Origin of the sequence: Streptococcus mitis, assembly GCF_946190275.1 — a bacterium.
GTDB lineage: Bacteria > Bacillota > Bacilli > Lactobacillales > Streptococcaceae > Streptococcus > Streptococcus mitis_DC.
On record NZ_CAMHZQ010000013.1, the window covers coordinates 1 to 57,671 of the forward strand.

52 protein-coding genes and 3 pseudogenes (1 of these 55 running past the window's edge) are annotated in these 57,671 nt (G+C 39.6%); 36 read left to right on the forward strand and 19 right to left on the reverse strand.

Going from position 1 to position 57,671, the window contains the following annotated elements; genetic code table 11:
* The 9 genes from zmpC to rpsD form a co-directional block, all read left to right on the forward strand.
* On the forward strand, positions 1-4,767 hold a 4,767-nt coding region (zmpC, locus tag N8M20_RS07350), incomplete at its 5' end, for a zinc metalloprotease C (RefSeq protein WP_261079596.1).
* Positions 4,768-5,053: 286 nt separating this feature from the next.
* Positions 5,054-5,818, forward strand: coding sequence for a nucleoside phosphorylase (locus N8M20_RS07355; RefSeq protein ID WP_261079597.1), 765 nt, complete (start codon positions 5,054-5,056; stop codon positions 5,816-5,818).
* 33 nt (positions 5,819-5,851) lie between these two features.
* Entirely contained in the window at positions 5,852-7,231 is a 1,380-nt protein-coding gene (locus N8M20_RS07360; protein WP_261079598.1) for a TrkH family potassium uptake protein, read from the forward strand.
* Positions 7,232-7,244: 13 nt separating this feature from the next.
* Positions 7,245-7,910, forward strand: coding sequence for a potassium channel family protein (locus N8M20_RS07365; RefSeq protein ID WP_261079599.1), 666 nt, complete (start codon positions 7,245-7,247; stop codon positions 7,908-7,910).
* Between the two features lie 155 nt (positions 7,911-8,065).
* Positions 8,066-9,082 carry a glycosyltransferase family 2 protein gene (locus tag N8M20_RS07370; RefSeq protein WP_261079600.1) on the forward strand — a complete coding sequence of 339 codons (1,017 nt, stop codon included), beginning with the start codon at positions 8,066-8,068 and terminating at the stop codon, positions 9,080-9,082.
* Between the two features lie 115 nt (positions 9,083-9,197).
* Positions 9,198-11,909, forward strand: coding sequence for an SSURE domain-containing protein (locus tag N8M20_RS07375; protein WP_261079601.1), 2,712 nt, complete (start codon positions 9,198-9,200; stop codon positions 11,907-11,909).
* 123 nt (positions 11,910-12,032) lie between these two features.
* The gene (locus N8M20_RS07380) at positions 12,033-12,731 is read left to right on the forward strand and encodes a response regulator transcription factor (RefSeq protein WP_033675718.1); all 699 of its coding nucleotides are present in this window, start codon (positions 12,033-12,035) and stop codon (positions 12,729-12,731) included.
* Positions 12,728-13,780: a HAMP domain-containing sensor histidine kinase gene (locus N8M20_RS07385; protein WP_261079602.1), complete on the forward strand. Its 1,053-nt coding sequence runs from the start codon at positions 12,728-12,730 to the stop codon at positions 13,778-13,780. Before N8M20_RS07380 ends, N8M20_RS07385 begins: the two co-directional genes overlap by 4 nt.
* Before the next feature lie 194 nt (positions 13,781-13,974).
* On the forward strand, positions 13,975-14,586 hold the full coding sequence (rpsD, locus tag N8M20_RS07390; RefSeq protein ID WP_000092756.1) for a 30S ribosomal protein S4: 612 nt from the start codon (positions 13,975-13,977) through the stop codon (positions 14,584-14,586).
* Between the two features lie 95 nt (positions 14,587-14,681).
* Here the strand turns inward: rpsD and N8M20_RS07395 are convergent.
* The 6 genes and pseudogenes from N8M20_RS07395 to N8M20_RS07420 form a co-directional block, all read right to left on the reverse strand.
* Positions 14,682-14,810, reverse strand: a pseudogene (locus N8M20_RS07395) (site-specific integrase); the annotation flags it as partial.
* A 33-nt stretch (positions 14,811-14,843) separates the two neighbouring features.
* Positions 14,844-16,100, reverse strand: coding sequence for an ISL3 family transposase (locus N8M20_RS07400; protein ID WP_261079603.1), 1,257 nt, complete (start codon positions 16,098-16,100; stop codon positions 14,844-14,846).
* Between the two features lie 122 nt (positions 16,101-16,222).
* Positions 16,223-16,360, reverse strand: a pseudogene (locus tag N8M20_RS10770) (site-specific integrase); the annotation flags it as partial.
* 485 nt (positions 16,361-16,845) lie between these two features.
* Positions 16,846-17,058 (reverse strand): hypothetical protein, encoded by a 213-nt coding sequence (locus tag N8M20_RS07410; protein ID WP_261079604.1) that lies wholly within the window; start codon positions 17,056-17,058, stop codon positions 16,846-16,848.
* 30 nt (positions 17,059-17,088) lie between these two features.
* Complete coding sequence (locus N8M20_RS07415) at positions 17,089-17,298, reverse strand: CPCC family cysteine-rich protein (RefSeq protein WP_261054403.1); 210 nt, start codon at positions 17,296-17,298, stop codon at positions 17,089-17,091.
* A 202-nt stretch (positions 17,299-17,500) separates the two neighbouring features.
* Positions 17,501-17,698: pseudogene (locus tag N8M20_RS07420) on the reverse strand (CPCC family cysteine-rich protein); the annotation flags it as partial.
* 203 nt (positions 17,699-17,901) lie between these two features.
* On the opposite strand from N8M20_RS07420, the gene N8M20_RS07425 reads away from it, so the two are divergent.
* Positions 17,902-18,189: a type II toxin-antitoxin system RelE/ParE family toxin gene (locus N8M20_RS07425; protein WP_314726187.1), complete on the forward strand. Its 288-nt coding sequence runs from the start codon at positions 17,902-17,904 to the stop codon at positions 18,187-18,189.
* Positions 18,190-18,335: 146 nt separating this feature from the next.
* Here the strand turns inward: N8M20_RS07425 and N8M20_RS07430 are convergent, their stop codons facing one another.
* The 5 genes from N8M20_RS07430 to N8M20_RS07450 form a co-directional block, all read right to left on the reverse strand.
* The gene (locus tag N8M20_RS07430; RefSeq protein WP_261079605.1) at positions 18,336-19,820 is read right to left on the reverse strand and encodes an RNA-binding domain-containing protein; all 1,485 of its coding nucleotides are present in this window, start codon (positions 19,818-19,820) and stop codon (positions 18,336-18,338) included.
* A gap of 439 nt (positions 19,821-20,259) precedes the next feature.
* Positions 20,260-20,409 (reverse strand): 50S ribosomal protein L33, encoded by a 150-nt coding sequence (gene rpmG / locus N8M20_RS07435; protein WP_001265622.1) that lies wholly within the window; start codon positions 20,407-20,409, stop codon positions 20,260-20,262.
* A gap of 15 nt (positions 20,410-20,424) precedes the next feature.
* Complete coding sequence (rpmF, locus tag N8M20_RS07440) at positions 20,425-20,607, reverse strand: 50S ribosomal protein L32 (RefSeq protein WP_000290417.1); 183 nt, start codon at positions 20,605-20,607, stop codon at positions 20,425-20,427.
* Positions 20,608-20,758: 151 nt separating this feature from the next.
* Positions 20,759-20,959 carry a type II toxin-antitoxin system antitoxin gene (locus N8M20_RS07445; protein WP_050289220.1) on the reverse strand — a complete coding sequence of 67 codons (201 nt, stop codon included), beginning with the start codon at positions 20,957-20,959 and terminating at the stop codon, positions 20,759-20,761.
* Between the two features lie 2 nt (positions 20,960-20,961).
* Entirely contained in the window at positions 20,962-21,969 is a 1,008-nt protein-coding gene (locus N8M20_RS07450) for an SPFH domain-containing protein (protein WP_261079606.1), read from the reverse strand.
* 191 nt (positions 21,970-22,160) lie between these two features.
* Here N8M20_RS07450 and N8M20_RS07455 point away from each other — a divergent pair, with 191 nt between their 5' ends.
* The 6 genes from N8M20_RS07455 (at position 22,161) to ilvD (ending at position 29,562) form a co-directional block, all read left to right on the forward strand.
* Entirely contained in the window at positions 22,161-24,191 is a 2,031-nt protein-coding gene (locus N8M20_RS07455; RefSeq protein WP_261079607.1) for a BglG family transcription antiterminator, read from the forward strand.
* A 3-nt stretch (positions 24,192-24,194) separates the two neighbouring features.
* Complete coding sequence (locus tag N8M20_RS07460; protein WP_000912476.1) at positions 24,195-24,479, forward strand: PTS sugar transporter subunit IIB; 285 nt, start codon at positions 24,195-24,197, stop codon at positions 24,477-24,479.
* A gap of 12 nt (positions 24,480-24,491) precedes the next feature.
* Positions 24,492-25,838, forward strand: coding sequence for a PTS ascorbate transporter subunit IIC (locus N8M20_RS07465; protein ID WP_000975299.1), 1,347 nt, complete (start codon positions 24,492-24,494; stop codon positions 25,836-25,838).
* A gap of 3 nt (positions 25,839-25,841) precedes the next feature.
* Positions 25,842-26,699 carry a transketolase gene (locus tag N8M20_RS07470; protein WP_033687490.1) on the forward strand — a complete coding sequence of 286 codons (858 nt, stop codon included), beginning with the start codon at positions 25,842-25,844 and terminating at the stop codon, positions 26,697-26,699.
* Entirely contained in the window at positions 26,696-27,628 is a 933-nt protein-coding gene (locus tag N8M20_RS07475; protein WP_023947581.1) for a transketolase family protein, read from the forward strand. Before N8M20_RS07470 ends, N8M20_RS07475 begins: the two co-directional genes overlap by 4 nt.
* A gap of 230 nt (positions 27,629-27,858) precedes the next feature.
* Positions 27,859-29,562, forward strand: coding sequence for a dihydroxy-acid dehydratase (gene ilvD / locus N8M20_RS07480; RefSeq protein WP_000137346.1), 1,704 nt, complete (start codon positions 27,859-27,861; stop codon positions 29,560-29,562).
* A gap of 213 nt (positions 29,563-29,775) precedes the next feature.
* Here ilvD and N8M20_RS07485 read toward each other — a convergent pair whose 3' ends face one another.
* Positions 29,776-30,117 carry a metal-sulfur cluster assembly factor gene (locus N8M20_RS07485; protein ID WP_261079608.1) on the reverse strand — a complete coding sequence of 114 codons (342 nt, stop codon included), beginning with the start codon at positions 30,115-30,117 and terminating at the stop codon, positions 29,776-29,778.
* 123 nt (positions 30,118-30,240) lie between these two features.
* Here N8M20_RS07485 and N8M20_RS07490 point away from each other — a divergent pair, with 123 nt between their 5' ends.
* From N8M20_RS07490 to N8M20_RS07555, 14 genes are all read left to right on the forward strand, one after another.
* Positions 30,241-31,092, forward strand: a complete 852-nt coding sequence (locus tag N8M20_RS07490) for a helix-turn-helix domain-containing protein (protein ID WP_261079609.1) — start codon at positions 30,241-30,243, stop codon at positions 31,090-31,092.
* Between the two features lie 303 nt (positions 31,093-31,395).
* Positions 31,396-32,643, forward strand: coding sequence for an MFS transporter (locus N8M20_RS07495; protein ID WP_261079610.1), 1,248 nt, complete (start codon positions 31,396-31,398; stop codon positions 32,641-32,643).
* A gap of 275 nt (positions 32,644-32,918) precedes the next feature.
* Complete coding sequence (gene hisS / locus N8M20_RS07500) at positions 32,919-34,199, forward strand: histidine--tRNA ligase (RefSeq protein ID WP_261079611.1); 1,281 nt, start codon at positions 32,919-32,921, stop codon at positions 34,197-34,199.
* Positions 34,199-34,666: a hypothetical protein gene (locus N8M20_RS07505; protein WP_314726188.1), complete on the forward strand. Its 468-nt coding sequence runs from the start codon at positions 34,199-34,201 to the stop codon at positions 34,664-34,666. Before hisS ends, N8M20_RS07505 begins: the two co-directional genes overlap by 1 nt.
* Before the next feature lie 9 nt (positions 34,667-34,675).
* Positions 34,676-34,882 carry a helix-turn-helix transcriptional regulator gene (locus N8M20_RS07510; protein WP_001176233.1) on the forward strand — a complete coding sequence of 69 codons (207 nt, stop codon included), beginning with the start codon at positions 34,676-34,678 and terminating at the stop codon, positions 34,880-34,882.
* Positions 34,882-35,070, forward strand: a complete 189-nt coding sequence (locus N8M20_RS07515) for a hypothetical protein (RefSeq protein WP_261079612.1) — start codon at positions 34,882-34,884, stop codon at positions 35,068-35,070. Before N8M20_RS07510 ends, N8M20_RS07515 begins: the two co-directional genes overlap by 1 nt.
* Positions 35,057-35,254: a hypothetical protein gene (locus N8M20_RS07520; protein WP_153193668.1), complete on the forward strand. Its 198-nt coding sequence runs from the start codon at positions 35,057-35,059 to the stop codon at positions 35,252-35,254. Before N8M20_RS07515 ends, N8M20_RS07520 begins: the two co-directional genes overlap by 14 nt.
* A gap of 2 nt (positions 35,255-35,256) precedes the next feature.
* The gene (locus N8M20_RS07525; RefSeq protein WP_261079613.1) at positions 35,257-35,997 is read left to right on the forward strand and encodes a DUF3169 family protein; all 741 of its coding nucleotides are present in this window, start codon (positions 35,257-35,259) and stop codon (positions 35,995-35,997) included.
* 10 nt (positions 35,998-36,007) lie between these two features.
* Positions 36,008-36,832, forward strand: a complete 825-nt coding sequence (locus N8M20_RS07530; protein WP_261079614.1) for an ABC transporter ATP-binding protein — start codon at positions 36,008-36,010, stop codon at positions 36,830-36,832.
* Positions 36,825-37,523, forward strand: a complete 699-nt coding sequence (locus N8M20_RS07535; RefSeq protein ID WP_261079615.1) for an ABC transporter permease — start codon at positions 36,825-36,827, stop codon at positions 37,521-37,523. Before N8M20_RS07530 ends, N8M20_RS07535 begins: the two co-directional genes overlap by 8 nt.
* Positions 37,524-37,532: 9 nt before the next feature.
* The gene (locus N8M20_RS07540) at positions 37,533-38,174 is read left to right on the forward strand and encodes a CPBP family intramembrane glutamic endopeptidase (RefSeq protein ID WP_000771203.1); all 642 of its coding nucleotides are present in this window, start codon (positions 37,533-37,535) and stop codon (positions 38,172-38,174) included.
* Positions 38,175-38,191: 17 nt separating this feature from the next.
* Entirely contained in the window at positions 38,192-38,422 is a 231-nt protein-coding gene (locus tag N8M20_RS07545) for a membrane protein (RefSeq protein ID WP_000832193.1), read from the forward strand.
* Positions 38,423-38,575: 153 nt separating this feature from the next.
* Positions 38,576-40,339 carry an aspartate--tRNA ligase gene (gene aspS / locus N8M20_RS07550; protein ID WP_261079616.1) on the forward strand — a complete coding sequence of 588 codons (1,764 nt, stop codon included), beginning with the start codon at positions 38,576-38,578 and terminating at the stop codon, positions 40,337-40,339.
* A complete protein-coding gene (locus tag N8M20_RS07555) occupies positions 40,317-41,258 on the forward strand; it encodes a YitT family protein (protein ID WP_061087501.1) in 942 nt (313 codons plus the stop codon). The genes aspS and N8M20_RS07555 overlap by 23 nt, the downstream gene beginning before the upstream one ends.
* A 29-nt stretch (positions 41,259-41,287) precedes the next feature.
* On the opposite strand, the gene N8M20_RS07560 is transcribed toward N8M20_RS07555, so the two are convergent.
* The 5 genes from N8M20_RS07560 to N8M20_RS07580 form a co-directional block, all read right to left on the reverse strand.
* Positions 41,288-42,274, reverse strand: coding sequence for a LacI family DNA-binding transcriptional regulator (locus N8M20_RS07560; protein WP_261079617.1), 987 nt, complete (start codon positions 42,272-42,274; stop codon positions 41,288-41,290).
* A gap of 9 nt (positions 42,275-42,283) precedes the next feature.
* Complete coding sequence (locus tag N8M20_RS07565; RefSeq protein WP_261079618.1) at positions 42,284-43,084, reverse strand: DUF1189 domain-containing protein; 801 nt, start codon at positions 43,082-43,084, stop codon at positions 42,284-42,286.
* Between the two features lie 306 nt (positions 43,085-43,390).
* Positions 43,391-44,233 carry a sugar ABC transporter permease gene (locus tag N8M20_RS07570; protein WP_084927101.1) on the reverse strand — a complete coding sequence of 281 codons (843 nt, stop codon included), beginning with the start codon at positions 44,231-44,233 and terminating at the stop codon, positions 43,391-43,393.
* 1 nt (position 44,234) lies between these two features.
* On the reverse strand, positions 44,235-45,527 hold the full coding sequence (locus tag N8M20_RS07575) for a carbohydrate ABC transporter permease (RefSeq protein ID WP_261079619.1): 1,293 nt from the start codon (positions 45,525-45,527) through the stop codon (positions 44,235-44,237).
* 109 nt (positions 45,528-45,636) lie between these two features.
* Entirely contained in the window at positions 45,637-46,908 is a 1,272-nt protein-coding gene (locus tag N8M20_RS07580; RefSeq protein ID WP_077804580.1) for a maltodextrin ABC transporter substrate-binding protein, read from the reverse strand.
* Between the two features lie 485 nt (positions 46,909-47,393).
* Here N8M20_RS07580 and malQ point away from each other — a divergent pair, with 485 nt between their 5' ends.
* The 3 genes from malQ (at position 47,394) to N8M20_RS07595 (ending at position 51,647) form a co-directional block, all read left to right on the forward strand.
* On the forward strand, positions 47,394-48,911 hold the full coding sequence (gene malQ / locus N8M20_RS07585) for a 4-alpha-glucanotransferase (protein WP_261079620.1): 1,518 nt from the start codon (positions 47,394-47,396) through the stop codon (positions 48,909-48,911).
* A 25-nt stretch (positions 48,912-48,936) separates the two neighbouring features.
* A complete protein-coding gene (gene glgP / locus N8M20_RS07590) occupies positions 48,937-51,195 on the forward strand; it encodes a glycogen/starch/alpha-glucan family phosphorylase (protein WP_261079622.1) in 2,259 nt (752 codons plus the stop codon).
* Between the two features lie 245 nt (positions 51,196-51,440).
* Positions 51,441-51,647, forward strand: a complete 207-nt coding sequence (locus tag N8M20_RS07595) for a hypothetical protein (protein WP_238096478.1) — start codon at positions 51,441-51,443, stop codon at positions 51,645-51,647.
* A 340-nt stretch (positions 51,648-51,987) separates the two neighbouring features.
* Here the strand turns inward: N8M20_RS07595 and N8M20_RS07600 are convergent, their stop codons facing one another.
* Positions 51,988-52,836 (reverse strand): putative RNA methyltransferase, encoded by an 849-nt coding sequence (locus N8M20_RS07600; RefSeq protein WP_261079623.1) that lies wholly within the window; start codon positions 52,834-52,836, stop codon positions 51,988-51,990.
* A gap of 150 nt (positions 52,837-52,986) precedes the next feature.
* On the opposite strand from N8M20_RS07600, the gene N8M20_RS07605 reads away from it, so the two are divergent.
* Together N8M20_RS07605 and N8M20_RS07610 are read left to right on the forward strand one after the other, a co-directional pair.
* The gene (locus tag N8M20_RS07605) at positions 52,987-53,265 is read left to right on the forward strand and encodes a DUF6110 family protein (protein WP_000910910.1); all 279 of its coding nucleotides are present in this window, start codon (positions 52,987-52,989) and stop codon (positions 53,263-53,265) included.
* A 1-nt stretch (position 53,266) separates the two neighbouring features.
* A complete protein-coding gene (locus N8M20_RS07610; RefSeq protein WP_261079625.1) occupies positions 53,267-55,330 on the forward strand; it encodes a heavy metal translocating P-type ATPase in 2,064 nt (687 codons plus the stop codon).
* A 77-nt stretch (positions 55,331-55,407) separates the two neighbouring features.
* On the opposite strand, the gene tyrS is transcribed toward N8M20_RS07610, so the two are convergent.
* Complete coding sequence (gene tyrS, locus N8M20_RS07615) at positions 55,408-56,664, reverse strand: tyrosine--tRNA ligase (RefSeq protein WP_261079626.1); 1,257 nt, start codon at positions 56,662-56,664, stop codon at positions 55,408-55,410.
* Positions 56,665-56,805: 141 nt separating this feature from the next.
* Here tyrS and pbp1b point away from each other — a divergent pair, with 141 nt between their 5' ends.
* Positions 56,806-57,671, forward strand: partial view of a penicillin-binding protein PBP1B gene (pbp1b, locus tag N8M20_RS07620; RefSeq protein WP_261079628.1) — the start only. It continues 1,600 nt past the right edge of the window; 866 of the gene's 2,466 nt are visible here — the first part of the coding sequence; it begins with the start codon at positions 56,806-56,808; its stop codon lies off the right edge, out of view.

Sequence of the window (57,671 nt, forward strand, 5' to 3'; positions counted from 1 at the left end):
CATGAGGGCGAAGCCGCAGTTCGCGAAGAAACTCCAGAATATACTAAACCACTCGAAACTAAAGGCACGCAAGAGCCCGGACATGAAGGTGAAGCTGTAGTCCGTGAAGAAACACCAGAGTATACAAATCCCTTAAAAACCAAAGGTACACAAGAACCAGGTCATGAGGGCGAAGCGGCAGTCCGCGAGGAAACTCCAGAATACACTGATCCAGTGTCAACAAAAGGCACACAAGAACCAGGTCATGAGGGCGAAGCCGCAGTTCGCGAAGAAACTCCAGAATATACTAAACCACTCGAAACTAAAGGCACGCAAGAGCCAGGTCACGAGGGCGAAGCCGCAGTCCGCGAGGAAACACCAGAGTATACTAAACCACTCGAAACTAAAGGTACGCAAGAACCAGGACACGAAGGAGAATCCGTAGTAACAGAGGAGCTTCCAGCTTTAGAAGTTACTACAAGAAATAGAACGGAAACAGAAAATATTCCTTATACAACAGAAGAAATTCAAGATTCAACACTTCTGAAAAATCGCCGTAGAACAGAACAACCAGGTCAAGTAGGAACACGTACAATTCAATATGAAGACTACATCGTAGATGGTAATGTCGTAGAAACTAAAGAACTATCACGAACTGAAGTAGCTCCGGTCAACGAAATCGTTAAAGTAGGAACACTTGTGAAAGTTAAACCTACAGTAGAGATTGCAAACTTAACAAAAGCTGAGAACAAAAAATCTATAACTGTAAGCTATAACTTAACAGACACAACATCGGCGTATGTCTCTGCAAAAGCGCAAGTTTTCCATGGGGACGATTTAGTTAAAGAGGTGGATATAGAAAATCCTGCCAAAGAGCAAGTGATATCAGGTTTAGACTACTACACGCCTTATACACTAAAAACACGTTTAACTTATAACCTAGGAGAAAACGATAAACAAAGTACAGAAGTTTCAACAAAAAATTTCGAACTAGATTATAAGAAAATAGAAATTAAAGATATCGACTCAGTAGAACTATACGGTAAAGAAAATGACCGTTATCGCAGATATTTAAGTCTAAGCGAAGTACCGACTGATACGGCTAAATATTTCGTAAAAGTAAAATCAGATAGCTTCAAAGAAATGTATATACCTGTAAAATCTATTACAGAAAATACAGATGGAACTTATAAAGTGACGGCAGCTGTTGATCAACTTGTAGAAGAAGGTACAGAAGGTTACAAAGATGACTATACATTTAATGTAGCAAAATCTAAAGCGGAGCAACCAGGAGTATATACATCGTTCAAACAACTTGTAACAGCGATGAGAAGTAACTTAGCTGGTGTGTACAAATTAGCGGCAGATATGACAGCTGATGAGGTAGGATTACCAGAAAATCAAACAAGTTACATAACAGGAGAATTCACAGGAACGTTAGTAGGAGCAGAAGGAAGTAAAGCATATGCTATATACGACCTGAAAAAACCACTATTCGACACATTAAAAAATGCAACTGTAAAAGACTTAGACCTTAAAAATACGCAAGTAGATAGTAAAGAAAATGCCGCAGCAGTAGCAAAAACAGCCAACAATGCTAATATCAGCAATGTAGCTGTAGAAGGAAAAATCTTAGGAAGCAAATCTGTAGCAGGATTAGTAGTAGATGCGACAAATACGAGAATAGAAAACAGCTCATTCAGCGGAAAACTAGTCGCCAATCACGCAGATAACAATGCAAATTACGCTGGAGGAATAGTTGGTAAATTAACTGGTGGAAATGCCAAAGTTGACCGAGCGAAAGTAGATGCCGTAATCTCTACAGCAGCTCGTAACAATAACCAAGCAGCCGGAGGAATCGTTGGTAAACTGGAAAGTGGAGCCTTAGTGACACGTTCTGTAACAACAGGTAAAATCCTAAACGGTCAAGGATATCCAAGGGTTGGAGGTATAGTTGGATCTACCTATCCAAGAGGTCGTGTGGACAATGTAGTCAGCAATATGATTGTTGGTGATGGATATGCCACTACAGGAGACCAATTTGGTGGAGCAGATGTGAAGAATGCTATTACCTCTGTTGAAAACAAAAAACAAGATAACTTCGTTCGAAAAGTAAATAAAGAAGAAGCGGATGCTAAGATTGCTTCTTATGGAATCACAGTAACTCTTGATGATACTGGACAAGACTTAAAAGCAAACTCAAAAGAAATTGACTATACAAGATTAAGTCAAGCACAAGCAGAAAGAAGAGTAGCCTATAACAATATTGAAAAACTAATGCCATTTTATAACAAGGAATTAGTTGTTCACTATGGTAATAAAGTAGCGACAACGGACAAACTTTATACGACAGAACTGCTAGACGTAGTACCGATGAACGGAAACGAAATAGTAACGGACATTAATAATAAGAAAAATTCGATCAATAGAGTTATGTTACACTACAAAGATAACACGGTAGAGTACTTAAACGTAACATTCAAAGAAAACTTCGCAAACAGTCAAGTGGTCGAATACAATGTCGCAGACAAAGGATACATATTTACACCAGAAGCATTTGTCTCAGATTATACAGCGATAACGAATAATGTACTAAGCGAATTGCAGAATGTAACATTCAGCTCAGAAGCGACTAAGAAAGTACTAGGAGCGGCAGACGATGCAGCATTAGATAACTTATACTTGGATAGAGAATTTGAGGAAGTTAAAGCTAATATTGGAGAGCACTTAAGAAAAGTATTAGCGATGGATAAATCCATCAACACTACGGGAGATGGTGTAGTTGAGTATGTAAGTGAGAAAATCAAACATAACAAAGAAGCCTTCATGCTGGGACTTACTTACATGAACCGTTGGTACAATATTAATTATGATAGTCTAAATACGAAAGATTTATCAGTGTACAAATTTGACTTTAACGGAAATAATGAAGCTTCAACGCTAGACACTATCATCGCTTTAGGAAATAGCGGACTAGAAAACCTACGAGGACCAAATACGACAGGGCTATATGCGAGCACACTTGCACCACTTAAGGGAGAAGATTCAGTCTTTGACTTCGTAGAAGCCTATAGAAAACTATTCTTACCAAACAAAACCAATAACCAGTGGTTGAAAGACAATACAAAAGCCTACATAGTAGAGGCGACATCAGATATAGAAGAAGTTCGTGAAAAACAAGTATCACCAACGGCTGATAAGAAATACTCAATAGGAGTATATGATAGAATATCAGCACCAAGTTGGGGATATAAGAGTATGTTGCTGCCACTATTAACGATGAAAGAAGAAAGTCTGTATGCAATATCTACGCTATCAACATTAGCCTTCGGTAGCTATGAACGTTATCGAGACAGAGGAGCTGATGGAGCGATTCTCTCAGGAGATGCCTTGAAACAATATGTTCGTGGAAAAGTAGATCAATCTGCAAAATGGCAAAGAGATCATTATGATATCTGGTATAAAGTTCTAGCACCAGAATTTAAAGAAAGATTATACCGTGCAGTGCCGGTAACAGATGCATTTGAGGTAAAAGATACAAATGGTAGAGGCTACTGGGCAACATTATCAGACAAAAACATAGACTCTATCTATAGTTTCTTCGGGCCAGCAGGTAAATACCATACGCCAAGAAAGAATGCAGGAGCTTATGCAACAGGAGTAGAGGCCTACTTTGTAAGTGATAGACTGTTAGACCAATATGGAACATCGGTTTATAGTCATGAGATGGTGCACAACTCAGACGGAAGAGTCTACTTCGAAGGAAACGAGCGACGTGAAGGACTGGGAGCAGAACTATATGCACTAGGACTACTTCAATCAGCGGACAGTGTAGATAAAGATGCAATAGTATTAAATACAATCTTCAAAGGAGATAAAGACTCAAGAACTCGCTTGCACACATACGATCCAACGGCAAGATTCACTTCTGAAGAAGAAATTCAACACTACTTACACGGAATGTATGATGTGCTATACACGCTTGATGCGATGGAAGCCAAGGCAGTATTAACTCAATCTGACACGGTTAAGAAACAATGGTTTAGAAAAATAGAGAACTACTATGTGCGTGATGATAGATATAACAAGGATACACACGCAGGAAATAAGGTTCGACCATTAACAGATGAAGAAGTAGCAAGATTAACAACGTTAGACTCATTAATCGAAAATGACATCATCAATAGACGTGCTTATCAAAATGAAGCTCAATACGGAAGAAACGGATATTACACAATAAGTATGTTCTCACCTATCTATGCAGGACTAAGCAATCCAAACGGTGCGCCAGGAGATGTCATGTTTAGAAAAACAGCATTTGAATTATATGCGGAAAAAGGATATCACAAAGGATTCCTGCCGTATGTTTCTAACCAATACGGAGCAGATGCACTTGCAGAAGGAAGTAAAACATACTCAAGTTGGTACAAACGAGATGTTGCTTTAGTTACAGATAGTTTAGTATTGAGAAAAGTATTTGATAATCACTATACAAACTGGGTAGAATTCAAAAAAGATATGTTTAACCAACGTATCAATAAACAGGCGAACTTGAAGCCAATTACTATTCAATATGAACTCGATAAGCCGAACAGCACAAAAGAAGTAACCATTTCATCAGCACAAGAAATGCAAGCTTTAATTGATGCGGCAGTAGCGCACGATGTGAAAAATCTTAAACGTGCAACAGAAAATGTTCCGTCAAGTTGGGTTCACTTACTGAAACAGAAAATCTATAATGCCTACCTACGTAGCACAGATGATTTCAGAGAATCTATTTATAAATAAGATTGTAGAGTTTTATTGTTGAATAGTGTTTCTTGCAAGAATGAGGAGTCAGATGACCAATCTACTCCTTTTTCTTTCTTTATAAGTCCTCAGTTACTTTGCACAAGGCTTCTACATTTTTTACTCAGCCCACATTTATTTGCCCTATATCATAGCAAGTTTGCTTTATTAAGCAATTGCAAAGCATCTTGTAACTGGGATGCTTTTTTCTCTTCAGTTTATCATTCTCCTCCTTGACACTCGGTCAGCTTTTGATACAATAGTACAAAATCAGAGGAGGTGGCTTATGATTCAGAAACATGCGATTCCCATTTTAGAGTTTGATGACAATCCTCAGGCGGTCATCATGCCCAATCACGAGGGGCTGGACTTGCACTTGCCCAAGAAGTGTGTCTATGCTTTTTTAGGTGAGGAGATTGACCGTTATGCGAGGGAAGTAGGGGCGGACTGTGTCGGCGAATTTGTTTCTGCCACCAAGTCCTATCCAGTCTATGTTATCAACTACAAGGGCGAGGGAATTTGTCTGGCTCAGGCTCCTGTAGGTTCAGCTCCAGCAGCCCAGTTTATGGATTGGTTGATTGGCTATGGTGTGGAGCAGATTATTTCCACTGGAACCTGTGGTGTGCTAGCTGATATAGAAGAAAATGCCTTTCTAGTCCCTGTTCGTGCTCTGCGAGATGAAGGAGCCAGTTATCATTATGTGGCGCCTTCTCGTTATATGGAAATTCAGGTAGAGGCTATTGCTGCTATTGAGCAAGTTTTGGAGGCCAGAGGGATTCCTTATGAAGAAGTCATGACCTGGTCCACAGATGGTTTTTACCGAGAAACGGCTGAAAAGGTGGCTTATCGCAAGGAAGAAGGCTGTGCTGTTGTGGAGATGGAGTGTTCTGCGCTTGCGGCAGTAGCCCAATTGCGTGGGGTCCTCTGGGGAGAGTTGTTGTTTACAGCTGATTCTCTAGCGGACTTGGACCAGTACGACAGTCGTGACTGGGGTTCAGAAGCTTTCGAAAAGGCCTTGGAACTCTGTCTTGAGATAACTTCTCAGATATAGCTACTCTCCATCTTTTTATGGTACAATGGATGTATGTTATTCAAATTATTTGTTAAAAAAATTGAAAGAGTCTTGGGCGGACTTTCGCCCGCTCGTCGAATTTTTCTGAGTTTCGCTGGAGTTATTTTTATAGGTTCTCTCCTTTTGGGTTTGCCTTTTGTTCAGGCGAGTGGTTCGCAGGCCACTTATTTTGACCATCTTTTTACGACAGTATCAATGGTCTGTGTGACTGGTCTTTCTACGCAACCAGTGGCTACGACCTATAATGTCTGGGGGCAGTTGATTTGTATGCTCTTGATACAGATTGGTGGTCTGGGGCTCATGACCTTTATCGGGGTCTTTTATATTCAGGGGAAGCAAAAGCTTAGTCTTCGCAGTCGTGAAACCATTCAGGAGAGTTTTAGTTACGGGGAAACTCGGTCGCTGAAGGCCTTTATGCGGTCCATCTTTTTGACGACTTTTATGGTGGAGGGCTTGGGTGCCTTCCTGCTAAGTTTCCGTTTTATTCCTGAGTTCGGCTGGGGACGAGGCCTTTTTACCTCTATCTTTTTAGCCATTTCAGCCTTTTGTAATGCTGGTTTTGATAATTTCGGCAGTAGCAGTTTAGTGGCTTTTCAGACGGATCCCTTGATTAATCTGGTCATTGCTGGCTTGATTATCACAGGCGGTCTTGGCTTTATGGTTTGGTTTGACTTGGCAACCCAGTTTGATAAGAAGAAAAAACGCCGTCTGAGGTTCCACACTAAGCTGGTTCTCTTCTTGACTGCAGGGATTTTACTGTTTGGGACAGTATCTACGCTCTTTACAGAGTGGCACAATACAGGAACGATTGGCAATCTCAGTGTTCCAGAGAAAGTGCTGGTTAGCTTTTTCCAAACCGTCAGCATGAGAACAGCTGGCTTTGCTTCTATTGATTACACTCAAGCTCGGCCTGTGACCTTGTTTATCTATATCCTACAGATGTTTCTGGGTGGAGCGCCTGGAGGAACGGCTGGGGGGCTCAAGATTACGACTTTCTTTGTCTTATTGGTCTTTGCGCGTAGTGAATTGCTGGGCTTACCTCATGCTAATGTTGCGCAGAGAACCATTGAGGCTCGAACAGTCCAAAAATCCTTTAGTGTCTTCATTATCTTTTTGATGACCTTCTTGTTGGGCTTGATGTTGTTGGGAATTACGGCAGAAGGAACACCGCGATTTATCTACCTCATGTTTGAGACCATTTCAGCTCTTGCGACAGTTGGGGTAACGGCAAATCTGACGCCAGAACTGGGCAAGCTAGCTCTCAGCATTGTCATGGTGCTCATGTTTATCGGCCGTATCGGTCCCTTAACCTTGCTGGTTAGTCTAGCGGATTACCAGCCTGATAAGAAAGATTTGATTCAGTATATGAAAGCAGATATTAGTATTGGATAAGAAAGGAAGAATGATGTCAGATCGTACGATTGGAATTTTGGGTTTGGGGATTTTCGGGAGTAGTGTCCTGACAGCCCTAGCCAAGCAAGATATGAATATCATTGCCATTGACGACCACGCAGAGCACATCAATCAATTTGAGCCTATTTTGGCGCGTGGAGTTGTTGGCGATATCACAGATGAGGAACTCCTCAGAACTGCAGGAATTGATACCTGTGATACGGTTGTAGTGGCAACAGGGGAAAATCTAGAGTCGAGTGTGCTTGCAGTTATGCATTGTAAGAGTCTAGGGGTACCAAGAGTTATTGCCAAGGTCAAAAGCCAGACAGCTAAGAAGGTGCTAGAAAAAATCGGTGCTGACTCGGTGATTTCACCTGAGTATGAAATGGGGCAGTCTCTAGCGCAGACCATTCTCTTTCATAACAATGTTGATGTCTTTCAGCTGGATAAAAATGTGTCTATCGTAGAGATGAAAATTCCGAGTGTTTGGGCAGGTCAAAGCCTGAGCCAGCTGGATCTACGTGGCAAATACAACCTCAATGTCCTAGGATTTCGTGAACAAGAAAATTCACCACTGGATGTCCAGTTTGGCCCTAATGATCTCTTGAGGGCAGATGCCTATATCTTGGCGGTCATTAACAACCAGTATCTAGATGACTTGGCAGAATTAAATTCGTAAGGAGGGGAATCCCCTCTTTTTTGATGTTCAAAATAGCAAATAGAGATAGCAACCCTTGTATTCTAGTAAAAGTCCTTCAAAAACTGGACTTTATGGTAGAATAGAAAGAAGTGACAAGAGAGTAAGAAAAAATCAGTCCCCTAAAGGAGTAGATTATGAAGTTATTGTCTATCGCCATCCCTAGCTACAATGCCGCTGCCTATCTTCATTACTGTGTGGAGTCGCTAGTGATTGGTGGTGAGCAAGTTGAGATTTTGATTATCAATGACGGATCTCAGGACCAGACTCAGGAAATCGCTGAGCGTTTAGCCAGCAAGTATCCTAACATCGTTAGAGCTATCTATCAGGAAAATAAGGGCCATGGCGGTGCGGTCAATCGTGGCTTGGCGGAGGCTTCTGGGCGCTATTTTAAAGTAGTGGATAGTGATGACTGGGTGGATCCTCGTGCTTACCTAAAGATTCTTGAAACCTTGCAGGAACTAGAGGGTGATGGTCAAGAGGTTGACGCCTTTGTGACTAATTTTGTCTATGAAAAGGAAGGTCAGTCTCGTAAGAAGAGTATGAGTTATGAGTCAGTCTTGCCTGTCCAACAGATTTTTGGCTGGGATCAGGTCGGAAATTTCTCAAAAGGCCAGTATATCATGATGCACTCGCTGATTTACCGGACAGATTTGTTGCGAGCGAGCCAGTTCCAATTGCCTGAGCATACTTTTTATGTCGATAATCTCTTTGTCTTTACCCCCCTTCAGCAGGTCAAGACCATGTACTATCTGCCTGTCGATTTCTATCGTTATTTGATTGGGCGTGAGGACCAGTCTGTCAATGAGCAAGTGATGATTAAGCGCATTGACCAGCAACTCAAGGTTAATCGTCTTTTAGTAGATCAGCTTGATTTATCCCAAGTAAGCCACACCAAAATGCGAGAATATCTGCTGAATCATATTGAAATCACGACGGTGATTTCCAGTGCCTTGCTCAACCGATCAGGCACAGCAGAGCATCTTGCCAAAAAACGGGAGCTGTGGACCTATATTCAGCAGGAAAATCCAGAGGTCTTTCAGGCTATTCGGAAGACCATGTTGAGCCGTTTGACCAAACATTCAGTCTTGCCAGCTCGCAAACTTTCTAATGTCGTCTATCAAATCACCAAATCTGTTTATGGATTTAATTAATATAAGTATTTTATAAGAGGGATTTAAGAAAAATTTTAACTTTTTCTTAATCCTTTTTAATTTTAGGAGATTATACTAGAGTCATCAAATAAAGAAAAACTCTAAGGAGAATCTTATGAAATTCAATCCAAATCAAAGATACACTCGTTGGTCTATTCGCCGTCTCAGTGTCGGTGTTGCCTCAGTTGTTGTGGCTAGTGGCTTCTTTGTCCTAGTTGGTCAACCAAGTTCTGTACGTGCCGATGTGGTCAATCCGACACCTGCTCAAGTTGTACCAGACGTTGCCTCGGTGAGTGAAAAGAACGACTTGCCAGCAGAACTTCTCAAAGAAGCAGTCGATACAGCTCTTCATTCAGAACAGGCAGACTCAGCACCTAAAGCAAGCTTGGATACTACAAGCTCTCCAGAAAAAGCAGCTACGGGTGCTAAAGACCAAGTGGTAGCGCCAAAAGAAGAAGTGCAAGTAAAACCAGAATCTAAGAAAGAAACAGAAGATGCGCTTAAACCTGTGACAAATCCTGCGCCTACAGTTTCTGGACAAGACCGTGAAGCAAATGAAGCGCAACCAGCAACCACCCCAGCTGAAGTCCAAAAAGGTTTAGCCGACAATACCAAAGACACAGTAGATGTCCCAGCCACTTACTTGGATAAAGCCAACTTCCCAGGCCCATTCACAGCAGGTGTCAACCAAGTCATCCCATACGAATTCTTCGCGGGAGACGGTATGTTAACTCGTCTGATTTTGAAAGCTTCAGACAAGGCCCCATGGTCAGATAATGGTTCAGCTAAAAATCCGGCCCTTCCACCAGTAGAAAACTTGGGCAAAGGTCTTTACTTCTATGAAGTGGATTTGGCTGGTACTCAAGGTAAATCAGATAAAGAGCTTCTAGACCTTTTGAAACAAAATGGCACTCAAAGTTACAAGGCAACTATCAAGGTGTACGGTGCCAAAGATGGCAAGGCTGATTTGAGCAATCTCGTAGCGACTAAGGATTTGGATGTCAATTTGAATGGCTTAACTACTCCAGCTGAAGTGAAAAAAGGTGTAGCAGACAATACTAAAGATACAGTAGACGTCCCAGCCACTTACTTGGACAAAGCGAACTTCCCAGGCCCATTCACAGCAGGTGTCAACCAAGTCATTCCGTATGAATTCTTCGCCGGTGACGGTATGTTGACTCGCCTTATCTTGAAAGCCTCAGACAAGGCTCCATGGTCAGACAACGGCTCAGCTAAAAATCCGGCCCTTCCACCAGTAGAAAAATTGGGCAAAGGCCTCTACTTCTATGAAGTAGACTTGGCAGGTACTCAAGGTAAGTCAGATAAAGAGCTTCTAGATCTCTTGAAACAAAATGGCACTCAAAGTTATAAAGCTACTATTAAAGTGTACGGTGCTAAAGATGGTAAGGCCGATTTAAGCAACCTCGTAGCGACTAAGGATTTGGATATCAATTTGAATGGCTTGACTACCCCAGCTGAAGTTCAAAAAGGTGTAGCCGACAACACCAAAGATACAGTAGACGTCCCAGCTACTTACTTGGATAAAGCTAATTTCCCAGGCCCATTCACAGCAGGTGTCAACCAAGTCATTCCGTATGAATTCTTCGCTGGTGACGGTATGTTAACTCGCCTTATCTTGAAAGCCTCAGACAAGGCTCCATGGTCAGACAACGGCTCAGCTAAAAATCCTGCCCTTCCACCAGTAGAAAAATTAGGCAAAGGCCTCTACTTCTACGAAGTAGATTTGGCAGGGACTCAAGGCAAATCAGATAAAGAGCTTCTTGACTTGTTGAAACAAAATGGTACACAAAGTTATAAAGCCACTATCAAGGTATACGGTGCCAAAGACGGCAAGGCGGATTTGACTAATCTTGTAGCGACTAAGAATTTGGATGTCAATTTGAATGGCTTAACCACTCCAGCTGAAGTCCAAAAAGGAGTAGCTGACAACACCAAAGATACAGTAGATGTTCCAGCTACATACTTGGACAAAGCCAACTTCCCTGGTCCATTCACAGCCGGTGTCAACCAAGTCATTCCATATGAATTCTTCGCAGGTGACGGTATGTTGACTCGCCTTATCTTGAAAGCATCCGACAAGGCTCCATGGTCAGACAATGGTTCAGCTAAAAATCCCGCTCTCCCACCAGTAGAAAAATTAGGCAAAGGTCTCTACTTCTACGAAGTAGATTTGGCAGGGACTCAAGGCAAATCAGATAAAGAGCTTCTTGACTTGTTGAAACAAAATGGAACTCACAGCTACAAGGCAACTATCAAGGTTTATGGTGCGAAGGACGGCAAGGCCGATTTGACTAATCTCGTAGCGACTAAGGATTTGACAGTGAACTTGAATGGACATCAGTCTCTTACTCAGATGCAATCAGGTTTCGTCCCATCTTCTAATGGTTCAGCTATGCCGGCTCCAATGATGAATAGTCATCAAGATGCGTCTAAGATGAACGCTCAAATGCCAAGTGCCAATCAGGATGAGATGAAATCTAAAATGCCAGCTGCTAGTCAGGATAAGATGATGCCTAACAAAGAGCAGGACAAAACCATGAATGCTAGCCAGCCTATGGCAACACCAAGCATGAAACAAGATCAAGCTCCAGCAGCCTCAAGCCAAATGTCTGATGAAGGCAAGATGATATCCAATAACAAGGTATCAAGTCCGATGATGGCTGCTCAAATGAAAGACCAAAAAGACATACTTCCATATACTGGTGAAGCCCAAACATCAATGGCTACTATTGGATTCTTTGGATTAGCCTTGGCCGGCCTGCTAGGTGGACTCGGTTTGAAAGCTAAAAAAGAAGAAAATGACTAGTCTAGTTACAGACTTTCTATCTAGGATATGAAAAATCCAGATATCGTTTAGAATGTTCGTAAAGAGATTAAAATAGTGTTATACTATTGTGGTATAGCACTGTTTTTTTCAAAGGAGAGACAGATGGGAAAGACAATTTTACTCGTTGACGACGAGGTAGAAATCACAGATATTCATCAACGTTATCTGGTTCAGGCGGGATATCAGGTTTTGGTGGCCCATGATGGAGTAGAGGCCTTGGAAATCTTCAAGCGAAAAGCGATTGATTTGATTATTACAGATATCATGATGCCTCGGATGGATGGTTATGATTTGATTAGTGAGGTCCAGTATCAATTTCCAGATCAGCCTTTTCTCTTTATCACGGCTAAGACTAGTGAGCAGGACAAGATTTATGGTCTGAGCTTAGGGGCAGATGATTTTATTGCCAAGCCCTTTAGTCCACGTGAGCTGGTTTTGCGTGTCCACAATATCTTACGTCGCCTTCATCGTGGAGGTGAGACAGAAGTCGTCAGTCTCGGGGATTTACGGATGAATCACGGTAGTCATGAGGTCCAAGTCGGAGATGTGGCGCTTGATTTGACCGTCAAATCCTTCGAACTTCTATGGCTTTTAGCCAGCAATCCAGAGCGCGTTTTCTCCAAGACAGACCTCTATGAAAAGGTCTGGCAAGAAGACTATGTGGATGACACTAATACCTTGAATGTTCATATTCATGCTCTGCGACAGGAGTTGGCTAAACATGCTAGTGCAGAAACACCGACCATCAAAACCGTCTGGGGCTTGGGCTACAAAATTGAGAAAGCACGAGGTAGTCAATGAAATTAAAAAGTTATATTTTAGTGGGGTATGTCATTTCAACACTCCTAACGATTATCGTGGTTTTTTGGGCTGTTCAAAAAATGCTGATTGAGAAAAGCGAGATTTACTTTCTGCTTGGAATGACCATCGTTGCCAGCCTTGTCGGTGCTGGGATTAGTCTCTTTCTCCTATCGCCGGTCTTTACTTCACTGGGCAAACTCAAGGAGCATGCCAAGCGGGTAGCGGACAAGGATTTTCCTTCAAATTTGGAGGTTCAAGGCCCTGTAGAATTTCAACAATTAGGCCAAGCTTTCAATGAAATGTCCCATGATTTGCAGGCTACCTTTGATTCCTTGGAAGAAAGCGAACGAGAAAAGGGCTTGATGATTGCTCAACTTTCGCATGATATCAAGACCCCCATCACTTCGATCCAAGCGACGGTAGAAGGGATTTTGGATGGGGTTATCAAGGAAGGAGAACAGGACCATTATCTAGCAACTATTGGGCGCCAGACTGAAAGACTCAATAAACTGGTTGAGGAGTTGAATTTTTTGACTCTAAACACAGCTAGAAATCAGGCGGAGACGACTAGTAAAGACAGTATTTTTCTGGATCAGCTCTTGATTGAGTGCATGAGTGAATTTCAATTCTTGATTGAGCAGGAAGAGCGAGATGTCCATTTGCAGGTAATCCCAGAGTCTGCCCGGATTGAAGGAGATTATGCCAAGCTTTCTCGCATCTTGGTGAATCTGGTCAATAACGCTTTTAAATACTCAGCTCCAGGAACCAAGCTGGAGGTGGTAGCTAAGCTGGAGAAGAACCAGCTTTCAATCAGTGTAACCGATGAGGGGCAGGGCATTGCTCCAGAGGACTTGGAGAATATTTTCAAACGCCTTTACCGTGTTGAAACTTCGCGTAACATGAAAACGGGTGGTCATGGTCTTGGTCTTGCGATTGCGCGTGAATTGGCCCATCAATTGGGTGGGGAAATTACAGTCAGCAGCCAGTACGGCCTAGGAAGCACCTTTACCCTCCTTCTCAATCTCTCTGGCAATGAAAATAAAGCTTAAAACCCCTTTACAAATCTAGCCATTCATGGTAGAATGGATTTTGTGTGAAATATCAGCAGGAAAGCATGAAGCTCGTCAACAGGTGTCTTATGATAAGTAACCTTGGCTGTTTAGGCGAAGGGCATCTGCACGAATCAGGGCTTTCTAAGTGACTATTTCCACCGAAATATTATTTATATCAGGAGGACATTCACATGTCACGTTATACAGGACCATCTTGGAAACAAGCTCGTCGCCTTGGCCTTTCACTTACAGGTACAGGTAAAGAATTGGCACGTCGTAACTACGTACCAGGACAACACGGACCAAACAACCGTTCTAAATTGTCAGAATACGGTTTGCAATTGGCTGAAAAACAAAAACTTCGTTTCACTTACGGTGTAGGTGAAAAACAATTCCGTAACTTGTTCGTACAAGCTACAAAAATCAAAGGCGGAATCCTAGGTTTCAACTTCATGCTTCTTTTGGAACGTCGTTTGGATAACGTTGTTTACCGTCTTGGTCTTGCGACTACTCGTCGTCAAGCTCGTCAATTCGTAAACCACGGTCACATCCTTGTTGACGGAAAACGCGTTGATATCCCATCATACCGTGTAACTCCAGGTCAAGTGATCTCAGTTCGTGAAAAATCATTGAAAGTTCCAGCTATCCTTGAAGCAGTAGAAGCTACTCTTGGTCGTCCAGCATTCGTATCATTCGACGCTGAAAAATTGGAAGGTTCATTGACTCGCTTGCCAGAACGCGACGAAATCAACCCAGAAATCAATGAAGCACTTGTCGTTGAATTCTACAACAAAATGCTTTAATTTTAAGATATATCTTACAGAAAGCCTACAACAGTGGGCTTTTTGCTTTGTCTTAAAATGTTGATTTCTGGGTTTGTCATCATTTTTGTCCCCCTTTACAAAGAACTTATAGCTTTCTCATAAAATGAGACGGCTGTTTTTGCTTTTTCTTTGGAGAGATGGCTGTAAGTGTCCATAGTCATAGCTAGTGTAGAATGATCTAGACGGTGTTGTAATTCTTTATGGCTCTTTGTCAACTGTAGTGGGTTGAAGAAAAGCTAAGATCTAGAAAGGACGAAATTTGTCCTTTCTTTTTTGATATTGAGAGCGATAAAAATTCGTTTTTTGAAGTTTTCAAAGTTCCGAAATCCAAAGGCATTTCGTTTGATAAGTTTAACGAGATTATTGGTCGCTTCCAGTTTGGCGTTAGAATAGGGGAGTTGAAGGGCGTTGACGATTTTCTCTTTTTCCTTTAGAAAGGTTTTAAAGACAGTCTGAAAAAGAGGATGAACCTGCTTTAGATTGTCCTCAATAAGTCCGAAGAATTTGTCAGGTTCCTTGTTCTGAAAGTGAAAAAGCAAGAGTTGATAGAGATTGTAGTGGTGTTTCAACTCTTCTGAATAGCTCAAAAGCTTGTCTAGAATCTCTTTATTCGTTAAGTGCATACGAAAAGTAGGGCGATAAAATCGTTTATCACTCAGTTTACGACTATCCTGTTGAATGAGTTTCCAGTAGCGTTTGATGGCCTTGTATTCATGGGATTTTCGCTCAAATTGATTCATGATTTGGACACGGACACGACTCATAGCACGGCTGAGATGTTGGACAATGTGAAAGCGGTCGAGAACGATTTTAGCGTTAGGAAAAAGTTTTCTGGCAATATCGTAGTAGGGGCTAAACATATCCATCGTAATGATTTTCACCTGACAACGAACAGCTCGCTCGTAGCGCAGAAAGTGATTTCGGATGATAGCCTGTGTTCTGCCTTCAAGAACAGTGATGATGTTGAGATTATCAAAATCTTGTGCAATGAAACTCATATTGCCCTTAGTGAAGGCATACTCGTCCCAGGACATAATCTCAGGAAGACGAGAAAAATCATGCTTAAAGTGGAAATCATTGAGCTTTCGAATGACAGTTGAAGTTGAAATGGAAAGCTGATGGGCAATATCGGTCATAGAAGTCTTTTCAATTAACTTTTGCGCAATCTTTTGGTTGATAATACGAGGAATTTGATGATTCTTCTTGACGAGTGAGGTCTCGGCGACCATCACTTTCGAGCAATGATAGCACTTGAAACGACGCTTTTTCAGAAGAATTCTAGTAGGCATACCAGTCGTTTTGAGGTAAGGAATCTTAGACGGCTTTTGAAAGTCATATTTTTTCATTTGACTTTCACAATAAGGACAAGATGGAGCATCGTAGTCTAGTTTGGCGATGATTTCTTTGTGAGTATCCATATTGATGATATCCATAAATTGGATATTAGGGTCTTTTATATCGAGTAGTTTTGTGATAAAATGTAATTGTTCCATATGATTCTTTCTAATGAGTTGTTTGATCGCTTTTCATTATAGGTCTTATGGGACTTTTTTTCTACACAAAATAGGCTCCATAATATCCATAGGGGGTTACCCACTACAAATATTATAGAGCCTTCTTTATATGGTATTCCAGAGTTTAGCAAAAGACTAGCGTGTGTGTGTCTAAAACCGTGGAATCCAATATTAGGGACACCAGCATGTTTGAAACGTGTGTTTAAATGAGTTGATAGTGTTTTATTGTTTGGGTATTGAGGAAATAAAAGAAGTTTAAACGTCTGTCATTTTAAATTTGATGTTTATAAAATGATTAGCAGATAAGAAAAGGAACAACTTGCCTTAGTTGCTTTCAGAATGACAAGGAGATAAGAGAGATAAAACGCTTCTTAATTGCTTATTTAGTGGTATGAGAGTAGTCTTGAAGTAAGAGTGAACCAAGAGAAAATAAAAAAGCACCTAGAATAATCTAAGTACTTAAGAGTAGTGGACGGTGTGCCTGTCCCATCATCTCATACTATGAAGTTGCGTAGCGACACTATTATTTCTACCTCACTTCTCTTTAAACTAATTATATCATAAAGGAGTAGCAGCTTGACCACTGACGAAGTAGAAAATAAGCTAAAAAGCATTAAAAACTTGATAAAGCAATTCATAACTTAGACTTGAAGATCAGTGATTGTATGATGTAGGACGTGAGATATTCGCAAGACGATTTATAGATAGATTAAAGCTATTTCAGTTATATGAGGTACTGGTCGATTTTATAAGTAATTTCAACTTTCTTGATTTCATCTTCAAAGAGTTTAATCCATCTGGTTCCAGAATTAACAGATAATCCATCAAGTTCTTCATCATAGACATCTTTGTCCTCGTAAAGAGCTACGCCTTTAAATATTTGGCCATCAATATCGGTGATTCTGACAACCTTATTATTAAATTTTCTAAGATCCATCAGTCTCTCCTTTCGTAGTACTATAGTCTGTTATATTATTGGAATTCCATTAACATAAGCTTCTTTAGCCTCCGCAAGGGTCATTTTATTTGGACCGCCATCGATATTAAATGCTCCTGTATTTTGCCAATGGCAAACATCGCAAATATCATATGTTTCTACTAAATTTCCGTACACAGGACAATTCACATGTTCCCATCCATCAACCATTATTATGTTCTCTTTTCCAGTCTTATTCATTTAAGGTTACTCCCAACACTATACAAATATATTAGCTATTTCTATACACTACTTTTTCTATTTCGTTGATTGTAATTGTTATGGTATCCCAGTCTTTGGGTGAATCGCCTATATCAGCAATAAAAGTATCTTCGCTTAACTTTTCGACAATTGTCGCCGTTTGACCGTTTTTTAACAACACCGTATCAAATTCTATAATTTTTACGACTTTTCTCCTTGCGTAAGCTTCTTTGGCTTCGGCGAGAGTAATCTTGTTAGGGCCACCGTCAATATTTATAATACCAGTATTTTGCCAACGACAAACGTCACAAATATCATAGTCCATAACTTCAGTTCCGCAAACAGGGCAATTTAACCATAAATATCCATCAATTTCCCATGTCTTTTTTGATTTATCCATATAAATCCCTCCTTCATAAACCCACCTTTCCATCATTATACTGCAAACCGAGGGGGATTGCTAATAATTGAGTGTGTATTCCAGATGTAGTATGATAGTATTATTAGGTAATAAAAAAGCACGTTTGAACGTGCTAGTTTCTTGCCTGCTGAACTCATCATTTTAAGTCCTTTTTTGTTACCCTTTATGTTTTCTCAACTTATTTGAATTTAATAGTTTTAGAGAAAATCAAGTTAGATTTAGAGCAGGCAGGAGCAAACACAGTTAAGAATATTCTTTATGGTTTGAAGCAGCTTGAAGTTTTCCCAGAAGCAGGATTTGATGCTGATGAAAGATTAGGAGGTATTATATACCCACCCCACAAAACTCGATGCATTATTTTAGGCGATTACCTAGCCTTCTATCATATTTTAGAGGATAGAAAAGAAGTCTTTGTATCAGATATTATTCATTGTAAACAGAACTACATCTGCTTGTTCAAGAAAAAATAACGCCTATAAAGTGTACTGCACCCCAAAAGTTAGATTTTTCTGTCTAACTTTTGGGGTGCAGTACACTTGAGCCTGCGTTTTGGTTTCCGCAAATTTTGAGAAAGACCATATTATTTCAAAAATTTTTAGGAATGAAAATAAAATATTTAATATTTAGTCATGAAATCTCCAAGATTTTTGATTTGTTGTTTAATGATGTGGTATTGTTCAGTTGAGCTTTTAGGGAGAACATATCTTGTAGATCGTCCCTTACCTTCTATTTCAATATACTTTTTATTTTGTAGAGATTTCAAATTTTCTCTAAATTTATACTCAGTCATGAGAGAATTTTCGAGGACATCATTTTTAGTAATGCTACCATTTTTAATGATATATTCAAGTATTATCTTTTCATTATCTGATGTATCCGCATAAGAAGACAATAAGTCTACTTTCCAGATTGTAACAACAGTACTATCAAAGGTAGTGCTTACCTCAGGGATTTTTAGTTTATATTTTTCGGAAATATCAAAAATTTTTGGTCCACCTGATCCAGCTTTTTCGGACATCCCAATTCTACGGAATAATGAAGAGATTGTACTATTTCGCGTTTTGGAAGTTCCGCCATGTATAAATTCGGGAATAGAAATTTTCATCTTACCTGGATTTTTAAATTCATAGAAGTCTTGATAAGCTGTAATAACTATAGGAGAATCAAAGTCATAGTAAGCATGCATTAAGCAGTTTACCAAAGCTTCACGTATAGATTCAGATAGGTCTTTCTTGAATGGTAAACGGTGGGCAGATTCGTTATTAAACTCAAATCTATCATTTGTTGTAGTAGTTAATTTCTTATATGCTAAATTGAAAAAATCAAACATGTTTAAATCAGGGTACATCATATCCCCTGTTGAAATTCTATCGTTCCACCTAGTTGAAAGGGAGGTATCTTTTTCAAAATAGTCTAATTGAAATTTGGGATAACGAGAAATGATAGAATTGTACTTTCCAAAAAATATTAGTCCTCCTGCGGTTAATTTATATGTATTATCAATCCTGTCTTTTTTAAATACACCAATTTCGATTAGAAAATTTCTCAACGAAATGCTATTATATTTTGTATTACCAGTAAGTTCAATTAATAATTGCTTGTAATGTTCTATTGTATCTAAATTTAAATCATTTTCGTCAAAATTATTAAGCAACTCACTATCAATATCATCATGAGAACTAGTCATCAGATATTTAAGTTCTTCTTTATCAAGTCGAACATCGCCTTCACCTAATCTTTTATATGACTCACGATAATCATTTTTTAGATGGACGGGTTTTTGGTGAGGATTCGCTTCTCTTACAGTGATTACCATGAGTTGTTTACTTTTGCCTGGAATGTCAATGTATTCAATATCATTATCGGTAAGTAAGTTACAGCTAACTTTTTGTTTGTTTGCGACTAAAGCGAATAAATTGTCTCGTATTTTTTGAGGATTATTGACTCCTTGGTAGGGGTCAATATTTTTTTCGTCTATCCCGAGAATTATTTTCCCGCCATTTGTATTTGCAAATGCTGAGTAGGTTTCCCAGAAAGACTCTGGAAGATTGTTTTTAGCTTTTTTGTACTCTAAATCAACCCCTTCAAATTTTAAGTCCATATTTTTCCTTTCTAAAATATAATGTTACTGAAATTTATTTTTTAAAATGATTGTCACGCGAAAAAGTAAATTTGATAGATAATTAAAATCGTTGATTTCATCGTATTTATAAGATATATTTTAAAATATTCACGCGAAAATCACGCGAAAATCACGCGAATATTTGTAATCAAAATTCAATTGAAAAATGTCGAATTTTCAATAATAAAATAGATGGATTTAAAATCTATTTTATTATAACACAGAGATAAGAAAAAATAGATAGTGAGACAAGTTTAAATAGAATTACTCGCTATGAAATGTTAATTACTTTTGATTGCTTAACAAATATAGTCAAAAATGTAGTCATTCGAATGATTTTTCTTACAATGTACTGAAATTAACAAAAGAAAAAAACGCTTGAATGCGTTTTTCTTCTGTATTGATTCGTATTGAATGCTTACTTCACCTCTGTAAACACAACGTGTTTGCGAAGTTTTGGTGAGTATTTCTTCAATTGAAGACGGTCTGGAGTGTTACGTTTGTTTTTAGAAGTAAGGTACAAGCGTTCACCAGATTCTTTGTGTTCAAGTGTAATATTTACGCGCATGGTATCTCCCTTCTATTATTCAGCTGATGCAGCTTTAGCGATTTTACGTCCTTTGTAGTATCCTTTAAGTGATACACGGTGAGAACGTGAGTAATCTCCAGTAGTTTCGTCAAAGTTTACAGATGGAGCTGTTACTTTGTAGTGTGTACGACGTTTGTTTTTCTTCGCTTTTGAAGTGCGACGTGCAGGTACTGCCATTTTGATTTCTCCTTTAGGTATTTATATTCGATTCAATCTACTGATTTTCATCAACCATACTAGGATAACACATTTTTTTTGTAAAGTAAAGTTACTTGACAAAAAAAGATGAAAAAATTCTCCTGTCCGACCTAGCAGACAGGAGAAGGTCTTAAATATCAATCTCAAATGGTTCGTCAATGGTTTCTGATACGTATTTTCCGTCTTTCTTCCGTTGTTTGATACATTCTGTGAGGAGATATTCGATTTGCCCATTGACTGAACGAAAGTCGTCTTCTGCCCATGATGCGAGTGCAGCGTATAACTTTGTTGAGAGTCGAAGGGGGATCTGCTTTTTTTTAGCTTCAGCCATCTTTAGTAAAGACTTCCTGTGTTGACAATTGGTTGTGCATCATGATTTCCACAGAGGACGACTAGGAGATTTGAAACCATGGCAGCTTTTCGTTCTTCGTCAAGCTCTACCAATTCTCCTTCATTGAGACGTTCCAGGGCCATTTCAACCATACCCACAGCGCCATCGACAATCATTTTACGGGCATCAATAATGGCTGATGCTTGTTGGCGTTGAAGCATGACGGCTGCAATTTCTGGTGCATAAGCTAGGTAAGTGATACGTGCTTCAAGGATTTCCAAGCCAGCATCCTCAACGCGACTTTGGATTTCCTCACGAATACGGTTAGCAACAATTTCGCTAGAGCCACGGAGACTACCTTCATCTGCTTGCCCGTCACCTGTAGTATCCACATTAGGAGACACATCGTAAGGGTAGATGCGGACAATATTACGGAGAGCGCTATCACATTGCAATGAAAGATATTCTTTGTAGTTGTCAACGTTGAAGACTGCCTTAGCGGTATCGACAACTTTCCAAGTTACCGCGATACCGATTTCTACAGGATTTCCTAGACAATCATTGATTTTTTGGCGAGAATTGCTCAAGGTCATAACCTTGAGGGAAATCTGTTTCTTGCCAATTTCAAGATTTACATCATTGCCATTTGATGATTTCATCCCTGAAAAAGGAGATTTCGTGCTAACGTCACCACTTTGTCCAAGTCGAGTGTGGTTTGCAGGGTTGACTGCTACGCTGAAGGGATTGACAAAGTAAAAACCAGGTTCTTTGATGGTACCTGTATAGTTACCAAAAAGGGTCAAAACCAGAGCTTCCTGAGGTTTGACAACTTTTAAACCAGCATGAGCTAGGCCTGCAATTAAGCTTAATAAAAGTCCGATAATAATTCCAAAAATGTTTTCCGAACCAGCACCCATTATAAGTATAAAGACACCAAGTACGAGTGTCAACTCAATGAGAATCAATGCGAATACACCATTTGGTTTTGAATTGATGAGTTTTTCAGTCATAAGAATGACCTCCTATTATTTGATATCTAAATGATATCACTTTGTATTTAAAAGTCAATAGAAAGTTGAAAAATAATCACTAAAAAGTTTCAGCCCAATAATTACTTGTAGGAGGTGAGATTATATTGTGCTGAAATACTCTTTTATTCTTATAACTTTTACACTATAATTGTAGTTAGAAAGGAAGAGAAATGTTTGATTATAGAGCACTAGTTATTTTGATGACTTTGATGGATCATTGTGAGCTATCATTATATGAATTATCTGTTAAGGTGAGCTTACCTATAAAGGAAGTCAAAGAAGGAATAGATTATTTAGTGCCTTATCTAGCTAATAAAGGGATAGTGCTGGATAAAAAACAAGGCCGCTATAGTTTATCAAATCGTACGAAGCAGTCTTTGACAGATATTATTAAGTCGGATGAATTGGTTTTACCAAAATCGACTCGCTTAGCATTAATCTATCTTTACACTTTTTGCCGATTAGATTTTATATCGAATAATCATTATCAAGACTTTTTGAAAGTAAGTAAGAATACAACCTTATCTGATATTCAATCATTAAGAAAGATTATGTTAGATAATGATTTGGAGCTAGGGTACAGTAGAGCAAAAGGTTATACTTTACACGGTTCAGAGTGGAATAAGCATCGTTTAGCTTTTCAAATGGTTAGTGAGCTGCTGGAATCCTCCATAGGGATTTGGGGTTTGGATTATGTTTTATCTAGTTGGGGGTATTCATTAACTTATGATTTGATTGATCAGGTGGTTAAAGATTATTATGAAAAGCTACAGATAGTACCTATTGTTAATCAATTAAAAGTTTGTCTTTTTGGGTTAGTATTCATTATATGTAGGTATCAAAGAGATGTTGAAAGAGTATATCTTTCAGAGACATTAGTATCTCCTATTATTCAAGATATAACGACTATTTTATTGGATACAGTAGTTGATTTGGGAATTATAGATACGGTGTTTTCAGAGGATGATTATCGCTATATCACAGTTTTATTATCAAGTTGCTTTGAAGGGGAAGTAGATGTTGCTCCGGTTTACTTTAATCAATTAACAGAGGCTATTATAAGTAGAATGGAAGATATTTCTTTGTTACATTTTAAACAAAGGGAAGTATTGAGAGAAAATCTTCGCCGCCACCTTATACCGGCTTACTATAGATTAAAGTTCGGCTTACCTAGTTCAAATGAATATGTGTTGCATGTTAAAGAACATTATCCTGATTTATTTGAACTAGTAAAAGATTCTTTGACTCCCTTGATGGACGCTATTGACAAGCCCATACCTGATAGTGAAACAGCATATTTTGTTATCCATTTTGGAGGTTATTTAAAGAAAGCAGATACTTTGCCTCAAAAATGTTATAAAGCAGCAATTATCTGTCCTAATGGGATTAGTTCTTCATTGATGTTAAAAGAGAATCTATTAGCATTATTTCCTCAAATTGAGTTTATAGGAACCTCGAAGATTGATGATTTACAGAAGAAAACTACTAGTGACTATGATATGGTTTTTTCTACTATAAAGGTAGAAACAGAGAAGCCAAATTATCTAGTTTCTGTTATGATGACGGAAGAGCAAACAACGCAGTTAGTTGAATTGGTATCAAAAGATTTCCCAGATACAGGTTATCGAGATATTGAGCTTAATCAGATAATTAGCATAGTAAGAAGATATAGTGTAATCACACAAGAATTAGAGTTAAAATTAGCATTAAAGAGGTATCTCTATCAAGAAATGAACAGAAAGGAAGTGTTACCATTGTTAGAAGAATTAATTACAAAAGAAACTTATCAGGTTAGTTCGGAAAAATTAGGATGGAAGGAGGCAATTCGTTTAGCAGCTAAACCACTTTTGGATCAAGATAAGATAACTGAGAACTACCCTGAGGCAATGATTCAAAAAGTAGAAGAGTTTGGGCCTTTTATTAATTTAGGGAAGGGAGTAGCAATTCCTCACGCTCGGCCAGATGAAGGTGTGAATGAAATAGGAATGTCAATGTTAGTTTTGGAAGAACCGATTTATTTATTGGATGATCCGGAACAAGAGGTAAGATTGTTGATTTGTATTGCAGCCATTGATAATGAGAGTCATTTAAAGGCTTTGTCACATCTAACAACAATTTTAAGAGATAAAAATCATGTTCAAACTTTAATATCATCAAAAAACTATGATGACATTGAAATGATAATTAAACAGGAGGATTAGATAATGTTAAAAATTGGTACAGCTTGTGGTTCAGGATTAGGTTCAAGTTTTATGGTACAGATGAATATTGAATCTGTATTGAGTGATTTGAATGTTTCAGATGTAGAAGTTGAACACTATGATTTAGGTGGAGCAGATCCAAATGCAGCTGATATTTGGATTGTTGGTCGTGATCTAGCTGATTCAGCTAGTCATCTTGGAGATGTTCGTATCTTAAATAGTATTATTGATATGGATGAACTACGAGAATTAATTACTAAACTTTGTGAAGAAAAAGGACTTATATAGGAGGCTAGCGTCATGATGAAGTTCATATTGGATATTGTTAGTACACCAGCTATTTTAGTAGCTTTAATTGCAATCTTAGGATTAGTTCTTCAGAAGAAGAAATTACCTGATATTATTAAAGGTGGAATTAAGACCTTTGTTGGGTTCTTAGTTGTATCTGGTGGTGCAGGAATTGTACAAAATTCTTTGAATCCATTTGGTACCATGTTTGAACATGCTTTTCATTTATCTGGAGTTGTTCCGAATAATGAAGCAATTGTAGCTGTAGCTTTAACGACATATGGCTCAGCTACTGCAATGATTATGTTTGCAGGTATGGTATTCAATATCTTAATCGCTCGTTTTACTCGATTCAAATATATCTTTTTAACAGGGCACCACACTCTATATATGGCGTGTATGATTGCGGTCATTTTATCAGTTGCTGGCTTTACAAGTTTGCCTCTTATCTTACTAGGAGGATTAGCACTCGGTATCATTATGAGTATTTCCCCAGCATTTGTGCAAAAATATATGGTTCAATTAACTGGAAATGACAAGGTGGCTTTAGGTCATTTCAGTTCTTTGGGATATTGGTTGAGTGGTTTTACTGGTAGCCTTATCGGTGACAAATCAAAATCAACAGAGGACATTAAATTTCCAAAGAGTTTAGCTTTTTTACGTGATAGTACTGTTAGTATTACTTTATCCATGGCAGTTATCTACATTATTGTAGCTATCTTTGCAGGGTCAGAATATATAGAAAAAGAAATCAGTAGTGGTACAAGTGGTCTAGTTTATGCTTTACAATTAGCAGGTCAATTTGCAGCAGGGGTATTTGTTATTTTAGCAGGTGTTCGCCTTATTTTGGGTGAAATTGTTCCAGCCTTTAAAGGTATTTCAGAGCGTCTTGTACCTAATTCAAAACCTGCTTTGGATTGTCCGATTGTTTATACTTATGCACCTAATGCAGTTCTAATTGGATTTATCTCTAGTTTTGTTGGTGGTTTAGTAAGTATGGCAATTATGATTGCTTCAGGAACAGTTGTTATCTTACCAGGCGTTGTGCCTCATTTCTTCTGTGGAGCGACCGCAGGTGTCATTGGGAATGCATCTGGTGGTGTTCGAGGAGCCACTATTGGAGCATTTTTACAAGGCATTTTAATCAGTTTTCTTCCAGTCTTTTTAATGCCAGTTTTGGGAGGACTTGGTTTCCAAGGATCAACTTTCTCAGATGCAGATTTTGGTCTATCAGGAATTATTTTAGGAATGTTGAATCAATTTGGCTCACAAGCAGGTATTGTTATTGGCCTTGTTCTTATTCTAGCAGTTATGTTTGGAGTATCCTTTATTAAAAAGCCATCTGCAAAGGAGGAATAAGGGATGATTTTAAGTGAAAATAGAGAAGATGAGTTAAGAAAATTTGCAACAAAAATCCGATTAAATACTCTTAGAACATTGAATCATCTTGGATTCGGCCATTATGGAGGGAGTCTGTCTATAGTAGAAGTTTTAGCAGTGCTTTATGGTGAAATAATGCCGATGACTCCAGAAATATTTGCGTCACGAGATAGAGATTATTTTGTTTTATCCAAGGGACATGCTGGACCAGCTTTGTACAGCACACTCTATTTGAATGGTTTCTTTGACAAAGAATTCTTACATTCTTTAAATACAAATGGAACCAAATTACCGTCTCATCCTGATAGAAATCTAACGCCGGGCATAGATATGACAACTGGCTCTTTAGGACAGGGAATTAGTGTTGCAACCGGACTTGCATATGGTCAGAGAATAAGAAAAAGTCCCTTTTATACCTATGCTATTGTTGGAGATGGTGAGTTAAATGAGGGACAATGTTGGGAGGCTATACAGTTTGCTTCTCATCAACAGTTATCTAATTTAATTGTATTTGTAGACGATAACAAAAAACAATTAGATGGTTTTACAAAGGATATTTGTAATCCAGGTGATTTTGTAGAAAAATTCTCAGCATTTGGGTTTGAATCCATTAGGGTCAATGGTTCAGATATTAGAGAAATTTATGAAGGGATTATCCAATTAAAACAGTCAAATAATTCATCCCCTAAGTGTATTGTATTAGACACTATTAAAGGTCAAGGAGTTCGAGAGCTGGAAGAAATGAAATCCAATCATCATCTTCGCCCTACTGTAGAGGAGAGACAAATGTTAACTTCAGTTGTAGAAAGATTAAGTCAGGAATTGGAGGAAACAGAATGATGAGAAGTACGAAAGAATTACGACATGTGTATAGAGATTTCCTTCTAGAAGCTAACCAAAGTTATTCTGATATAGTAGTTTTAGAAGCAGACTTGTCAAGTTCGATGGCTACTAATAATCTTGAAAAGGACTTTGGAGACCGTTATGTGAATGTTGGGATCATGGAAGCAGAAATGGTCGGGCTTGCAGCAGGTTTATCTATTCAGGGGTTTAGACCTTATCTTCATACATTTGGCCCTTTTGCTTCACGAAGAGTATTTGATCAATTATTTATTTCTCTTGGGTACGCACAATTGGATGCCACTGTGATTGGCTCAGATGCAGGAGTAACGGCAGAGATGAATGGTGGAACACATATGCCATTTGAAGAAATTGGATTGTTACGTTTAATTCCTAAATCAATCATTTTTGAAGCAACTGATGATATCCAATTTCGTGAAATCTTGAACCAGACATTAGAATTAAAAGGACTAAAATATATTCGAACAATTAGAAAAGCTCCAGAGGCTGTATATCAAGGTGGAGAAGATTTTTCTAAAGGCTACATTGAGTTAAGACACGGTGAAGATGTTGTAATAGTTGCTTCTGGCATAATGGTTGCTCCAAGTATTCGAGTTGCGGATGAACTGTCTAAATTAGGTTATTCAGTAGGTGTGATAGATTTATTTAGAATCAAACCGATACCAGAACAGATAAAAACAATGTTAAGCGGAAAAACTATATTTACTGTAGAAAACCACAATCAGATAGGTGGAATTGGCAGTGCTTTATGTGAATTATTCTCTGATGATGGAATAACAAAAATTCATCGGATGGGTGTTCAAGAAAGATTCGGTCAAGTAGGGAAAATGGATTATCTTCTTAATGAGTATGGTTTGAGTGAATCGAATATAAAAGAGAAAGTTTTAGCGTTTTATAATGCAAGATAGATGTTAAATACACTTATCTGAAAGAACTTTTGTAAAAATTACATTACGTTATTTAAAGTAAGCGGATTAAAAGCATATTCTGGTAATCAGAAAGTGCCCTGATCCGCTTTGTTGTTTTTAATTTAAAATGTTTATATGCGTATAGAATTTTCTGAAAATTCAAGAATTTTCTTCTGTTCATTGCTTTTAAAATGTGCTATAATAGTAAAAACTGAAATGGGAGGGAACAAATGACTGAATTAGATAAACGTCACCGCAGTAGCATTTATGATAGTATGGTTAAATCACCAAACCGTGCCATGCTTCGTGCGACTGGTATGACAGATAAGGACTTTGAAACACCGATTGTGGGAGTGATTTCGACTTGGGCGGAAAATACGCCATGTAACATTCACTTGCATGATTTTGGAAAATTGGCGAAAGAAGGTGTCAAATCCGCAGGTGCTTGGCCTGTACAGTTTGGGACTATTACTGTAGCGGACGGGATTGCCATGGGAACGCCTGGTATGCGTTTCTCTCTAACATCTCGTGATATCATCGCGGACTCCATTGAGGCTGCTATGGGTGGTCACAATGTGGATGCCTTTGTTGCTATCGGTGGCTGTGATAAGAACATGCCTGGTTCTATGATTGCCATTGCCAATATGGATATCCCAGCTATTTTCGCCTATGGTGGAACCATTGCACCGGGAAATCTTGATGGTAAAGACATTGACTTGGTTTCTGTCTTTGAGGGTATCGGAAAATGGAACCACGGTGACATGACAGCTGAGGACGTAAAACGTCTTGAATGTAATGCCTGCCCTGGCCCTGGTGGCTGTGGTGGTATGTACACAGCTAATACCATGGCGACTGCTATCGAAGTTTTGGGTATGAGTTTGCCAGGCTCTTCCTCTCACCCAGCTGAATCAGCTGATAAGAAAGAAGACATCGAAGCAGCAGGACGAGCTGTTGTTAAGATGCTGGAGCTTGGTCTCAAACCATCGGATATCTTGACTCGTGAAGCCTTTGAAGATGCCATCACTGTAACTATGGCTCTCGGTGGTTCTACAAATGCCACTCTTCACTTGCTTGCCATTGCCCATGCTGCCAATGTTGACTTGTCACTTGAGGACTTCAATACGATTCAAGAACGTGTGCCTCACTTGGCTGACTTGAAACCATCTGGTCAGTATGTCTTCCAAGACCTCTACGAAGTCGGTGGTGTGCCTGCGGTTATGAGATACCTCTTGGCAAATGGTTTCCTTCATGGAGATCGCATCACATGTACTGGTAAGACTGTTGCTGAGAACTTAGCTGACTTTGCAGACCTCACTCCAGGTCAAAAAGTCATCATGCCACTTGAAAATCCTAAACGTGCGGACGGTCCGCTTATCATCTTGAACGGGAACCTTGCCCCTGACGGTGCGGTTGCTAAGGTATCAGGTGTTAAAGTGCGTCGTCACGTTGGTCCAGCTAAGGTCTTTGACTCAGAAGAAGATGCGATTCAGGCCGTTCTGACAGATGAAATCGTTGATGGCGATGTAGTCGTTGTTCGTTTCGTTGGACCTAAAGGTGGTCCTGGTATGCCTGAGATGCTGTCACTTTCATCAATGATCGTTGGTAAAGGTCAAGGAGATAAGGTTGCCCTCTTGACGGATGGCCGTTTCTCTGGTGGGACTTATGGTCTGGTTGTTGGACATATCGCTCCTGAAGCTCAGGATGGTGGACCGATTGCCTACCTCCGTACAGGCGATATCGTTACGGTTGACCAAGATACCAAAGAAATTTCCATGGCCGTATCCGAAGAAGAACTTGAAAAACGCAAGGCAGAAACGACCTTGCCACCACTTTACAGCCGTGGTGTCCTCGGTAAATATGCTCACATCGTGTCATCTGCTTCACGCGGAGCCGTGACAGACTTCTGGAATATGGACAAGTCAGGTAAAAAATAAACTCAAAAAGCAAGCCAACTTCGGCTTGCTTATTTTTATATTCAAAAGTGATTTGCCTGCTTATACTCAATAAAAATCAAAGAGCAAACTAGAAAGCTAGGCGCAGGTTGCTCAAAACACTGCTTTGAGGTTGTAGATAGAACTGACGAAGTCAGTAACATATACCTACGACAAGCCGACGCTGACGTGGTTTGAAGAGATTTTTGAAGAGTATTAACGAGGTGGTAATCCAAGGGCAATACGGCCGTAGCGACTGATTCGTGTGATTTTCCAAGCAGGTGACCAGGTAACTTCAACCTTTACATCTTCAATACCCTCGATTTGTTTCAGACCTGCCACGATTTCGATAGGCAGGCTTTCGGCACAATCGCAGGCTGTGTCAGTGAAGGTCATGACAATCTTACAGAGGCCTGCTTCGTTCAGATTGATTTCATAAATCAGCCCTAGATTGTAAACATCCAATTCCACATCTGTATCAAAAACCTTCTCTAGTTTTTCGATAATTTGGTCTTGTAAGGCCAAAGCACGGTCATTGATTTTGATATCGTCTCTCATTACAGTCCCTCCACGTGATAAATATCCTCTATTTTCTCATAATTCTGACAATTTGGCAAGTTTTTGATGAATTTTCTGAAAAATATGATAAAATGAAGAAAATACGGAATCAGGGAGAAGTCTATGGAGCAGATTGGAAAAGTTTTTAGACAATTACGAGAGTCAAGAAATATCTCGCTGAGACAGGCAACTGGTGGACAATTTTCTCCGTCCATGTTGTCCCGATTTGAAACAGGTCAGAGTGAGCTTTCGGTGGAAAAGTTTCTATTTGCCTTGGGAAATATATCTGCCAGTGTGGAGGAAATCCTCTTTCTAGCTAGAGGTTTTCAGTATGATACTGATTCTGAGTTGAGAAAAGAAATCACAGATGTCTTGGATATAAAGAATATAGCACCTCTTGAAGACCTGTATCGCAAGGAATATCAAAAGCATGCCCATTCTCAAAACAAACAGAAACATATTCTAAATGCCATTATTATCAAGTCTTATATGAAGAGCATGGATGAAACAGTAGAGTTAACGGCAGAGGAAGGGAAAGTCCTTCATGACTACTTATTTTCTACCGAGATTTGGGGAATCTATGAACTCAATTTGTTTTCAGTCAGTTCGCCGTTCTTATCTGTTTCTCTCTTTACTAGATATGTACGAGAAATGGTCCGCAAATCTGATTTTCTAATGGAAATGTCTGGAAACCGAAACCTTTTTCACACCATGCTATTGAATGGTTTTTTAGCCAGTATTGAGTGTGAAGAATTTACCAATGCCTCTTATTTTAAACGTGTCATCAAAGAGCATTTCTACAAGGAAAATGAGACCTATTTCCGAATTGTCTATTTGTGGGCGGAAGGTCTCCTTGATAGCAAGCAAGGCAGAGTCAAGGAAGGTCAGAAAAAGATGGAAGATGCTGTCCATATTTTTGAGATGCTTGGTTGTAACAAATCCGCCGAATACTATCGAAAAACGACCGATTGTTGAATATCTGCAAACTAAGAAAATAATTTGAAATTTTAAGCGATAGAACTCTTGCCCTCTCTCAGGTTATCAAAGAAGTTCTATCGTTTTTTTGCTTATTTTATGTGTTGCATATATTCAAAAGTTTTCCCTTTCAATTTCTAAGTGATATACTGTAGTCATACTTCATATAGAACTTATACTCTTCGAAAATCAAATTCAAACCACGTCAGCTTCACCTTGCCGTACTCAAGTACAGCCTTCGGCTAGCTTCCTAGTTTGCTCTTTGATTTTCATTGAGTATTTGAACAAGAAGGGAGATTACCTATGAAACTATTGTTTAGAAATCAAGCTTATCGACTCTTGACTTTGTCACGCTTTTTCAATGCTTTTGGTGCTTCGATTTTCAACCTGGTATTTATCGTCTATGCATCGACCTTGCCACAAGCCTCTTTTGCTGTTGCTATGGCAAATATTATCATGATTCTTCCGACTCTCTTTACAGTTTTTGTAGGGATTCGGGCAGATTACACGAGGGATAAGGTCAAATGGATGACCTATAGTGGTTTGTTTCAGGCGGTTTTATTTTTTCTAGCAGCCCTAGTTGTTCAGCAAGCTAGTCTCTTTGCCTTTTCTAGCCTGTGTTTGATCAATGTCATCAGTGATGTGATTAGTGATTTTGCTGGTGGTTTGCGCATGCCTCTCGTCAAGGAAAAAGTAGCTGAAGAGGATCTGATGGAAGCTTATTCTTTTTCCCAGTTCATCACCTATATTTCAGCTATTGGTGGTCAAGCTTTTGGAGTCTGGCTCTTAGGTTTATCGGTCAATAATTTTTCTCTCGTTGCGGGAATCAATGCTTGCTTTTTCCTAGTATCAGCCGTGATTCTCTTTCTAGGAAGAAGCAAGTTAAGCCTGTCAATGTCATCTCCTGATGGTGAAAAACTAAAAAATGAGAAGCTTTCTATCAAAGAGCAGTTCCTAACGATTTATCGAAATTTACGTCTCGTTTTTCTTAAAGGTGGACAGAAAAACTTTGGCTTTATGCTCTTTGCTGTCTTGCTTATCAATGCCTTGGGTGGCGCTTTAGGAAGCATCTATAACATCTTCTTTTTGAGCCATTCTCTTTTGGACTTTTCTTACACAGAGGCATTATTTATCAGTCAATTCTGTGCTTTGTTAGCAATCATCATCAGTAGCCTTACGGGCAATGATTATTTTGGGAAGCAGTCCTTGCCTAGATTGATGATGTGGGTGACCGTAGGACTCAGTCTAATTGGTCTAGCTAATTTATTCAATCAAGTCGTACTTGGTTTACTATTTCTCTTTTCAACTCTGTATGTGTCTGGTAAAGTTCAACCAAAGATTAGTGCCATGCTCATGAAAAATCTAGCTCCAGATGTTCTAGCTCGTACCAGTAATTTTTTAGGTTTATTGTTTACCTTATCCATACCTGTGGGAACAGCTTGTTTTTCACTTATAGCTGTATGGAATATACAGTTGACTTGGATGCTATTTGTTGGTCTTTCCTTGCTAGCTATTCTTTTGACAGTTATTAATCTCAAAAATGATATCTAATACCCTTCGAAAATCTCTTCAAACCACGTCAACGTCGCCTTGCCGTAGATATATGTGACTGACTTCGTCAGTCTTATCTGCAACCTCAAAACGGTGTTTTGAGCTGACTTCGTCAGTTCTATCCACAACCTCAAAACATTGTTTTGAGCAACCTGCGGCTAGTTTCCTAGTTTGCTCTTTGATTTTCATTGAGTATAAATCCTAATTTTTTTCTTACTGTTTTAATCCCTCTATTTATGGTAAAATAAGACTATTAAGTTTAAAGAGGATTCCCTATGAAATTACAAAAACCAAAAGGAACGCAGGATATTTTACCTGCTGAATCTGCCAAGTGGCAGTACGTTGAGGGCTTTGCCCGTGAAATTTTCAATCGCTATAACTATGCAGAAGTGCGCACGCCTATTTTTGAGCACTACGAGGTCATCAGCCGCTCTGTCGGAGACACAACGGATATCGTAACCAAGGAAATGTACGATTTCTATGACAAGGGTGACCGCCATATTACCCTTCGCCCAGAAGGAACTGCGCCAGTTGTCCGTTCCTATGTGGAAAATAAACTCTTCGCTCCAGAAGTGCAAAAGCCAAGCAAATTCTACTACATGGGCCCTATGTTCCGCTATGAGCGTCCACAGGCAGGGCGTTTGCGCCAGTTCCACCAGATTGGGGTTGAGTGTTTTGGCTCTAGCAATCCAGCTACCGATGTGGAAACCATTGCTATGGCAGCACACTTCTTGAAAGAAATCGGTATCCAAGGTGTCAAATTACATCTTAATACGCTTGGAAATCCTGAGAGCCGTGCGGCTTATCGTCAAGCCTTGATTGACTATTTGACACCGCTCAAGGAGACCTTATCTAAGGATAGCCAGCGTCGCTTGGAGGAAAACCCTCTCCGTGTCTTGGACTCTAAGGAAAAAGAAGACAAGGTAGCAGTAGAGAATGCGCCTTCTATCTTGGACTTCCTTGATGAAGAAAGCCAAGCTCATTTTGATGCTGTGCGTCAGATGTTGGAGAATCTTGGAGTAGACTATATCATCGATACCAATATGGTGCGTGGCCTGGACTACTACAACCACACCATTTTCGAGTTCATTACTGAGATCGAGGGTAATGACCTGACAGTCTGTGCGGGTGGTCGTTACGATGGTTTGGTTTCTTACTTTGGAGGCCCTGAAACTGCTGGATTTGGTTTTGGACTTGGTGTAGAGCGCCTGCTTCTTATCCTTGAAAAGCAAGGTGTGATCCTCCCTATTGAAAACGCCCTAGATGTTTATATCGCAGTCTTGGGAGAAGGAGCAAATGTCAAGGCTTTGGAGTTGGTACAAGCACTTCGCCAACAAGGTTTCAAAGCAGAGCGTGATTACCTCAACCGTAAGCTCAAAGCTCAGTTCAAGTCAGCCGATGTCTTTGCTGCTAAGACCCTCATCACTCTAGGAGAGAGTGAAGTCGAAAGCGGACAAGTGACGGTCAAGAACAACCAAACCCGAGAAGAAGTGCAAGTGTCACTTGAGGCTATCAGCCAAAACTTCTCAGAAATCTTTGAAAAACTAGGATTTTAATGATAGATAAACTGGTCAGGAACTTACTCCTGACCTTTTTCTTTTGCAAAATGACAAAAATAATAAACTTTTTGACAAATATGATTGTCAAAAAGAAAAAGATGTGTTACAATAAATTCAAGTTAAGAAATAGGAAGCAGAAAGGAGCTATGATGTGGGTAGTAGTATTTATACTATTTATGATTTTCTTTTATTCTAATAATTCTAAAAAAATCAAGAAACTAGAGAATAAAATCAAAAAGCTTGAGCGAAAAGAGAAAGGAAATATAGAAATGTCAAGATTATTGCAAGAAATGATTGGAAAGAAACCAATTATAACGGGAGTGTATATTGGGCCAGATAACTGGGAAGTTGTGGATGTTGACGAGGAATGGGTCAAACTACGTAGCGTTGATAAAAAGGGGAAAGAAAAATTCAAGTTGCAACGCATTGAGGATATCCAGACAGTTGAATTTGACGGAGAGTAGGTGTGTAACATGCAACTAAAAAATCGTCTAAAAGAGCTTAGAGCTCGCGATGGTCTCAATCAAACCGAACTAGCTAAGCTAGCAGAGGTTTCCAGACAGACTATCAGCCTATTAGAACGGGACGAATACACCCCGTCCGTTGTGATTGCCTTGAAAATATCTCAAATTTTCAACGAAACAGTCGAATCGGTATTTCGCTTGGAGGAGGATGAGTGATGAACATGTATAGAGTGGTTTATTATATGAGTGTTCTTGCCCTTATTGTGAATGCCTTGGCTATGATTGGAACATTACTGGGTTGGTTCTATTTTGTTGAAAGTAAGTATTTGTTTTGGATTAATTTAGTCCTCTTGTCCATTTTCAATCGGTTGAAGGAAAAGGAGAAAAATAATGAACAAGTATAAAGTGGTTTATTATGTAGTTGTCGCAGCTCTATTAGTCAGCGTATTTCTATTGATTGGAATAGACTTAGGCTGGTTTAGTCCCTATCAGAGTGACCAATTTATTTGGGCCTATTTTGCTCTTATCCCAGTCGTTGACTGGATTGAAAAGAAAGCAAATAATTTAGCAAGTGAAAAAGGAGAATGAATATGAAAAAGAATAAGAAAGGTGTCTTGTTATTTTTAATGTCTGTTGTCTTTGGAGGCTTCTTGGGCATGTTTGTAGGGATGTTTAAGGCACGTGCCGAATCCTACGAAGTTATTTTAGATGTAAAAGTCTTGATACCTTGGATATCAGCTATTTGTTTAGTATTAGGTTTCATTAGCATTCTTTTGACTTTCAATTTCTTAAAGAAAAGCAGAAAATTTCATTCCTTGTATCAAGAGGAAATGGATGATGATCTGAATGAAAGCTATTATGTGCAAATGTATCGGAATCTTGAGTTTGGAAGTATTGCTTTTAATAGTGCAAGTGTAGTGATTTTATTGGCTCTCTTCATTTCAGCAAGTGAAGTGGTTATACTAAATAGAAGCAATCTAACCTTATCTCTTTCTTTTTTGGGATTAGTGTTGACTTTTAATGCTCAAAAATATTTTTATAAAACCATTGAGATTGTTCGCCAGTTTGATATGGTATTTTTCTCTATGCCAAAGGATATCTTAGGTTATGTCAATTCTTGCGATGAAGGGGAGCGCCAGGCTAATTTGGAACAGAGTTTTCGGATTTTATTCCAATTACATCAGTATGTCTTGCCAGCTTTGTACTTTCTGATTGCTCTCTTTTCTTTACTGACAGGAGAGATTCAGTTACTAGCCTTCTTGTTTGTCGGAGCTATCCATATTTATATCAATGTGATGCAGTTACCTATGGTAAAACGCTATTTCAAATAAAGGAGTTTCTATGATTCGTGTTGAAAATGTAAGTAAAAGTTTTGGGAGCAAAAAAGCTCTTCATCAGATTTCTTTTGAGATTAAGGAAGGTGAAATCTTTGGTTTTCTTGGCCCTTCTGGCTCAGGTAAAACAACCATGATCAATGTCTTAACAGGTCAGTTGGCTGCAGATCAAGGTAAAACAGTTTTGTTAGGCAAGAATTCTCAAGATTTAACCTCAAATGATTTGGAACAAATTGGTATTGTTAGTGATGGCAGTGGTTTTTATGAAAAGATGAGTCTTTACAAAAATCTGCTCATCTATGCTAAGTTATATGGTCTCAAGTCAGATAGAGTAGTTCAGGTGCTCCAACAGGTTGGATTGGCAGATGCTAAAGATATTATCGCAGAAAAGTTATCTACTGGAATGAAACAACGAATGTTCTTGGCTCGTGCCCTTCTTAATGCTCCTAAGATTCTCTTTCTAGATGAGCCAACCAGTGGCTTAGACCCTACAACATCTAAGATGATTCATACTCTACTTCAAGAATTAAAGCAGGCGGGGACAACTATCTTTCTTACAACGCATGATATGAATGAAGCAACTCTGCTTTGTGATCGCTTATCTCTTTTGAATAAGGGGAACTTAATAGAGTATGGAAGTCCGCAAGATATCATCCAGAAGTACCATGTGGATAAGAAAGTATGTGTGGTTTATAATGATGGACGAGAACAGATAGTTCCATTTGAAGAATTACCACATTTAGATACGACAGATTTGATGGTGGTTCACTCTTGTGAGCCAACTTTAGAAGAAATCTTTATCAGATTGACAGGAGAAAAGTTAGATGTTTAGAAAATTAAATGCCCTACTATGGTTAAGATTACAAGTCCTTATTAGCAATTCATCTTTGTTGGCGACTCTATTGTTGCCTTTTGGACTGACTGTTTTATATAATGAATTTTTAAATAATAATGGACAATTGAGCCTATTTTTTCTATCTGCTAGCTTGACGATGGTCTTGAGCATGGGAAGTGGTTATATGGTATCGATTATGATGGCAGAAGATAAGGAAAAACGAAATCTTAAATCACTCCTCCTAAGTGGTGTGACAGCAACAGAATATACTTTCAGTATGCTCGTTCTCCCTATTCTGATAATGTTACTTGCTATGATTGTGCTTCCCATCTATCTTAAAGTAGATCTATCAGGTTATTTATTTGCCTACGTTATCTATTTGCTCCTAGCAACTATTAGTATTATTTTTCTCAACCTTCTAATCGGTGCGGTATCAGATACTCAGTCTAAAGCGCAAGTCTATAGTATCTTCCCTATGTTAATTGTCTCTTTTTTACCTATGATTGCTTCTCAAAATGATACGGTTCAAAAAGTGTTGGATTACTCGTTCGTTGGTCCTATTGTAAATCTTTTAAATAAAAAAGGTGGAGAAATATCTTTTTCTAACATCGGTATGTTACTTGCCTGGGTACTTGTGTTAGGGATAGCAAACCTCTTTGTATTGAAAAACAGCTATAAAGCAAGATAGGAGAACTTTATGAAATTACTTAAAAACCTTGGCTGGTTTCTTCTAGCCATTCTATCCTTTTTATTCATCTATGGCTTCATTCAGGTGCTCGCGACTACGTCGCTTGCCTTAGGCGCTTCACCCTATGCTGTGACCTTGCTCTATGTGGCCTTGGCTGGAGTTTATGTGTACGGCATTTACAAATGGTATCAGAAAGGTCCTGTTCGTATTGAGAAGAGTGGCTTCAACCGATTTATTTGGCTTCCTGCCTTGGTTTGGTTCTTATCTCTGGTTGTCCAGTTTTTCTTGCCAAATGATCCTTCAGTAAATCAGCAAATAGCGATAGACTTGACCTTGTCTCAACCACTTTTCTCATTCTTTGCGGTCGTTATTTTTGCTCCTCTGACGGAAGAACTTATCTTTAGAGGGATGTTAGCGCGCTATCTATTTCCTAAGCAGGACAATAGTAAACAAACTCTGATTTTTCTTCTGGTATCCAGTGTTCTGTTTACCTTGATTCATTTCCCAGGTGATGTGCAACAATTTTTTGTCTATTTTAGCCTTGGTTTTAGTTTGGGCTTGGCTTATATTAGCAGAAAAGGTCTGGTCTACAGTATTTCTCTCCACGCTTTGAATAATTTAGTCGGCTTTTTGATGATTCTCATGCTATAATAGAGTCAGGAGGTCACATGAAACGAGTAATTTTATTAGCAGTGATTCAAGCAGTTGTTCTATTTTTCATCATTGGGGGATTAGCTTATGCCTTCAAAGGTGATTTCTTCTATAGCCATCTCGCAGTGGTCTTTGCCCCTATTGCCGGTATCTGGCGTTTTGGGACAGCCTACACAACGGAAATCGTCCTGCCTCGAAAGGCAGCCGAAATCGCTGAAAAGCGTAAAGCAGGCAAAAATTCAAAATAAAAGAGTCCGGTGAAGTTCATCGGATTTTTTATTGGCGCTAATTTTTAGGGTCGTCACTGGATTTTTAAAGACTGGCAAACTTTTCTGCTGATTTTCATGAAGAGCCTGCGCTTTTATGGTAAAATAGTAACAGAATAAAAGAGGAGAGAAACAATGAAACGTAGTATGTATGCTGGTCGTGTTCGTGAGGAACACATCGGACAAGAAATTACCTTGAAAGGATGGGTTGGCCGTCGTCGTGACCTTGGTGGTTTGATCTTTATCGACCTTCGCGACCGTGAAGGAATTATGCAGTTGGTTATCAACCCTGAAAAAGTATCTGCAGAGGTCATGGCAACAGCTGAAAGCCTTCGTAGCGAGTTTGTTATCGAGGTGACTGGAGATGTCGTTGCGCGTGAGCAAGCCAATGATAAGTTGCCAACTGGTGCAGTTGAGTTAAACGTGACAGCTCTGACAGTGCTTAATACAGCTAAGACAACCCCATTTGAGATTAAGGATGGCATTGAGGCCAATGACGATACACGTTTGCGTTACCGTTACCTTGACCTTCGTCGTCCAGAAATGTTGGAAAATCTTAAACTTCGTGCTAAGGTGACTCACTCTATCCGTAATTACTTGGACGAGTTGGAGTTTATCGACGTGGAGACACCATTCCTTTCTAAGTCAACACCAGAAGGGGCGCGTGACTATTTGGTGCCATCTCGTGTTAATAAAGGGCATTTTTACGCCCTTCCTCAAAGTCCACAAATCACGAAACAGCTTTTGATGAATGCTGGATTTGACCGTTATTACCAAATCGTTAAATGCTTCCGTGACGAGGACTTGCGTGGAGACCGCCAGCCTGAGTTCACTCAGGTCGACTTGGAAACGTCTTTCCTTACGGAGCAAGAAATCCAAGATATCACAGAAGGATTGATTGCGCGCGTGATGAAGGAAACAAAAGGCATCGAAGTGACGCTCCCATTCCCTCGTATGAAATACGATGACGCGATGGCTCTTTACGGTTCTGATAAACCTGATACGCGTTTTGACATGTTGCTTCAGGACTTGACAGAAGTGGTCAAAGGTGTGGACTTCAAAGTCTTTTCAGAAGCCCCTGCCGTTAAAGCCATTGTGGTCAAAGGCGCTGCGGACAACTATTCACGTAAAGACATTGACAAGATGACGGAAGTAGCCAAACAGTACGGTGCCAAAGGTCTTGCTTGGGTCAAGGTTGTTGATGGAGAATTAAACGGACCAGTTGCCAAGTTCTTGACAGGCATCCAAGCAGAATTGACAGCAGCACTTGCTCTTGAAGATAAGGACTTGGTTCTCTTTGTGGCAGATACGCTTGAGGTAGCCAATGCAACGCTTGGTGCCCTTCGTGGACGTATTGCTAAAGAGCTTGGCTTGATTGATAACGATAAATTCAACTTCCTTTGGGTAGTTGACTGGCCAATGTTTGAATGGTCTGAAGAAGAAGGCCGTTACATGAGCGCCCACCATCCGTTTACCCTTCCACAGGAAGAGACAGCTCACGAACTAGAAGGTGATTTGGCTAAAGTTCGTGCCATTGCTTACGATATCGTCTTGAACGGTTATGAGCTTGGTGGTGGTAGCCTCCGTATCAACCAAAAAGATCTTCAAGAACGCATGTTCAAGGCTCTTGGTTTCTCAACTGAAGAAGCAAATGACCAGTTTGGTTTCCTTCTTGAAGCCATGGACTATGGTTTCCCACCACACGGTGGTTTGGCTATCGGTCTTGACCGTTTTGTTATGTTGCTTGCAGGAGAAGAAAATATCCGTGAAGTTATTGCCTTTCCTAAGAACAACAAGGCAACTGACCCAATGACACAAGCTCCATCAACAGTCGCTCTCAAACAACTAGAGGAACTCAGCTTACAAGTAGAAGAAGATGAAACAAGCAAAACGAATTAAGCGGTGGCGCTATTATCTGCGCCGCTTTGCTTATCAGATAAAAATTTTACGTGTCCTACAAAGCATCTCTCGTGAAAAATATGATGAGAAGATTTCGGCCTCTCTGGTCTATGGTTTTCTATCAGCAGTAGCGGTTAATTTCTTTTTCCAACCAGGGCATGTGTATTCGAGTGGTGCAACAGGTTTGGCACAGATAATCTCTGCCTTGAGTAATCACTGGTTTGGGTTTCATATTCCGATTTCGCTGACCTTCTACGCCATTAATTTTCCTTTGATGGTCTTGGCCTGGTATCAGATTGGCCATAAGTTCACTATTTTTACCTTTATCACGGTATCCATGAGTTCCTTCTTTATCCAGTTTGTCCCTGTGGCAACCTTGACGGAGGATCCTATTATCAATGCCCTTTTTGGGGGTGTTGTCATGGGCTTGGGGATTGGTTTTGCTCTTCGAAACAATATCTCCAGTGGTGGAACAGATATCGTCAGTCTGACCATTCGTAAGAAAACAGGTAAGAATGTCGGCAGTATTTCTTTCTTGGTAAATGGGACCATCATGTTGATAGCTGGTTTAACCTTTGGTTGGAAATACGCTCTCTACTCTATGATTACCATCTTTGTCTCTAGCCGTGTGACAGACGCTGTTTTTACTAAGCAAAAACGCATGCAGGCCATGATTGTGACCAATCATCCAGACAAGGTAATTGAAAAAATCCATAAAAAATTGCACCGCGGAGCAACAATGATTCACGATGCAGAAGGAACCTATAATCACGAGAGAAAGGCAGTTTTAATCACTGTCATTACACGTGCAGAGTTTAATGAATTTAAACAGATTATGAAACAGGTGGATCCAAGCGCCTTTGTCTCTGTATCTGAGAATGTCCATATTTTGGGACGGTTCGTTGAAACCGAAAATTAGTGACCAAAAAAACCAGCGCGAGCTGGTTTTTATATTTCGATAATTTTGTGGGCGATCAATTGGCGGTAGCAAATTTGTTTATTGCTTTTAGCATCGTTGATAATCTGAAGAATGGTTTCAAATGATGTTCGACCAAGTTCTAGGCTATTAATATCTATATAGGCTGCCAAGTTGAGCTTGGGATTGACTGAGTCGAAGCTGAGAACAGGGACATCCAGTTGGTGTTTTGCGATGTAATCACAGACCCCTTCGGCTAGGAGGCTATCAGTTGTGATAATAGCATCAATCATAGGATCGTGTTTAAACAAACGCTTACTGAATTGATACCCTTTTTCTTCTAGAAATTCGTTCGCAAAATAGGTCAAGTTACTATCAATAGGCAGTTGGTACTGTTTGAGTGCTGACTCATAGCCTGTTAGACGGTCTTGTGTTACGAAGAGTCTCTTAGTCCCTCCAATAAAGGCAATTCGTTTGCAGCCTTTTTTGATGAAATATTCAGTCGCATCAAAGCCAGCTTGAACATTGTCATTATCGACAAGTGGAATGAAGGGGGACAGAGATTTTCCGAGGATGAGGAAGGGGAACTGCTCATCAGCCACCAGTTTTACTAAAGGATCTTCCTCTTCGGCATAAAGGAAAATTAAACCGTCTACACGTTTACCATAGACCATTTGTGAGATGGCAGTAAGACGCTCCTTCTCATCTTTCCCTGTTGCTATCTGAATGGCATAGTGGTTTTCAGATGCGACTTGAGAGATGCCACGTAGGACTGATGGAAAGAAAGGATTTTGATAGAAGGCATCTGAGTCATCAGGAAGAACTAAGCCGATAACTTGCGTATAACTGCTTACCAAACTGCGAGCATTGAGGTTGGGGTGGTAATTGAGTTCCTTCATAGCCTTGCGAACGCGTTTTTTTGTTTCGTCGCTAATGGTTGATTTGTTTTGAATAACACGGGTTACGGTTGAAGGCGAAACACCAGCAGCCTTGGCCACGTCTTTAATCGTAACGGGCATAAAAATCTCCTATTTATGGTAATCTGGATCACGGAAATGCGTTTTATAAAAGATAGTGACCAGATAAAGGACAAAAAGAATGTTTTGTATAGTGATGAGGTTTGACATATTTTGGCCAAACAATCCCAAAATAAGCGTAATCAGAGTCGGCAATCCTAAACAGTTCAAGATAAAATGGTAGCACTCTTTAAAGGTTCTAAATGAAAAGAGGCGTGATTTCTTAGTGATATAAAGGAGAAGACTAGCTCCTAGAGAGACGATAAAGAAATTCAAACCAAAGAGGAAGCTAGCACCGAGAACTAGGAAGAGACTGATATAGACACGATTTTGTTGGTACCAGTCTTTAGAAATCGCTTGGGTCAAGCTGTCTTTGTTTTTGAAACTTTCAGTTTGAATCGCTCGGTAAGAGATACGAGTCAGTTCCTTACTTTCCTTGCTGATGACGAGCTCATTCGTATCGAAATGCAGTTGCAAGTCCTTAGGTAACTCCTTACTTTGACTTGGACCGATTAAAAGAGAAGGGGCTTGACTAGCTGTTCCTGTATAAGTTAATTTACCATCAACAATTGTAGCATGTTCAGAGAGATCCTGTACAACCTCATCTGTCAGAGGTTCATAGACATTATCGATAAAGGTTTCTAGCGGATAAGTCTCCTGTGAGCTGTTTTGAATGGCAATGGGTACCATAGACAAGCTGATAAGGAAGATACTGGTAAAGAGTAGTTGAAACCAGTTGAGCCCGAAACGTTTGGATAGGGGCTTACGAAATCCCCAAATACTTGAAAAATAAGAAAATGGATATGGAAGCATAGGTATCTTTCTAAAAGGTGTTTTCTATATGAGTATTATTATATAGAGAAATGCGCTTTATTTCAAGTCTAGGAGAAAAATTGCTTGTTACAAGGATGTTATTTACAGTAACAATCGCTAATACTCAATGAAAATCAAAGAGCAAACTAGGAAGCTAGCCGCAGGTTGCTCAAAGCATTGCTTTGAGGTTGTGGATAGAACTGACGAAGTCAGCTCAAAACACTGTTTTGAGGTTGCAGATGGAAGCTGACGTGGTTTGAAGAGGTTTTCGAAGAGTATAAAATGAAAAAGGGTGGCGGGGATATATTATCCCTTGTCGCCACCACTTGTAAGTCCTGAAACAAAGTTCTTTTGTAGGAAGAAGAAGAGAATACAGATTGGAAGGGCAATGAGGATAGCACCTGCTGAGAAGTAGGCAATCTTCAAGTTTTTCACATTGCTAACGAAGGTTTGGAGACCTACGGCAACAGTAAAGTATTCTTTCTCACGAAGCAAGAAACTAGAGAGGATATAGTCTCCAAAAGGTCCCATGAAGGCCCAGAGAGCTTGTACGGCAACCATTGGGCGAACAAGTGGAAGAACAATTTGCCAGAAGCGGCGGAAGTGTCCTGCACCGTCTAGTTTTGCAGATTCGTCTAGAGACATTGGCACTGTATCGAAGTAGCCCTTCATGAGCCAAGCATTCATCGGGATACCACCACCAACGTAGAGGAAGATGAGGAACCAGCTGTGGTTAAGGGCGTTCAACATAAGTGCCATAACGAAGAAGGCTGTCAAAGCGGCCATGGTTGGCACCATTTGGATAATCAAGAAGAAGACCAAACTTTGTTTACGAGCCAAGAAGTTGTAACGGCTGTAAGCATAACCAGCAAGTACGATAATACTTGTTTGAACAACCATGGTAATCAAGGCGATAATCAAAGTGTTGAGGTACCAAGTACCGTACAAGGTTTCAGTGAAGAGGCCTTTAAAGTTATCAAAATTGAGGTCGATATTAGTATCTAGTTTAAAGGCTGAGACGTTACCTGCTTTAAAGGCTGACATGATGGTAATCAAAAGTGGATAGATAATCACGATTGATAGGCCAATTAAGTAGAGGTAAGTAAGGGTTTGAGTCAGTCTACGTTTGAGTTTAATTGAGTTATTCATCTTAGACGTCCTCCATATCAAATGCGTGTAGTTTCTTGAATGCGATCATAGAGATTGAGATGACAATGATAGAGATAATCAAGGTAACAGCTGCCGCCATTGAGTATTGAGGAGATGTACCTGTTGTCAAACGGTAGATCCATGAGATCAAGATATCGGTTGAACCAGCTCCACCTCCGACACTACCAGGTCCTCCACCATTGAAGAGGTACATGATAGAGAAGTTGTTAAAGTTGAAGGTGTATTGGCTGATCAAAGTAGGTGCCGCAACGGCCAAGATCATTGGGAAAGTGATGTTGCGGAATTTTTGCCAAGCATTGGCACCGTCAATATAAGCTGCTTCGTAAAGGTCGTTAGGGATAGATTGTAAGATACCTAAAGTCAAAACGTAGATGTATGGGAATCCAAGCCAACCTTGCATCATAATCAAGGCAATTTTTGTCCAAGTTGGATCTGTTTTCCAAGGAATAAGAGCACCATCAAGGAAAGGAAGGAATTTAGCAAAGATTGGCAAGACTTGAGTGTTGATAGCACCGACACTATCATTAAACATATTTGAGAATGTCAAGATAGTGATGAAGGCTGGGACAGCCCAAGGAAGAAGGAAAATAACACCAAAGATACGTTTTCCTTTGATAAATGGTTGGTTAGCAATGATAGCTGTGAAGATACCGATGACGATTTGTAAAGTTGAGGCAGCCAAAGCCCAGATGATAGTCCAAGAAAGAACGGAACCGAAGGCAGAACGGAAGGTACTCAAACTCCAGATGTTCGTAAAGTTCGTCAAACCAACCCAGTCCAACAATTTGTTTGGTGGCAAGTGTTGGAAGTCGTAGTTGGTAAAGGCGATCATCAAGGTTACGATAACTGGGAAGATAATCGAAAAAGTCATGGCAACATAAGATGGAATGATCAAGAGGTAAGGGAAGCCATTTTCATAGATTCCTTTGACCATTTCTTTAAAGGTAAGTGCTACTGGTATGCCATTGTTAATGTGTTTGGCAGTTGTATGTGCATCTTTGATATTTGCGAAATAAAAGAGTACATAAACAACTACAAAGATTAAATGGAAGGCACCGCGAATCAACATAAAGAGGGAATTGTCACGACCTGGTTTGTCACCAAGAGTGATGAGATTGCTCAATTCAGGGGCTGCAAGTGCTAGGAAGTAGAGGACAAATACAAGGGTTACACCAAGGAAGATAAAACCTTTGGCTTTTTGTTTATTGTAAATCTGTCCTAACCCAGGAATGATAGACAGCAGGGCTGCTTTACTAGGTTGTTGCTTTTCCATAATAACTCCTTTCATAGGATACTGGTTTCTAGATAAAACCTAAACTATTTGTGTTTTCGTTGATAAATTCAAAGGGGGATTTGATTTCCACCCCCCTTGAACAAATTTCTTATTCACCAAATTTTTGTTTGATTGTTTCTTTGATCAATGTTACAGCATCGTTAGCTGCTGTTTTAGCATCTTTCTTGCCACTTACAGCATCAAAGAGCATATTTTTCGCTGGATCCCAAACTGCAGACATTTGAGAGATGTTTGGCATTGGTTGAGCGTTCTTGAACTGTTTGATAACAGCAGTTGTCAACTCATCGTTTTTACCTTCAGCGTATGAACGAGCCTCAGTGTTAGCTGGGATTTCGTTAGTCTTATCGTATAATACTTTTTGTTGTTCAGTTGAAACAAGGAAGTCTACAAATTTTTGAGAAGCTTCAAGGTTCTTAGTGGCTTGAGGGATGACCCAAGCTTTACCACCACCAAATGCAGCATATTCTTTTCCGTTTGGAAGAGTTGGGATAGTCGCAACACCGTAGTTTACTTTAGCATCTTTGAAGGCTTGAGCTTTCCAAGGTCCGTCGATGATAGCGGCTGTTTTACCTTCTTGGAAATGAGTTTGGATTAAGTTACCAGCACCTTCAGTATCTTGCATACCTTTAGGCCATTTTTCATACCAAGATTTAGCGTACTCTATACCTTTGATAGCGCCGTCGTTGGCAAGACCGATGTCTTTAGCGTCTTTACCGTTTTGACCGAATACGTAAGCGCCGTTACCAGCAAGAAGTCCGTATGCATAGTAGAAGTTTGTCCAGTCAGCTAGGAAAGCAGAAGTTTTTCCATCTTCTCCAGCGAAGGCATATTTGCTATCTTTAGCAAGGTTTTCTAAGTCAGCAAAAGTTTTTGGAGCTTCTTTTATCAAGTCTTTGTTGTAGTACATAACAAGTGACTCGATAACGGCAGGAGCACCGTAAACTTTACCATTAGCAGCTGTTACAAGAGATTTAGTTGTGTCGTCTGTTTTAGCACCATCGCTCAATTTCACTTCTGAAAGTTGTCCGTCAGAACCAAGGCTACCTACACGGTCGTATGGAGCCATCATAATATCAGGGACATTACCAGATTGGTTGTCAAGAGAAAGTTTATCAAGACCTCCTAGAGCATCACCAGTTTTAAGAGTGATTTTTACTCCAGCTTCTTTTTCATAAGCTTTAGCAACCTCTTCAATATAGCTCTTATATCCCTCGTCTACATATACAGTGAGTTCTTTTGCTTCAGATGAACCAGAATCAGCAGGCTTATCAGCAGTTTTGCTTCCGCAAGCCACCAAAAGCAAGCTAGCAAGTGTAACAGTTCCAAGCACAGCAGTGCTCTTCATGAATTTAGATGACATAGTGTATTCCTCCTAAAGAATAACAAATTTTATAATGAGGAAACGCAAACGTTTTCCTTTATGGGACTAGTATAGCACAAATAGAAAACGGTTGCAAGTGTTTTTTGTAAAAATTTTAAAAAAATTTCACGGAAATGGTAAGCGTTTTATTTGTTTATAATAGAAGAAAAGTCAGAAAATATATTTTCACGATTTTACTGAAATTATTTAGGGAAACGATTGCCTAAATTTGAACAAAAAATAAATTGCTCTAGACCAAAAGTAGACTAACTTGCCCCTTCTATTTGTAGTTGAAGAAGATTTTGTAAATAGAAAAGAAAAAATGTATATGTATACATAAATAAGGACAAGTTTTTTTAAAAAATAATCAAAAAGTTTTTTTAAAACCGCTTGCAATTCTTCCGAAAATGAAGTATACTTATATTAACGCAAACGTTTGCGCCCAAAAATGAAAATTTAAACTACAAATACACGAGGTGTTGTTTATGAAAAAACGTCAAAGTGGTGTGTTGATGCACATCTCTTCTCTTCCAGGAGCCTACGGAATCGGATCATTTGGTCAAAGTGCTTACGACTTCGTTGATTTCTTGGTTCGTACAAAACAACGTTACTGGCAAATCCTTCCATTAGGAACAACTAGTTACGGAGATTCTCCTTACCAATCTTTCTCAGCCTTCGCAGGGAACACTCATTTTATCGATTTAGATATCTTGGTTGAGCAAGGCTTGTTGCAAGCAAGTGACCTTGAAGGAGTTGACTTTGGTAGCGATGCGTCTGAAGTTGACTATGCTAAGATTTACTATGCACGTCGTCCTCTTTTAGAAAAAGCGGTGAAACGTTTCTTTGAAGTCGGAGATGTTAAAGATTTTGAGAAATTTGCTCAAGACAACCAATCATGGCTTGAACTCTTTGCTGAGTATATGGCTATCAAAGAGCATTTTGAAAATCTTGCTTGGACTGAATGGCCAGATGCTGATGCTCGTGCTCGTAAAGCTTCAGCGCTTGAAAGCTACCGTGAGCAATTGGCAGACAAGTTGGTTTACCACCGTGTGACTCAATACTTCTTCTTCCAACAATGGTTGAAATTGAAAGCTTACGCTAACGACAACCACATCGAAATCGTTGGAGACATGCCAATCTATGTAGCGGAAGATTCAAGCGATATGTGGGCAAATCCACATCTCTTTAAGACAGATGTCAATGGTAAGGCTACTTGTATCGCAGGATGCCCACCCGATGAGTTTTCTGCAACTGGTCAGCTTTGGGGTAACCCAATCTATGACTGGGAAGCAATGGACAAAGATGGTTACAAATGGTGGATTGAACGCTTGCGTGAAAGCTTCAAAATCTACGATATCGTTCGTATCGACCACTTCCGTGGTTTCGAATCTTACTGGGAAATCCCTGCTGGTTCCGATACAGCAGCACCTGGTGAGTGGGTCAAAGGTCCGGGCTACAAGCTTTTTGCAGCCGTTAAGGAAGAACTTGGTGAGCTAAACATCATCGCTGAAGACCTTGGTTTCATGACAGATGAAGTTATCGAGTTGCGTGAACGTACTGGCTTCCCAGGAATGAAGATTCTTCAATTTGCTTTCAACCCAGAAGATGAAAGTATCGATAGCCCACACTTGGCACCTGCTAACTCAGTTATGTACACAGGAACACACGATAACAACACGGTCCTTGGTTGGTACCGTAACGAGATCGATGATGCGACTCGTGAGTACATGGCTCGCTATACTAACCGTAAAGAATACGAAACAGTGCCACACGCTATGCTTCGTACAGTCTTTTCATCAGTTAGCTTCATGGCAATTGCAACTATGCAAGATTTGCTAGAATTGGATGAGACAGCTCGTATGAACTTCCCATCTACCCTCGGTGGAAACTGGTCTTGGCGTATGACTGAAGATCAATTGACACCAGCTGTCGAGGAAGGTTTGCTTGACTTGACAACAATCTATCGACGAATTAATGAAAATTTGGTAGAATTAAAGAAATAATACAATATCAGGAGACACCTTAAACATGTTATCACTACAAGAATTTGTACAAAATCGTTACAATAAAACCATTGCAGAATGTAGCAATGAAGAGCTTTACCTTGCTCTTCTTAACTACAGCAAGCTTGCAAGCAGCCAAAAACCAGTCAACACTGGTAAAAAGAAAGTTTACTATATCTCAGCTGAGTTCTTGATTGGTAAACTCTTGTCAAACAACTTGATCAACCTTGGTCTTTACGACGATGTCAAAAAAGAACTTGCTGCTGCAGGTAAAGACTTGATCGAAGTTGAAGAAGTTGAATTGGAACCATCTCTTGGTAATGGTGGTTTGGGACGTTTGGCTGCCTGCTTTATCGACTCAATTGCTACTCTTGGTTTGAACGGTGACGGTGTTGGTCTTAACTACCACTTTGGTCTTTTCCAACAAGTTCTTAAAAACAACCAACAAGAAACAATTCCAAATGCATGGTTGACAGAGCAAAACTGGTTGGTTCGCTCAAGCCGTAGCTACCAAGTACCATTTGCAGACTTTACTTTGACATCAACTCTTTACGATATTGATGTTACTGGTTATGAAACAGCAACTAAAAACCGCTTGCGTTTGTTTGACTTGGATTCAGTTGATTCTTCTATTATTAAAGATGGTATCAACTTTGACAAGACAGATATCGCTCGCAACTTGACTCTTTTCCTTTACCCAGATGATAGTGACCGTCAAGGTGAATTGCTCCGTATCTTCCAACAATACTTCATGGTTTCAAACGGTGCGCAATTGATCATCGACGAAGCAATCGAAAAAGGAAGCAACTTGCATGACCTTGCTGACTACGCAGTTGTACAAATCAACGATACTCACCCATCAATGGTTATCCCTGAATTGATCCGTCTTTTGACTGCACGTGGTATCGAGCTTGACGAAGCAATCTCAATCGTTCGTAGCATGACTGCCTACACTAACCACACAATCCTTGCTGAAGCTCTTGAAAAATGGCCTCTTGAATTCTTGCAAGAAGTGGTTCCTCACTTGGTACCAATCATCGAAGAATTGGACCGTCGCGTGAAAGCAGAATACAAAGATCCAGCTGTTCAAATCATCGACGAGAGCGGACGTGTTCACATGGCTCACATGGATATCCACTATGGATACAGCGTTAACGGGGTAGCGGCACTTCATACTGAAATCTTGAAGAACTCTGAGTTGAAAGCCTTCTACGACCTTTACCCAGAAAAATTCAACAACAAAACAAACGGTATTACTTTCCGTCGTTGGCTCATGCATGCTAACCCAAGATTGTCTCACTACTTGGATGAGATTCTTGGAGAAGGTTGGCACCATGAAGCAGATGAGCTTGAAAAACTCTTGTCTTATGAAGACAAAGCAGCTGTCAAAGAAAAATTGGAAAGCATCAAGGCTCACAACAAACGTAAATTGGCTCGTCACTTGAAAGAACACCAAGGTGTAGAAATCAATCCAAACTCTATCTTTGATATCCAAATCAAACGTCTTCACGAGTACAAACGCCAACAAATGAACGCTTTGTACGTGATCTACAAATACCTTGACATCAAAGCTGGTAACATCCCTGCTCGCCCAATTACAATCTTCTTTGGTGGTAAAGCAGCTCCAGCCTACACAATCGCTCAAGACATTATCCACTTGATCCTTTGCATGTCAGAAGTTATTGCTAACGATCCAGCAGTTGCTCCACACTTGCAAGTTGTTATGGTTGAAAACTACAACGTTACTGCAGCAAGCTTCCTTATCCCAGCATGTGATATCTCAGAACAAATCTCACTTGCTTCTAAAGAAGCTTCAGGTACTGGTAACATGAAATTCATGTTGAACGGAGCTTTGACTCTTGGTACTATGGACGGTGCTAACGTGGAAATCGCTGAGTTGGTTGGCGACGAAAACATCTACATCTTTGGTGAAGATTCAGAAACTGTTATCGACCTTTACGCAAAAGCAGCTTACAAATCAAGCGAATTCTACGCTCGTAAAGCTATCAAACCATTGGTTGACTTCATCGTTAGCGATGCAGTTCTTGCAGCTGGAAACAAAGAGCGCTTGGAACGTCTTTACAATGAATTGATCAACAAAGACTGGTTCATGACTCTTCTTGACTTGGAAGACTACATCAAAGTCAAAGAGCAAATGCTTGCTGACTACGAAGACCGTGACGCATGGTTGGATAAAGTTATCGTTAACATTTCTAAAGCAGGATTCTTCTCATCTGACCGTACAATCGCTCAGTATAACGAAGATATCTGGCACTTGAACTAAGATACAAGTTTATACTAATACATCTTGTAAAAAAGCGAGTTTCGGTTGAAATTCGCTTTTTTAAATGCTGTGGATTTGGGTCAATCTTGTCTAAAAACAGATAAATCCTAGATACAGTGAAGGTTTAGAAATGCTGGTTTTTACTGTCTTTTATCCTCATGTTTCTTCGTAGTTGATCACCTCATATTTCTTGCATACGCTTACATCGAGTGTTATAATATAATTGTAGGAAAGAAGGTGTTTTTATGTGGAAAAAATATTTTTCAAAATATAAATGGACTGATTTATTTTGGATACTATTTGTGATTTTGACATGCCTCTTGGCGGGTAATAATACTCTTTTCCCCCTTACCCATCAAGAAATCTCTTATCATGGTTGCTTATTGGGAATTACACTCGCCTTATTTCACTTGCTATTTATTGATAAGTTTGTTATCTCGAATCGAAAATAAAGTTTAGGGCTATGCTTAGCTGTGTACCTTTAGGATTGATTTTTGGAGGGAAGATTTTGTCTCTATTATTTATTATTTTAAATTTGTTCATCTTGTACAAGATCTATTCTTTGAGGCGGGAGAAATCGAAGTATGTGATTTATACGGCCTATATCATATTTGGGGTAAATGTACTATATGGTATTCAATGGTTATTAAGAGAACTGATTTCAAAGATTTCCACTTAATATGTATGGAAACTATAACAAAACGCATAAGATTAAGGTTTAAGCGCCTGTTCTTATGCGTTTTCGTAATATTGAAGATTTTCGGTAAGTTTTATACCTTTTGGGAGTCTAGTTTAGAATGCTTTCCCGACCAGAATCTCTGCTTCAATGGTAATCTCTGTCAGTTGGCTCCAGTCAATCTTAGTCTGGTCGATGTGAAAGAGGAGAGGAGTCATGCTGAGTAGGGCTTGAAGATGCTCTGTTGTGATAGTCTTAGTCAGAGAGACCGTTTGGTTAGATAGGATGGTAAAGTATTCTTGGAAATGATTTTTGATATCTTGGTTGGAATAGTCCTTGTTTGTCAGCTGGTTTTGTACCTTCTGACGGATTTCCTTGAGGTGATTTTCAGTTGGAATAACCTTTATCAAGATGCCGTCTTTGGATAAAACGCGACGAAATTCTCCATAGTTGGCAGGGGAAAAGATATCAAGCAGGATATCCATGCTAGCGTCTTTTATTGGAAGTCGTGCCAAGTCACCAACGAACCAATTGACTGCCCAGTTTGGTTCACTCTTGGCAGCGATTTGGACGGAATCTTTGGAAATATCAAAGGCATAGAAAGTTTTTTCAGAGTGACTTTCTTGGAGTTTGCGAGAATAGAATCCTTCACCACAACCGATATCCAAAATTGTTGTGGTAGTTTTTGAGCTTGCAAGCAAGTCAGATACAGCATCTAAAATAGCTTGATAAAAGCCGGCTTCTAGGATTTGTTGGCGGTTTTGAAAATTTTCCTTGTCATAGTTAGTAGATTGCTTGATTTGAGGTGCTAGATTGACATAGCCAAATTTCGCCAGGTCAAAAGAATGGCGATTGTTACATTTGAGACTAGTCTCTACCAGAGTCAGATTTTCTTGACAGATAGGACAGGCAAAGGCAGTAGCAGAAGCAAAACGCTGAAGTTTAGGTTTGAGATTTGTATTCATAGTTTAAGTGTATCAAAAGAGGCAAATGAAAGCAACTTTAGGATGATTTGTAATAGAATTAAATAGTAGTATAATTACTTTTCAAAGTACCAAAATTAAATTGCTTTTATATCTAAATTGCTATATAATAATGATAAGGAGGAAATAAGTATGTTAAAAGAAGTACTAACCGTTGCAAAAGTTGCGAAAAAATCATCACTCTTTTTGGGTGGTGTCGCATTTGGTACCCTTGGTTTGAAAATCTTAGCAAGTAAGGAAGCTAAGAAAGGTTATTCTAAAGCTTTGGCTAAGGCTTACAAGTTGAAAGACGGGCTAGATGCATCTGTTTCTGTTGTGAAGCAACATGGAGACGATGTCTTACAAGATGCCAAATATTTGTACGAGCAAGAGAAAAAAGAAGAGCAATTAGATAGCCTTATAGGAGAATAATATGTCTTTTAAAGTGCTACATAGAGGATACCAACATATCCGACTATCATCTTCTTTTTCACTCACCTTGGATATTCAAGACTATCTTCGTTCCTTGGCGAGAGATGAAAAGGGGATTGAGTCTATCCAGTTTTACATGGATCAACAGCACTTTACTCTGCGTATAAAAGAAGGCTTTTCTGTATTAGATAATGCAGAAGCCTTTTTAAAAAGAATTGATAAAGGGAAAGTTTCTGAGTTGATGACTCTTCCCATTCGTAGAGAAGAGAGTGCTTATTCTATTGTTTCAGGTGCAGCGATTAAGCGTATACTTTTTCGTAGTTTTGTGCCGTATCCTATTCGCTATATATGGACTTGTTATCAGGCTTTTGGCTATATTAGAGAAGCCTATCAAACACTAGCGCGTAAGGAACTAACGATGGAGGTCTTGGACTGTTCGGCGATTTTATTGTCCTTGTTTATGAACCAATCCAAGACAGCTAGCAATATCATGTTTATGCTTGATTTGGGGAATCATTTAGATCAGTGGTCCTTGAAAAAAACTGCAACAGATTTAGAACAAAGCCTTCTTGCAAAAGAGAGCGATGTATTCCTAGTACAGGGCGATACGGTTGTTAGTATCAAGAGTTCTGATGTTCAAATAGGAGATGTCTTGGTACTATCTCAAGGAAATGAAATTCTGTTTGATGGACAAGTAGTTTCAGGTTTAGGTATGGTCAACGAAAGTTCCTTGACGGGAGAGAGTTTTCCAGTTGAAAAAAGAGAGTCTGATTTGGTTTGTGCAAATACAGTATTAGAAACTGGAGAGTTACGCATTCGTGTAACCGATAATCAGATGAACAGCCGGATTTTACAACTGATTGAGTTGATGAAGAAATCTGAAGAAAACAAGAAAACGAAACAACGCTATTTCATCAAGATGGCGGACAAGGTCGTCAAATATAATTTCTTGGGGGCTGGGCTGACTTACCTATTAACAGGTTCTTTTTCTAAGGCTATTTCTTTCCTATTGGTCGATTTCTCCTGCGCTTTGAAAATCTCTACTCCTGTAGCTTATTTGGCAGCTATCAAGGAGGGGTTGAACCGTGAAATGGTGATTAAGGATGGAGATGTTCTGGAGAAATATCTGGAAGTTGATACCTTCTTGTTTGATAAGACGGGAACAATCACAACTAGCTATCCGATAGTTGAGAAGGTGTTACCTTTTGGAGACTATAGTGAGGAAGATATTCTCAGAATCAGTGCCTGTCTTGAGGAACACATTTATCATCCTATTGCTAATGCCATCGTCAAGCAAGCTGAGATAGAGGGGATTGAACATGAGGAAATGCATGGGAAACTCCAATATATCGCAAGTAAGGGGATCAAATCTCATATAGATGGCCAACCAGTTCTGATTGGTAATTATGTCTTGATGCAGGATGAGCAGATTCATATCAGTTCGGAACAAAATGCTTTAATTGAAGAGCACAAGAGTCACTACAATCTCTTATTCTTGGCTTATCAGAATGAATTGATTGGAATGTTCTGCATTCATACTCCTTTGAGAAAAGAAGCAAAAACAGCCTTGGATAAACTTAAGGCACAAGGGAAAAAATTGATTCTGGCAACAGGGGACACCCTGGTTAGGACAGAGGAATTAGTCAAAGATTTGCCCTTTGATCAGGTCTATACAGACTTGAAACCTGATGGGAAATTTGAGTTAGTAGAGGAACTACAGAAAGCAGGTCACACTATTTTGATGGTTGGGGATGGGTTGAATGACTCAGCTGCTCTAACCCTATCAGATATCGGTGTGGTGATGAATGAGAGTGCAGATATTTCTAAGCAGATGAGTGATATCTTATTGTTAGATAATCGTTTGGATTTCTTCCAAGAGTTGGATTGGCTATCATCATCTTTGCAAACACTCATCAAGAAGAATATTCAAGATACCGTTGTCGTAAATAGTAGTTTGATTGGCTTTGGCTTATTTAATTGGCTCAGTCCTTCAAATCTTTCTATCTTACATAATCTAACAACCTTACGCATTGTACTGCGTAGTCTGTCTATTAAAAATAGATAGCTGAGAGTTATTAACAGAAAAAAGGAGTTACCTTTCTCGAGGTTAACTCCTTTTTTTATAGGTAAATGTTGAACAATTTAGTAAGTCAATACAAAATATTTTTTCTTTCCACGACGGATAACAGTCAGTTCGTTCTCTAACTTATCTGCGTCACTCAAGACATAGTCAAGGTCTTGGATGCGGTCGCCGTTGACGTAGATAGCTCCGTTTTGGACATCTTCACGGGCTTGGCGTTTTGAGTTAACCACACCAGACGAAACGAGCAGTTCCACGATATTGTGATTTTCGTCTTCTTGTACTTGGTAGTTTGGCACACCACGAAGTCCTTGTTTAAGTTCTTTAACAGAAAGGTTTTTGATGTTTCCTGCAAAGAGCTGCTCAGTGATGTTGAGGGCTTCTTTGTAGGCTTCTTCGCCGTGAACAAGTGTTACGACTTCACGAGCCAAGACTTTTTGTGCCAAACGTTCGTGTGGCGCTGCTTCGAACTGTTTGCGGATGTCTTCAATCTCATCAAGTGACAAGAAAGTAAAGATCTTCAAGAAGCGAACAGCGTCAGCGTCCATAACGTTCATCCAAAATTGGTACATTTCGTATGGAGAAGTCTTTTCAGGATTGAGCCAGACTGCGTTTCCTTCTGATTTACCAAATTTCTTACCAGTTGCATCGGTAATCAGTGGAACAGTGATTACGTGGCCAATCTTGTCAGCCTTACGACGAAGCAATTCAGTACCAGCTGTCATATTTCCCCACTGGTCAGAACCACCAATTTGAAGAGTGACATTATGGTCTTGGTTAAGGACGAAGAAGTCGTAACCTTGCATGATTTGGTAAGCAAACTCAGTGTAAGAAATCCCTGTTTCGATCCGTTTTTTCACAGACTCTTTACTCATCATGTAGTTGACAGTGAAGTATTTTCCGATATCACGGAGGAAGTCAATGAAGCTGATGCTGCCAAACCAGTCGTAGTTGTTGACCATGACAGCTTTATTTTCCCCATTTTCAAAGTCAAGAAAACGAGAAAGTTGTCCTTGGATAGACTTGACCCAGCCATCTACTGTGTCTTTTGTTTGGAGACTACGTTCAGCATCTTTGAAGGACGGATCTCCGATGAGACCTGTAGCACCGCCAACGAGCGCATAGGGTTTGTGACCTGCTAGCTGCAAGCGACGACTTGTCAAGATTGCGACAAGGTGGCCTAGGTGAAGGCTGTCAGCAGTTGGATCGTAGCCAGTATAATAAGAAACTTGACCTTCTTCTAGGGCTTTACGCAAAGCTTCTTCATCAGTCGTTTGAAATATCAAACCACGCTCTTTTAGCTCATCAAAAATGTGCATGTGTCTTTTCTCCTTTTTAAAATTATTGTTTCTAACTATTGTATCACAAACTTGGGCAATAGCCTAGCAGAATAGGGAAGAAAGTGGCTATTTTATTGAAAGTTTCCCTTTTGTGGTATAATAGATAGAGTGAGGAAATCCATGCAAAATCAATTAAATGAATTAAAACGAAAAATGCTGGAATTTTTCCAGCAAAAACAAAAAAATAAAAAATCAGCTAGCCCTGGCAAGAAAGGTTCAAGTGCCCAAAAATCTAAATCCCTAGATAGGCCAGCCATTTTTCCAGCTATTTTACTGAGTATAAAAGCCCTATTTAACTTACTCTTTGTGCTCGGTTTTCTAGGAGGAATGTTGGGAGCTGGGATTGCTTTGGGGTACGGGGTGGCCTTATTTGACAAGGTACGGGTGCCTCAGACAGAAGAATTGGTACATCAGGTCAAGGACATTTCTTCTATTTCAGAGATTACCTATGCGGATGGGACGGTGATTGCTTCCATAGAGAGTGATTTGTTGCGCACTTCTATCTCATCTGAACAAATTTCGGAAAATCTGAAGAAGGCTATTATTGCGACGGAAGACGAACACTTTAAAGAACATAAGGGTGTAGTGCCCAAGGCGGTGATTCGTGCGACCTTGGGGAAATTTGTAGGTTTGGGTTCCTCAAGTGGGGGGTCAACTTTGACCCAGCAACTGATTAAACAGCAGGTGGTTGGGGATGCGCCGACATTGGCTCGTAAGGCGACAGAGATTGTGGATGCTCTTGCCTTGGAACGTGCCATGAATAAGGATGAGATTTTAACGACCTATCTCAATGTGGCTCCGTTTGGCCGAAATAATAAGGGGCAGAATATTGCAGGAGCTCAGCAGGCAGCTGAGGGGATTTTCGGTGTAGATGCCAGTCAGTTGACTGTTCCTCAAGCAGCATTTTTAGCAGGACTTCCACAGAGTCCCATTACCTATTCTCCTTATGAAAATACTGGGGAGTTGAAGAGTGATGAAGACTTAGA

Bases quoted from the DNA above. Each gene is read 5' to 3' on its own strand.
- N8M20_RS07560 (WP_261079617.1), bottom strand. From the start codon at position 42,274: ATGCCCGTTACGATTAAAGACGTGGCCAAGGCTGCTGGTGTTTCGCCT.
- N8M20_RS07455 (WP_261079607.1), top strand. From the start codon at position 22,161: ATGTTTGATTATAGAGCACTAGTTATTTTGATGACTTTGATGGATCAT.
- tyrS (WP_261079626.1), bottom strand. From the start codon at position 56,664: ATGCACATTTTTGATGAGCTAAAAGAGCGTGGTTTGATATTTCAAACG.
- N8M20_RS07490 (WP_261079609.1), top strand. From the start codon at position 30,241: ATGGAGCAGATTGGAAAAGTTTTTAGACAATTACGAGAGTCAAGAAAT.
- ilvD (WP_000137346.1), top strand. From the start codon at position 27,859: ATGACTGAATTAGATAAACGTCACCGCAGTAGCATTTATGATAGTATG.
- N8M20_RS07385 (WP_261079602.1), top strand. From the start codon at position 12,728: ATGAAATTAAAAAGTTATATTTTAGTGGGGTATGTCATTTCAACACTC.
- N8M20_RS07495 (WP_261079610.1), top strand. From the start codon at position 31,396: ATGAAACTATTGTTTAGAAATCAAGCTTATCGACTCTTGACTTTGTCA.
- N8M20_RS07355 (WP_261079597.1), top strand. From the start codon at position 5,054: ATGATTCAGAAACATGCGATTCCCATTTTAGAGTTTGATGACAATCCT.
- N8M20_RS07485 (WP_261079608.1), bottom strand. From the start codon at position 30,117: ATGAGAGACGATATCAAAATCAATGACCGTGCTTTGGCCTTACAAGAC.
- N8M20_RS07605 (WP_000910910.1), top strand. From the start codon at position 52,987: ATGTTAAAAGAAGTACTAACCGTTGCAAAAGTTGCGAAAAAATCATCA.
- N8M20_RS07445 (WP_050289220.1), bottom strand. From the start codon at position 20,959: ATGGCTGAAGCTAAAAAAAAGCAGATCCCCCTTCGACTCTCAACAAAG.
- N8M20_RS07475 (WP_023947581.1), top strand. From the start codon at position 26,696: ATGATGAGAAGTACGAAAGAATTACGACATGTGTATAGAGATTTCCTT.
- N8M20_RS07370 (WP_261079600.1), top strand. From the start codon at position 8,066: ATGAAGTTATTGTCTATCGCCATCCCTAGCTACAATGCCGCTGCCTAT.
- rpmF (WP_000290417.1), bottom strand. From the start codon at position 20,607: ATGGCAGTACCTGCACGTCGCACTTCAAAAGCGAAGAAAAACAAACGT.
- N8M20_RS07510 (WP_001176233.1), top strand. From the start codon at position 34,676: ATGCAACTAAAAAATCGTCTAAAAGAGCTTAGAGCTCGCGATGGTCTC.
- N8M20_RS07595 (WP_238096478.1), top strand. From the start codon at position 51,441: ATGTGGAAAAAATATTTTTCAAAATATAAATGGACTGATTTATTTTGG.
- N8M20_RS07365 (WP_261079599.1), top strand. From the start codon at position 7,245: ATGTCAGATCGTACGATTGGAATTTTGGGTTTGGGGATTTTCGGGAGT.
- N8M20_RS07555 (WP_061087501.1), top strand. From the start codon at position 40,317: ATGAAACAAGCAAAACGAATTAAGCGGTGGCGCTATTATCTGCGCCGC.
- N8M20_RS07400 (WP_261079603.1), bottom strand. From the start codon at position 16,100: ATGGAACAATTACATTTTATCACAAAACTACTCGATATAAAAGACCCT.
- glgP (WP_261079622.1), top strand. From the start codon at position 48,937: ATGTTATCACTACAAGAATTTGTACAAAATCGTTACAATAAAACCATT.
- N8M20_RS07380 (WP_033675718.1), top strand. From the start codon at position 12,033: ATGGGAAAGACAATTTTACTCGTTGACGACGAGGTAGAAATCACAGAT.
- N8M20_RS07530 (WP_261079614.1), top strand. From the start codon at position 36,008: ATGATTCGTGTTGAAAATGTAAGTAAAAGTTTTGGGAGCAAAAAAGCT.
- N8M20_RS07540 (WP_000771203.1), top strand. From the start codon at position 37,533: ATGAAATTACTTAAAAACCTTGGCTGGTTTCTTCTAGCCATTCTATCC.
- N8M20_RS07450 (WP_261079606.1), bottom strand. From the start codon at position 21,969: ATGACTGAAAAACTCATCAATTCAAAACCAAATGGTGTATTCGCATTG.
- rpmG (WP_001265622.1), bottom strand. From the start codon at position 20,409: ATGCGCGTAAATATTACACTTGAACACAAAGAATCTGGTGAACGCTTG.
- N8M20_RS07465 (WP_000975299.1), top strand. From the start codon at position 24,492: ATGATGAAGTTCATATTGGATATTGTTAGTACACCAGCTATTTTAGTA.
- N8M20_RS07505 (WP_314726188.1), top strand. From the start codon at position 34,199: ATGATAGATAAACTGGTCAGGAACTTACTCCTGACCTTTTTCTTTTGC.
- N8M20_RS07460 (WP_000912476.1), top strand. From the start codon at position 24,195: ATGTTAAAAATTGGTACAGCTTGTGGTTCAGGATTAGGTTCAAGTTTT.
- aspS (WP_261079616.1), top strand. From the start codon at position 38,576: ATGAAACGTAGTATGTATGCTGGTCGTGTTCGTGAGGAACACATCGGA.
- N8M20_RS07535 (WP_261079615.1), top strand. From the start codon at position 36,825: ATGTTTAGAAAATTAAATGCCCTACTATGGTTAAGATTACAAGTCCTT.
- hisS (WP_261079611.1), top strand. From the start codon at position 32,919: ATGAAATTACAAAAACCAAAAGGAACGCAGGATATTTTACCTGCTGAA.
- N8M20_RS07410 (WP_261079604.1), bottom strand. From the start codon at position 17,058: ATGGATCTTAGAAAATTTAATAATAAGGTTGTCAGAATCACCGATATT.
- N8M20_RS07565 (WP_261079618.1), bottom strand. From the start codon at position 43,084: ATGCTTCCATATCCATTTTCTTATTTTTCAAGTATTTGGGGATTTCGT.
- N8M20_RS07570 (WP_084927101.1), bottom strand. From the start codon at position 44,233: ATGAATAACTCAATTAAACTCAAACGTAGACTGACTCAAACCCTTACT.
- N8M20_RS07580 (WP_077804580.1), bottom strand. From the start codon at position 46,908: ATGTCATCTAAATTCATGAAGAGCACTGCTGTGCTTGGAACTGTTACA.
- N8M20_RS07575 (WP_261079619.1), bottom strand. From the start codon at position 45,527: ATGGAAAAGCAACAACCTAGTAAAGCAGCCCTGCTGTCTATCATTCCT.
- N8M20_RS07515 (WP_261079612.1), top strand. From the start codon at position 34,882: ATGAACATGTATAGAGTGGTTTATTATATGAGTGTTCTTGCCCTTATT.
- N8M20_RS07360 (WP_261079598.1), top strand. From the start codon at position 5,852: ATGTTATTCAAATTATTTGTTAAAAAAATTGAAAGAGTCTTGGGCGGA.
- rpsD (WP_000092756.1), top strand. From the start codon at position 13,975: ATGTCACGTTATACAGGACCATCTTGGAAACAAGCTCGTCGCCTTGGC.
- N8M20_RS07525 (WP_261079613.1), top strand. From the start codon at position 35,257: ATGAAAAAGAATAAGAAAGGTGTCTTGTTATTTTTAATGTCTGTTGTC.
- N8M20_RS07415 (WP_261054403.1), bottom strand. From the start codon at position 17,298: ATGAATAAGACTGGAAAAGAGAACATAATAATGGTTGATGGATGGGAA.
- N8M20_RS07520 (WP_153193668.1), top strand. From the start codon at position 35,057: ATGAACAAGTATAAAGTGGTTTATTATGTAGTTGTCGCAGCTCTATTA.
- N8M20_RS07470 (WP_033687490.1), top strand. From the start codon at position 25,842: ATGATTTTAAGTGAAAATAGAGAAGATGAGTTAAGAAAATTTGCAACA.
- N8M20_RS07600 (WP_261079623.1), bottom strand. From the start codon at position 52,836: ATGAATACAAATCTCAAACCTAAACTTCAGCGTTTTGCTTCTGCTACT.
- N8M20_RS07375 (WP_261079601.1), top strand. From the start codon at position 9,198: ATGAAATTCAATCCAAATCAAAGATACACTCGTTGGTCTATTCGCCGT.
- malQ (WP_261079620.1), top strand. From the start codon at position 47,394: ATGAAAAAACGTCAAAGTGGTGTGTTGATGCACATCTCTTCTCTTCCA.
- N8M20_RS07430 (WP_261079605.1), bottom strand. From the start codon at position 19,820: ATGGACTTAAAATTTGAAGGGGTTGATTTAGAGTACAAAAAAGCTAAA.
- N8M20_RS07545 (WP_000832193.1), top strand. From the start codon at position 38,192: ATGAAACGAGTAATTTTATTAGCAGTGATTCAAGCAGTTGTTCTATTT.
- N8M20_RS07610 (WP_261079625.1), top strand. From the start codon at position 53,267: ATGTCTTTTAAAGTGCTACATAGAGGATACCAACATATCCGACTATCA.